Origin of the sequence: Amycolatopsis samaneae, from assembly GCF_039541975.1 — a bacterium.
Lineage (GTDB): Bacteria > Actinomycetota > Actinomycetes > Mycobacteriales > Pseudonocardiaceae > Amycolatopsis > Amycolatopsis samaneae.
The window spans coordinates 1-56611 of record NZ_BAABHG010000016.1 but is presented as its reverse complement, the minus strand read 5'-3'; the positions used below and the strand labels follow the sequence as shown (position 1 = coordinate 56611).

General features: G+C 71.4%; 54 protein-coding genes (1 of these 54 cut by a window edge). 30 read left to right on the top strand and 24 right to left on the bottom strand.

The genetic code is table 11. From position 1 onward, the window contains the following. The 3 genes from cydB to cydC form a co-directional block, all read left to right on the top strand. Positions 1-196, top strand: partial view of a cytochrome d ubiquinol oxidase subunit II gene (cydB, locus tag ABD987_RS34795; RefSeq protein ID WP_345404178.1) — the final stretch only. Its footprint begins 800 nt before the window's first position; 196 of the gene's 996 nt are visible here — the last part of the coding sequence; the start codon falls outside the window, past its left edge; its stop codon occupies positions 194-196. 8 nt (positions 197-204) lie between these two features. Beyond that, positions 205-1764: a thiol reductant ABC exporter subunit CydD gene (gene cydD / locus ABD987_RS34790; protein WP_345404175.1), complete on the top strand. Its 1560-nt coding sequence runs from the start codon at positions 205-207 to the stop codon at positions 1762-1764. A 76-nt stretch (positions 1765-1840) separates the two neighbouring features. Beyond that, entirely contained in the window at positions 1841-3535 is a 1695-nt protein-coding gene (cydC, locus tag ABD987_RS34785; RefSeq protein ID WP_345404172.1) for a thiol reductant ABC exporter subunit CydC, read from the top strand. On the opposite strand, the gene ABD987_RS34780 is transcribed toward cydC, so the two are convergent. Further along, positions 3477-4373 (bottom strand): glucosyl-3-phosphoglycerate synthase, encoded by an 897-nt coding sequence (locus ABD987_RS34780; RefSeq protein WP_345404169.1) that lies wholly within the window; start codon positions 4371-4373, stop codon positions 3477-3479. The genes cydC and ABD987_RS34780 overlap by 59 nt on opposite strands. A 52-nt stretch (positions 4374-4425) precedes the next feature. Between ABD987_RS34780 and ABD987_RS34775 the strand changes: the two genes are divergently transcribed. Beyond that, complete coding sequence (locus tag ABD987_RS34775; protein WP_345404612.1) at positions 4426-5100, top strand: lysophospholipid acyltransferase family protein; 675 nt, start codon at positions 4426-4428, stop codon at positions 5098-5100. Positions 5101-5217: 117 nt separating this feature from the next. On the opposite strand, the gene ABD987_RS34770 is transcribed toward ABD987_RS34775, so the two are convergent. Further along, entirely contained in the window at positions 5218-5787 is a 570-nt protein-coding gene (locus tag ABD987_RS34770; RefSeq protein WP_345404609.1) for an LOG family protein, read from the bottom strand. Between the two features lie 8 nt (positions 5788-5795). Beyond that, the gene (locus tag ABD987_RS34765) at positions 5796-6584 is read right to left on the bottom strand and encodes an LOG family protein (protein ID WP_345404166.1); all 789 of its coding nucleotides are present in this window, start codon (positions 6582-6584) and stop codon (positions 5796-5798) included. A gap of 516 nt (positions 6585-7100) precedes the next feature. Between ABD987_RS34765 and ABD987_RS34760 the strand changes: the two genes are divergently transcribed. Both ABD987_RS34760 and ABD987_RS34755 read left to right on the top strand, forming a co-directional pair. Continuing rightward, the gene (locus ABD987_RS34760) at positions 7101-9359 is read left to right on the top strand and encodes a M4 family metallopeptidase (RefSeq protein ID WP_345404163.1); all 2259 of its coding nucleotides are present in this window, start codon (positions 7101-7103) and stop codon (positions 9357-9359) included. Between the two features lie 90 nt (positions 9360-9449). Then, positions 9450-11048 carry a M28 family peptidase gene (locus tag ABD987_RS34755; protein WP_345404160.1) on the top strand — a complete coding sequence of 533 codons (1599 nt, stop codon included), beginning with the start codon at positions 9450-9452 and terminating at the stop codon, positions 11046-11048. Between the two features lie 21 nt (positions 11049-11069). Here ABD987_RS34755 and dapE read toward each other — a convergent pair whose 3' ends face one another. Then, the gene (dapE, locus tag ABD987_RS34750; protein ID WP_345404157.1) at positions 11070-12143 is read right to left on the bottom strand and encodes a succinyl-diaminopimelate desuccinylase; all 1074 of its coding nucleotides are present in this window, start codon (positions 12141-12143) and stop codon (positions 11070-11072) included. Between the two features lie 69 nt (positions 12144-12212). Here dapE and ABD987_RS34745 point away from each other — a divergent pair, with 69 nt between their 5' ends. From ABD987_RS34745 to ABD987_RS34735, 3 genes are all read left to right on the top strand, one after another. Next, positions 12213-12641 (top strand): hypothetical protein, encoded by a 429-nt coding sequence (locus tag ABD987_RS34745; protein ID WP_345404154.1) that lies wholly within the window; start codon positions 12213-12215, stop codon positions 12639-12641. Between the two features lie 28 nt (positions 12642-12669). Continuing rightward, complete coding sequence (gene dapD, locus ABD987_RS34740; protein ID WP_345404151.1) at positions 12670-13653, top strand: 2,3,4,5-tetrahydropyridine-2,6-dicarboxylate N-succinyltransferase; 984 nt, start codon at positions 12670-12672, stop codon at positions 13651-13653. Positions 13654-13973: 320 nt separating this feature from the next. Continuing rightward, positions 13974-14942, top strand: coding sequence for a CHAD domain-containing protein (locus ABD987_RS34735; RefSeq protein ID WP_345404148.1), 969 nt, complete (start codon positions 13974-13976; stop codon positions 14940-14942). On the opposite strand, the gene ABD987_RS34730 is transcribed toward ABD987_RS34735, so the two are convergent. Next, positions 14929-16353 (bottom strand): FAD-dependent monooxygenase, encoded by a 1425-nt coding sequence (locus ABD987_RS34730; protein ID WP_345404145.1) that lies wholly within the window; start codon positions 16351-16353, stop codon positions 14929-14931. The two genes, ABD987_RS34735 and ABD987_RS34730, sit on opposite strands and share 14 nt — an antisense overlap. A gap of 85 nt (positions 16354-16438) precedes the next feature. Here ABD987_RS34730 and ABD987_RS34725 point away from each other — a divergent pair, with 85 nt between their 5' ends. After that, positions 16439-17059 carry a TetR/AcrR family transcriptional regulator gene (locus ABD987_RS34725; protein WP_345404142.1) on the top strand — a complete coding sequence of 207 codons (621 nt, stop codon included), beginning with the start codon at positions 16439-16441 and terminating at the stop codon, positions 17057-17059. Here the strand turns inward: ABD987_RS34725 and dapC are convergent. From dapC to ABD987_RS34710, 3 genes are all read right to left on the bottom strand, one after another. After that, entirely contained in the window at positions 17053-18144 is a 1092-nt protein-coding gene (dapC, locus tag ABD987_RS34720) for a succinyldiaminopimelate transaminase (RefSeq protein WP_345404139.1), read from the bottom strand. The two genes, ABD987_RS34725 and dapC, sit on opposite strands and share 7 nt — an antisense overlap. Beyond that, entirely contained in the window at positions 18141-18461 is a 321-nt protein-coding gene (fdxA, locus tag ABD987_RS34715; RefSeq protein ID WP_345404136.1) for a ferredoxin, read from the bottom strand. Before fdxA ends, dapC begins: the two co-directional genes overlap by 4 nt. A 98-nt stretch (positions 18462-18559) precedes the next feature. Then, positions 18560-18739, bottom strand: coding sequence for a hypothetical protein (locus ABD987_RS34710; protein WP_345404133.1), 180 nt, complete (start codon positions 18737-18739; stop codon positions 18560-18562). Between the two features lie 178 nt (positions 18740-18917). On the opposite strand from ABD987_RS34710, the gene cofD reads away from it, so the two are divergent. The 6 genes from cofD to ABD987_RS34680 all read left to right on the top strand — a co-directional run bounded on the left by cofD (position 18918) and on the right by ABD987_RS34680 (position 23121). Then, positions 18918-19913 (top strand): 2-phospho-L-lactate transferase, encoded by a 996-nt coding sequence (cofD, locus tag ABD987_RS34705; protein WP_345404130.1) that lies wholly within the window; start codon positions 18918-18920, stop codon positions 19911-19913. After that, positions 19910-21259: a coenzyme F420-0:L-glutamate ligase gene (locus ABD987_RS34700; RefSeq protein ID WP_345404127.1), complete on the top strand. Its 1350-nt coding sequence runs from the start codon at positions 19910-19912 to the stop codon at positions 21257-21259. Before cofD ends, ABD987_RS34700 begins: the two co-directional genes overlap by 4 nt. After that, on the top strand, positions 21256-21831 hold the full coding sequence (locus ABD987_RS34695; RefSeq protein ID WP_345404124.1) for an NUDIX hydrolase: 576 nt from the start codon (positions 21256-21258) through the stop codon (positions 21829-21831). Before ABD987_RS34700 ends, ABD987_RS34695 begins: the two co-directional genes overlap by 4 nt. Positions 21832-21857: 26 nt before the next feature. Further along, positions 21858-22361: a hypothetical protein gene (locus tag ABD987_RS34690; RefSeq protein WP_345404121.1), complete on the top strand. Its 504-nt coding sequence runs from the start codon at positions 21858-21860 to the stop codon at positions 22359-22361. 68 nt (positions 22362-22429) lie between these two features. Beyond that, positions 22430-22822, top strand: a complete 393-nt coding sequence (locus ABD987_RS34685; protein ID WP_345404118.1) for a GntR family transcriptional regulator — start codon at positions 22430-22432, stop codon at positions 22820-22822. After that, entirely contained in the window at positions 22819-23121 is a 303-nt protein-coding gene (locus ABD987_RS34680; RefSeq protein WP_345404115.1) for a hypothetical protein, read from the top strand. Before ABD987_RS34685 ends, ABD987_RS34680 begins: the two co-directional genes overlap by 4 nt. Before the next feature lie 390 nt (positions 23122-23511). On the opposite strand, the gene ABD987_RS34675 is transcribed toward ABD987_RS34680, so the two are convergent. Continuing rightward, positions 23512-24405, bottom strand: coding sequence for a DNA-3-methyladenine glycosylase family protein (locus ABD987_RS34675; RefSeq protein WP_345404112.1), 894 nt, complete (start codon positions 24403-24405; stop codon positions 23512-23514). Positions 24406-24513: 108 nt separating this feature from the next. Here ABD987_RS34675 and ABD987_RS34670 point away from each other — a divergent pair, with 108 nt between their 5' ends. Both ABD987_RS34670 and ABD987_RS34665 read left to right on the top strand, forming a co-directional pair. Beyond that, positions 24514-24966, top strand: a complete 453-nt coding sequence (locus ABD987_RS34670) for an adenylyltransferase/cytidyltransferase family protein (protein WP_345404109.1) — start codon at positions 24514-24516, stop codon at positions 24964-24966. Between the two features lie 406 nt (positions 24967-25372). Further along, the gene (locus tag ABD987_RS34665; RefSeq protein WP_345404106.1) at positions 25373-25810 is read left to right on the top strand and encodes a hypothetical protein; all 438 of its coding nucleotides are present in this window, start codon (positions 25373-25375) and stop codon (positions 25808-25810) included. Here the strand turns inward: ABD987_RS34665 and ABD987_RS34660 are convergent. After that, positions 25807-26676: a glycosyltransferase family 2 protein gene (locus ABD987_RS34660; RefSeq protein ID WP_345404103.1), complete on the bottom strand. Its 870-nt coding sequence runs from the start codon at positions 26674-26676 to the stop codon at positions 25807-25809. The genes ABD987_RS34665 and ABD987_RS34660 overlap by 4 nt on opposite strands. A gap of 83 nt (positions 26677-26759) precedes the next feature. Between ABD987_RS34660 and ABD987_RS34655 the strand changes: the two genes are divergently transcribed. Then, positions 26760-27293 carry a hypothetical protein gene (locus tag ABD987_RS34655; RefSeq protein WP_345404100.1) on the top strand — a complete coding sequence of 178 codons (534 nt, stop codon included), beginning with the start codon at positions 26760-26762 and terminating at the stop codon, positions 27291-27293. Between the two features lie 117 nt (positions 27294-27410). Here the strand turns inward: ABD987_RS34655 and ABD987_RS34650 are convergent, their stop codons facing one another. Together ABD987_RS34650 and ABD987_RS34645 are read right to left on the bottom strand one after the other, a co-directional pair. Next, positions 27411-28541, bottom strand: coding sequence for a glycosyltransferase family 4 protein (locus ABD987_RS34650; RefSeq protein WP_345404606.1), 1131 nt, complete (start codon positions 28539-28541; stop codon positions 27411-27413). A 92-nt stretch (positions 28542-28633) separates the two neighbouring features. Beyond that, positions 28634-29710, bottom strand: coding sequence for a glycosyltransferase family 4 protein (locus ABD987_RS34645; protein WP_345404097.1), 1077 nt, complete (start codon positions 29708-29710; stop codon positions 28634-28636). 19 nt (positions 29711-29729) lie between these two features. On the opposite strand from ABD987_RS34645, the gene ABD987_RS34640 reads away from it, so the two are divergent. The 3 genes from ABD987_RS34640 to ABD987_RS34630 are packed head-to-tail and all read left to right on the top strand — an operon-like array spanning position 29730 to position 34282. Beyond that, the gene (locus tag ABD987_RS34640) at positions 29730-30656 is read left to right on the top strand and encodes a glycosyltransferase family 2 protein (protein WP_345404094.1); all 927 of its coding nucleotides are present in this window, start codon (positions 29730-29732) and stop codon (positions 30654-30656) included. A 34-nt stretch (positions 30657-30690) separates the two neighbouring features. Next, positions 30691-33204 carry a glycosyltransferase gene (locus ABD987_RS34635; RefSeq protein WP_345404091.1) on the top strand — a complete coding sequence of 838 codons (2514 nt, stop codon included), beginning with the start codon at positions 30691-30693 and terminating at the stop codon, positions 33202-33204. Next, the gene (locus ABD987_RS34630; protein WP_345404088.1) at positions 33197-34282 is read left to right on the top strand and encodes a glycosyltransferase family 4 protein; all 1086 of its coding nucleotides are present in this window, start codon (positions 33197-33199) and stop codon (positions 34280-34282) included. Before ABD987_RS34635 ends, ABD987_RS34630 begins: the two co-directional genes overlap by 8 nt. A 373-nt stretch (positions 34283-34655) precedes the next feature. On the opposite strand, the gene rfbD is transcribed toward ABD987_RS34630, so the two are convergent. Together rfbD and rfbB are read right to left on the bottom strand one after the other, a co-directional pair. Beyond that, complete coding sequence (gene rfbD / locus ABD987_RS34625) at positions 34656-35555, bottom strand: dTDP-4-dehydrorhamnose reductase (protein ID WP_345404085.1); 900 nt, start codon at positions 35553-35555, stop codon at positions 34656-34658. Between the two features lie 11 nt (positions 35556-35566). After that, positions 35567-36556 carry a dTDP-glucose 4,6-dehydratase gene (rfbB, locus tag ABD987_RS34620; protein ID WP_345404082.1) on the bottom strand — a complete coding sequence of 330 codons (990 nt, stop codon included), beginning with the start codon at positions 36554-36556 and terminating at the stop codon, positions 35567-35569. 162 nt (positions 36557-36718) lie between these two features. On the opposite strand from rfbB, the gene ABD987_RS34615 reads away from it, so the two are divergent. Further along, positions 36719-38272, top strand: a complete 1554-nt coding sequence (locus ABD987_RS34615) for an LCP family protein (RefSeq protein WP_345404079.1) — start codon at positions 36719-36721, stop codon at positions 38270-38272. A gap of 78 nt (positions 38273-38350) precedes the next feature. Then, positions 38351-39646, top strand: a complete 1296-nt coding sequence (locus tag ABD987_RS34610) for an LCP family protein (protein WP_345404076.1) — start codon at positions 38351-38353, stop codon at positions 39644-39646. Here ABD987_RS34610 and ABD987_RS34605 read toward each other — a convergent pair. Continuing rightward, the gene (locus tag ABD987_RS34605) at positions 39643-40470 is read right to left on the bottom strand and encodes an NAD(P)H-binding protein (RefSeq protein WP_345404073.1); all 828 of its coding nucleotides are present in this window, start codon (positions 40468-40470) and stop codon (positions 39643-39645) included. The genes ABD987_RS34610 and ABD987_RS34605 overlap by 4 nt on opposite strands. Positions 40471-40556: 86 nt before the next feature. Here ABD987_RS34605 and ABD987_RS34600 point away from each other — a divergent pair, with 86 nt between their 5' ends. Next, on the top strand, positions 40557-41258 hold the full coding sequence (locus ABD987_RS34600; RefSeq protein WP_345404071.1) for a TIGR03089 family protein: 702 nt from the start codon (positions 40557-40559) through the stop codon (positions 41256-41258). A gap of 83 nt (positions 41259-41341) precedes the next feature. On the opposite strand, the gene ABD987_RS34595 is transcribed toward ABD987_RS34600, so the two are convergent. After that, the gene (locus tag ABD987_RS34595; protein WP_345404069.1) at positions 41342-41785 is read right to left on the bottom strand and encodes a DoxX family protein; all 444 of its coding nucleotides are present in this window, start codon (positions 41783-41785) and stop codon (positions 41342-41344) included. Positions 41786-42068: 283 nt separating this feature from the next. On the opposite strand from ABD987_RS34595, the gene ABD987_RS34590 reads away from it, so the two are divergent. Further along, a complete protein-coding gene (locus ABD987_RS34590; RefSeq protein WP_345404066.1) occupies positions 42069-44030 on the top strand; it encodes a GTP-binding protein in 1962 nt (653 codons plus the stop codon). A 65-nt stretch (positions 44031-44095) separates the two neighbouring features. Here ABD987_RS34590 and ABD987_RS34585 read toward each other — a convergent pair whose 3' ends face one another. Beyond that, positions 44096-44317: a hypothetical protein gene (locus ABD987_RS34585; RefSeq protein ID WP_345404063.1), complete on the bottom strand. Its 222-nt coding sequence runs from the start codon at positions 44315-44317 to the stop codon at positions 44096-44098. A gap of 136 nt (positions 44318-44453) precedes the next feature. Beyond that, positions 44454-45293, bottom strand: a complete 840-nt coding sequence (locus ABD987_RS34580) for a class I SAM-dependent methyltransferase (RefSeq protein WP_345404060.1) — start codon at positions 45291-45293, stop codon at positions 44454-44456. A 105-nt stretch (positions 45294-45398) separates the two neighbouring features. Between ABD987_RS34580 and ABD987_RS34575 the strand changes: the two genes are divergently transcribed. Both ABD987_RS34575 and ABD987_RS34570 read left to right on the top strand, forming a co-directional pair. Beyond that, positions 45399-46001, top strand: a complete 603-nt coding sequence (locus tag ABD987_RS34575) for a ClpP family protease (RefSeq protein WP_345404057.1) — start codon at positions 45399-45401, stop codon at positions 45999-46001. A gap of 72 nt (positions 46002-46073) precedes the next feature. Next, positions 46074-46445: a hypothetical protein gene (locus ABD987_RS34570; protein WP_345404054.1), complete on the top strand. Its 372-nt coding sequence runs from the start codon at positions 46074-46076 to the stop codon at positions 46443-46445. A 275-nt stretch (positions 46446-46720) separates the two neighbouring features. Here the strand turns inward: ABD987_RS34570 and ABD987_RS34565 are convergent, their stop codons facing one another. Further along, positions 46721-47893 carry an acyl-CoA dehydrogenase family protein gene (locus ABD987_RS34565; RefSeq protein WP_345404051.1) on the bottom strand — a complete coding sequence of 391 codons (1173 nt, stop codon included), beginning with the start codon at positions 47891-47893 and terminating at the stop codon, positions 46721-46723. A 90-nt stretch (positions 47894-47983) separates the two neighbouring features. On the opposite strand from ABD987_RS34565, the gene ABD987_RS34560 reads away from it, so the two are divergent. Beyond that, positions 47984-49645: a class I adenylate-forming enzyme family protein gene (locus ABD987_RS34560; protein WP_345404048.1), complete on the top strand. Its 1662-nt coding sequence runs from the start codon at positions 47984-47986 to the stop codon at positions 49643-49645. Between the two features lie 102 nt (positions 49646-49747). On the opposite strand, the gene purE is transcribed toward ABD987_RS34560, so the two are convergent. The 5 genes from purE to ABD987_RS34535 all read right to left on the bottom strand — a co-directional run bounded on the left by purE (position 49748) and on the right by ABD987_RS34535 (position 55152). Beyond that, a complete protein-coding gene (gene purE, locus ABD987_RS34555; protein WP_345404045.1) occupies positions 49748-50248 on the bottom strand; it encodes a 5-(carboxyamino)imidazole ribonucleotide mutase in 501 nt (166 codons plus the stop codon). 13 nt (positions 50249-50261) lie between these two features. Then, positions 50262-51446 (bottom strand): 5-(carboxyamino)imidazole ribonucleotide synthase, encoded by a 1185-nt coding sequence (locus tag ABD987_RS34550; protein ID WP_345404039.1) that lies wholly within the window; start codon positions 51444-51446, stop codon positions 50262-50264. Positions 51447-51496: 50 nt separating this feature from the next. Beyond that, the gene (locus ABD987_RS34545) at positions 51497-52693 is read right to left on the bottom strand and encodes a glycosyltransferase 87 family protein (protein WP_345404036.1); all 1197 of its coding nucleotides are present in this window, start codon (positions 52691-52693) and stop codon (positions 51497-51499) included. Continuing rightward, positions 52671-54020: a glycosyltransferase 87 family protein gene (locus ABD987_RS34540; RefSeq protein WP_345404033.1), complete on the bottom strand. Its 1350-nt coding sequence runs from the start codon at positions 54018-54020 to the stop codon at positions 52671-52673. Before ABD987_RS34540 ends, ABD987_RS34545 begins: the two co-directional genes overlap by 23 nt. Positions 54021-54276: 256 nt before the next feature. Beyond that, positions 54277-55152, bottom strand: a complete 876-nt coding sequence (locus ABD987_RS34535; RefSeq protein WP_345404030.1) for a GGDEF domain-containing protein — start codon at positions 55150-55152, stop codon at positions 54277-54279. 266 nt (positions 55153-55418) lie between these two features. Here ABD987_RS34535 and ABD987_RS34530 point away from each other — a divergent pair. Next, the coding region (locus ABD987_RS34530; RefSeq protein WP_345404027.1) for a sigma-70 family RNA polymerase sigma factor at positions 55419-56611 on the top strand (1193 nt) is incomplete at its 3' end.

The following is a 56611-nucleotide window of genomic DNA, read 5'->3' as shown; positions in this document are numbered from 1 at the left end:
GCTCCCGGCCGTCCTGACGTCCTCCGTGGACTCCGGCTACGCGCTCACCGTCGAGGCGGCGGCCACCGCGCCGGAGACGTTCACGCTGCTCACCGCCGTCGGACCGGCCGCCGTCGTGCTGCTGCTCGTGGTGCAGTGGCTGACCTGGCGGGCCCACCGCGGCCCGGTCGACGACCGTTCGCTGCTGCACTTCTAGGAGTCGCGATGCCCCCGGTCCCCGGCCTGCGCCGGTATCTGATCGCCTTGACCTGCCTCGGTTTTCTCACCGCCGCCGTGATCCTCGTGCAGGCCGAGGGCCTGGCCGCGCTGCTCACCGGCGGCGGCGTCGGCGTCCCGCTCGTCGCCGCGTTCGCCGCGCGGGTCCTGCTCGCCGGTGGGCAGGGCGCGTTCACCGGCCGGTTCACCGCGTCGGTCAAGGCCGGGCTGCGCCGCCGCCTGCTCGGCTCGGAGACCGAGCGGGCCGGCGTGGTCGCGACCCAGGTCACCAAGGGCGTCGACGCCGTCGAGGCTTACCTGACCGGGTATCTCCCGGCGCTGGTGACCTCGGTGCTGGTGCCGGTCGCGGTGCTCGTCCGGCTGTTCACCACCGACCTGGCCTCGGCGCTCGTCGTGACCGCGACCGTGCCGCTCGTCCCGGTGTTCGCCGCGCTGATCGGCCTGCACACCAAGGCCAGCACCGCGCGGCAGTGGGGCCTGCTTTCCCGGCTGGGCGGCCATTTCCTCGACGTCGTCCGCGGTCTCGGGACGCTGAAGACGTTCGGCAGGGCGGGCGCGCAGGAACGGGCCGTCCGGGAGATGGCGGACGCGCACACCGACGCGACCCTGCGGACGCTGCGGGTGGCGTTCCTGTCCGCGCTCGTGCTCGAACTCGTCGCGACGTTGTCGGTGGCGCTGGTGGCCGTGCCGATCGGGTTCCGGCTCCTGGAGGGCGGGATGACCGCGCACACGGCCATGCTCGTGCTGATCCTCGCGCCCGAGGCCTACCTGCCGCTGCGGGCGGCCGGGGCGAAGTTCCACGCCGCCGCCGAAGGGCTCGCCGCACTCCGCGAAGCCCTCGCCGTGCCGGTTCCCGCGCCGCGGACCGGCACGCGGACCCGGCGCCGTGGCGCGCCCGAACTCGTCCTCGACCGGGTCAGTGTCCACTACGGAGACCACTGTGCACTGTCTGAAGTGGACCTCACGATCCGCCCCGGCGAACACGTCGCGGTGCTCGGGCCCAGCGGATCGGGGAAAAGCACGTTGCTGGCGGTGCTGCTCGGGTTCGTCACTCCGACGAGCGGGCGGGTCCTCGCCGACGGCGTCGACCTGCGCGAACTGGACCACGACGACTGGCTGGCCGACCTCGCCTGGGTCCCGCAGCGGCCGACGTTGTTCCGGGGCAGTGTCGAGGAGAACATCGCGCTCGGCAAATCCGCCGACATCGCCGCGGCGGCGAAGGCGGCGGCGCTGGACCGGGTCGTCGCGGACCTGCCCGAGGGATACCGGACGCGGATCGGTGAGCTGGGCGAAGGACTCTCGGCCGGGCAACGGCAACGCGTCGGGCTCGCCCGCGCGCTGGCGCGGACCGGGGCCGGTCTGCTGCTGCTCGACGAGCCCACCGCGCGGCTCGACCAGCGGACGGAGGCCGCCGTGCTGAGCGCGACCCGCCGGATGCTGCCCGGCCGGACCGCCGTGCTGGTCGCCCACCGGCCCGCCATGACGGAACTCGCCTCGCGTGTCGTCGAGGTCAGTGCGGGCCGGATACGTGAACGGGAGCTGACATGAGCGACGCTTGCGAGCGAATCATCGATATCATGCGCCAAGAGGAATCGAGCACTGTCTCGCGAAGCGAGGCGATCGCATGATCGACCTTCGTATGTCCAGAAAGGACATTTTTCGGCTCGCCCGCGCGGGTCTCGTGGCGGCGGGCGCCGAACTGGCCGGGCTCGGCCTGCTGGCGACCGCGGCGTGGCTGCTGCTGCGGGCCGCCGAACGGCCACCGCTGGAAGCGCTTACCGTCGCGATCGTCACCGTCCGCGTGCTGGCGCTGGCACGCGGCGGCCTGCGCTACGCCGAACGCCTGACCGGGCACGCGGTCGTCCTGCGCCACCTCGGCGAGATACGGGCCCGCGTGTACCGGGCGCTGGTCCCGCACCGGGACAGCCGCTACTCCGGCGGCGATCTGGTGACGCGTCTGGTGTCCGATGTGGACACCCTGCAGGACGGGCTGCTGCGGTGCGTGCTGCCCGCCGCGGTCGCGGCGCTCGTCGGCCTGACCGTGACAACGGCGGTCGCCACGGCGAGCATCGGCGCGGCATTCGCACTGGCCACCGGACTGATCGTGGCCGGGATTCTGGTGCCGTGGCTGACGATCCGGGTCACCGCCCGCGCCGCGAAGGCCGTCGCTCCGGCCCGCGCGGAACTGGCCGAACGTGCCGTCGAAGTGGTCACCGGCCGCCGGGAACTGATCGCGAGCGGCGCCTATCGATCCACAGTGGACACCGCGAACGAGGTGATCGGCGAGCTGGCCGCACGTGACCGGAGCACCTCGTCCCGGCTCGGCCTGCTGACCGCGTTCGGCGTGCTCGTCCAGCTGGTGACGACGGGGGCGGTGTTCGCGCTGAGTGACGTCTCGGCGCCGGTCACCGCGGCACTGACGCTGGGCACGCTGATGACGTTCGAGGTGGTCCTGCCGCTGATCGACGCCGCGCGGCGCTGGCCGGAGGTGCGCGCGTCCGCCGCCAGGGTCCGCGAGGTGCTCACCGCCCCGGCGCCCCGGCCCGGCACGGTCGCGCCGGGTGCCGGGCACTTCCGGCTGCGCGATGCCGGGGTCCGGCGTCCTGGCCGGGCCCCGGCGCTGGCCGGGATCGACCTCGACCTGCCGCCGGGCAGGCGGGTCGGCGTGCTCGGCCCGAGCGGTTCGGGGAAGACGACGCTGCTGCGGCTGCTGCTCGGCGCCGTCGAACCGACGTCGGGCCGGGTCACCATGGACGGGCGCGCGCTGGCCGCGTACGACCCGGTGCGGCTGCCGTCGGTGATCTCGGGCGCGCTCGCGGACGCGCACGTGTTCCACGCGACCGTGCGGGAGAACCTGCTGCTGGCCAGGCCCGGAGCCACCGACGACGAACTGCGGGCGGCGTGCGAGGTGGCCGGGTTCGACCTCGGACTGGACCGCTCTACCGGCGCGGACGGCGAAGAGCTGTCGGGCGGGCAGCGTCAGCGGCTGGTGCTGGCGCGCGCCGTGCTCGCGGCGCCGCCGGTGCTCGTGCTGGACGAGCCGGTCGAGGGCCTCGATACCGCGCACGGCGACGAAGTCCTCTCGCGGGTGCTGGCCGCCGCGCGCGGGACGGTCGTGCTGGTCACCCACCGGCCCGAGCACGTCGCGGGCTTCGACGAGGTCCTCCACCTCGACTCGGGCCACGTGGTGGGTCGTTCCGTGAATGCCACATTGACGGACTCTGAGTCCCTCAATGTGGCATTCACGGACCACCAGGACATCAGCGGCGGGCCAGGACCTCGCGCATCGGCGGGCGGTCGACGAGCGGGATCTCGGTGACGTCCGGCAGCCACTCGCCCGCGACCTGCACGAACTGGGTGAACTCGCCTTCGCCGGGCGGGACGCCGCAGCGTTCGAGGGCCGTGCCGAGGATCTGCCGCGCCATCACGCCGAGCTGCAGCAACGAGCGGTTCCGGTGCTTGCGGACACCGAGGTTGACCTGCGCGAGCCCGTCCAGCCCGTACCGCGCCTCGGCGTCGAGCAGCAGCCCGATCTCCACGCCGTACCCGGCGGCGAACGGCACCGACTCCAGGAACTCCCGCGTGCCCGCGTACTCGCCGCCGAGCGGCTGCACGAGCCCGGACAACGCCGGGCGCAGCGCCGAAAGCACCGGACGCGCCAGCAGCTCGGTCACCCGCCCGCCGCCGGTGCTCTCCAGCCGCAGCGGACGCCGGTAGAAGCCCTTGACCAGGTGAACGCCGGTTTCGGTGAGCAGCGGGCCGAGCAGCGCGGGCACGAACCCCGGGTCCGGATCGACCAGATCCGAGTCGAGGAACACGACGAGGTCCCCGCTCGTCGCGGCCAGTGAGCGCCACAGCACCTCGCCTTTGCCCGGCCGCGGTGTCAGCTCGGGCAGGACGTCCTCGCGGCGCACCACCCGCGCGCCCGCCGCGGCGGCGACGTCGGCGGTCGCGTCCGTCGAGCCCGAGTCGAGGACCACCAGCTCGTCCACGACGGTCCCGAGCAGCGGCCGGACGGACTCGACGACGGCGCCGACGGTCTCCTCCTCGTCCAGCGCCGGGAGCACGACCGAAACCGTCCGGTCACCCTTCGCGACCAGGATGTCCTCCGGGGTCCACGCCGGGTTCTGCCAGGTATGCCGCTCGAACCAACTCACGAGTAGCGATCGTGCCATGCTGGAGTCCGTCACCAGTCCTGTGGAGGGAATCTTGCTGCCGCTGCTCGTCCGTTTCGTGCTGGGCCCGCTGGTCCGCGCGATCTACCGCCCCAGGATCACCGGGGCGGGCAACATCCCGGCGACGGGGCCGGTGATCCTGGCCGCCAACCACCGCGCCGCGCTCGACACCGGCGTGATCACCTTCGCCTCACCCCGGCAGGTCAAGTTCCTCGGCAAGGCGGAGTACTTCACCGGGAAGGGGCTCAAGGGCAGGCTGATGGCCGGGTTCCTCGGCGGCCTCGGCTACGTGCCGGTGGAGCGCGGCAACGCGCAGGCCGGGCTCGCCGCGCTCGGCGCCGCCCGCACGGTGCTCGACGCCGACGGCGTGTTCGCCATCTACCCGGAGGGCACCCGCTCGCTCGACGGGAAGCTGCACCGCGGGCACACCGGTGTCGCCGCGCTGGCGCTGGCCACCGGCGCGAAGGTCGTCCCGGTGGCGCTCACCGGCACCGAGCACCTCCAGCCGGCGGGAAAGCGCATCCCCCGGCGGGCGAAGATCGGCATCACCTTCGGCGAACCGCTCGACTTCTCCCGCTACGAGGGCCAGGACTCGTCGTCGCCGATCCGGCGCTCGGTGACCGACGAGATCATGTACGCGATCCTCGAACTCTCGGGCCAGGAATACGTGGACAAATACCACAAACGCCCCGATCAGGACGCCGCCTGACCCGACGCGCCCAAACGCCCCAATGTGGCGTTCGCTGCGTCCAACGCACCCAATGTGGCGTTCGGTGCGTCCAACGCACCCAATGCCACATTGGGGCGCTCGTCCGCCGGAGAACCGCTACTGGGCCCACTTGGGTTTCGACGGGGCCTGGTAGGAGGCGAAGCGGTCCAGCAGCACGGCCGGATCGGGGTCGATGGCGAGCAGGTCCCGGAAGCCCTCCCGCAGGAAGCCCTCGGTGACCATGTGGTCGGCGAAACCGACCAGCGGCGCGTAGTAGCCCGCCACGTCGACCAGCCCGATCGGCTTCTCGTGCAGGCCCAGCTGCGCCCAGGTCCAGACCTCGAACAGCTCCTCCAGCGTGCCGGCACCGCCGGGCAGCGCGAGGAAGCCGTCCGACAGCTCCGCCATCTTCGCCTTGCGCTCGTGCATGTCCGCGACGACATGCAGCTCGGGAAGCCCTTCGTGGGTGATCTCGACCTTGCGAAGCGCCTCCGGGATGACGCCGATCACCTCGCCGCCCGCCGCCAGCGCCGCGTCCGCCACGACACCCATCGTGCCGACGCTCGCGCCGCCGTAGACCAGCCCGATGCCGCGCTGGGCGAGCAGCTTCCCCAGCGCGGCGGCGGCCTCGGCGTACACCGGGGAGCCACCCATCGCGGAACCGCAGAACACGCACACCCGACGCATCCCCGCCATCAGTGGGTGTCCTCCCATGCCTGGTACGACTCCTGCACAACCCGCACGGCGTCGTCGATGTCGTCGGTGACGTGCAGCAGGTCGAGGTCCTTCTCGCTGATCTTGCCCTCGGCGAGCAGGGTTTTGGCGATCCAGTCGTAGAGCCCGCCCCAGTAGTCGCTGCCGAAGAGCACCACCGGGAACTTCGTGACCTTCTTCGTCTGCACCAGCGTCAGCGCCTCGAACAGCTCGTCGAGCGTGCCGAACCCGCCGGGCAAGCAGATGAAGGCCTGCGAATACTTGATGAACATGGTCTTGCGGGCGAAGAAGTAGCGGAAGTTGACGCCGAGGTCGACCCACGGGTTCAGGCCCTGCTCGAACGGCAGCTCGATGCCCAGCCCCACGGAGAACCCGCCCGCCTCGGCCGCGCCCCGGTTGACCGCCTCCATCGCGCCGGGGCCGCCGCCGGTGATCACCGCGAACCCGGCGTCCGCCAGCGCCCCGCCGATCTTGCGGCCCAGCTCGTACTCGGGGTGCTCGCGCTTCGTCCGCGCCGAGCCGAACACCGTGACCGCGCGCGGGACCTCGGCCAGCGCGCCGAAGCCCTCGACGAACTCGGCCTGGATACGCAGCACGCGCCAGGGGTCGGTGTGCACCCAGTCGCTCGGCCCCCGCGCGTCGAGCAACCGCTGATCGGTGGTACCGCCGGGCTGGTCACGACGCTCGCGGCGCAGGACCACCGGGCCCTTGTGCCGCTCCGGCGGACGCTCGGGGTACTGGCCGTCCGGGAATTCAGACTGTTCACTCACCCTGTCAAGACTACGGTGTCACGTCCAGTGAGAACGCCAGCGTCACCGCGCCGGACCGGGCCGATGACCCGGGCGTTACCGGGCCGTGAACGCGATTAATCCGCGATCTTCCCCGAGTCCACAATGGATCCGCCGCGCCCGTCTCGCGGCGCCGTCTACCGTCCACCCCGGACCGCGCCACCCCGCTGGTACACCCGGCCGCTGGCCGAGACGATCGGCTCGTTTGCCGCAAAATCCTACGAAAGTCGGGTTTGCTCCCGTGGCACGCGAAAACCCTTGGCATTCAAGGGTTTGCATACGTTGATGTGTTGTCGCGCGCCGGACTGCTAGACCATCCGGCGCATTGACGGTCCAGGTGACGAATTCTTTACTCAGGGTGCCCGAAGGCACCGCATCCTTTCCCCGGTGGTGCCGGCGGGCGCGTTTCCATCCACCCCCGTGAATCCGTTGCCCGGCCGATGTTCCCGCGTTCCACGCTGCCCGGGCGAGATCTCCATGAAGGAGAAAGGGTTGTCCATGACAGTTCAGCGAGGGCTCCGAACAGGGTTGGCGGCCGCCGCCGGTCTCGCCCTGACTTTCGCGCTCCCGGTGCTCCCGGCCACCGCGGCATCCGCCGCGCAGCCGTCGAACCCCGAGGCCGCCGCGGTGAACGCGGCCGATCTCGCCGCCGCGAACGGTGTCGACCAGCTGCGCAAGGGCGCCGACGAGGCGTTCAGCCGGGTCGGGGTCACCCAGGGTGACGCCGGGCTGTTCTACAGCTCCTACGAGCGGTCCTACCGCGGCCTGCGGGTCGTCGGCGGGGACGCGGTGGTCGTCGCCGACGGGAACGGACGGGTCCGCGGCACCTCCGCCGCGGACAGCGCGCCGATCACCGTCGGCACGAAGGCGTCGCTCGACTCCGCGAAGGCCGCGTCGATCGCCCGCGCTCAACTGCCCACTGTGGACAGTGTAAGCGCTCCCAGTCTCGTGGTACTGGCCGGAAACGCGCCGAAGCTGGCGTACGAGGTCGTGGTGGCAGGCAAGAACGCGGCCACGCCGAGCAAGCTGCACGTGTTCGTGGACGCCGCCACCGGCGCCGTGCTCGACCAGCGCGACGACGTCAAGGCGGACGCGCCGCGCGCGACGGCGGAGCAGCGCGGGCAGGCGCCTTCGGCGCCGCTGGCCGCGGGGAACAGCTACTACGTCGGCAACGTCACCATCGACACCACGGGTTCCGGCGGCAGCTACTCCATGCGCGACCCCAACCGCAGCGGGATCAGCTGCGGCCGCGAAGGCGGCTCGGTGTTCACCGGCACGGACGACAACTGGGGCAACGGGTCGGGCACCGACCTGGAGACCGGCTGCGTCGACACGCTGTATTCCGTGCAGCAGGAATGGAACATGCTGCGCGACTGGCTGGGCCGCAACGGCGTCGACGGCAACGGGCGCGGCTTCCCCGCCTCGGTCGGGCTCAGTGACGTCAACGCGTACTGGGACGGCTCGTCGACCCACTTCGGGCACTCGCAGGACAACCGGCGCCAGGCCACCTCGATGGACGTCGTCGGGCACGAGTTCGGGCACGGCGTCTTCCAGTTCACCCCCGGCGGCGCCGGTTCGGGCAACGAGAACGGCGGGCTGAACGAGTCCACCGGTGACATCTTCGGCGCGCTCACCGAGCACTACGCCAACAACCCCAAGGACACCCCGGACTACGAGGTCGGCGAGGGCGTGAACCTGGTCGGCCAGGGCCCGATCCGCTACATGTACGACCCGTCGAAGGTCGGCGACCCGAAGTGCTACTCCTCGTCGATCCCGAACACCGAGGTGCACGCCGCGGCCGGGCCGCAGAACCACTGGTTCTACCTGCTCGCCGAGGGCAGCAACCCCGGTGGCGGCAAGCCGTCCAGCCCGACCTGCAACAGCAGCTCGGTCACCGGCATCGGCATCCAGAAGGCGGGCAAGATCTTCTACAACGGCCTGCTGAAGAAGACCTCGTCCTGGAACCACAAGGCCGCCCGCAAGGCGACGCTGGAGGCCGCGGTCGCGCTGTTCCCCGGCAGCTGCACCGAGTACGACACGGTCAAGGCCGCGTGGAACGCCGTCAGCGTCCCTGCCGTCTCCGGTGAGCCGACCTGCACCAGCCAGACGAACGACTACTCGCTCTCGCTGAGCCCCTCGTCCGGCACCGTCCAACCCGGACAGTCGGCGACGGTGAAGGTGAACACCGCCATCACCACGGGTTCGGCGCAGACCGTCACGCTGACCGCGTCCGGCCTGCCCGCCGGTGCCACCGCGAAGTTCGAGCCCGCTTCGCTGCAGTCGGGCGGCTCCTCGACGCTGACCATCACCACGTCGGCGAGCACCCCGAACGGCACCAGCCAGATCACCGTCACCGCGGACGGCGCGAACGCCGACCACACCGCGCAGTACACGCTGACCGTCGGCACGTCCAACGTCCGGACGTTCACCAACAACACCAGCTACCCGATCAACGACCTCGCCACCGTGTCGAGCCCGATCACCTCGACCGCCTCCGACGCGGCGGTGTCCCCGGTGAAGGTGACGGTCACCGGGACGCACACCTGTTCCGAAGACCTCCGGATCAGCCTCACCGGCCCCAGCGGGAAGAGCTACCCGCTGAAGTCCGAGAGCGCGGGCAGCTGCACCTCCTTGGGTACCAAGGACTTCTCGGTCCCGGTCACCTCGGAGAACGCCGGTGGCAAGTGGACGCTCGTGATCTACGACGCCTACTACTACGACACCGGCAAGCTCGACAGCTGGTCCATCACGGTCTAGTTCCGTAGTTGGTCCGTGGGGGCCTCCTTGAGGGACCTGAGGTCCCTCAAGGAGGCCCCCACGGACCGTCCCTCCCCGAAGGAGCAACGCATGAACTGGAAGCGGAAGGCGGGCGCGGCGTTCGCCGGGCTGGCGCTCGCGCTGGGGATCGCCGCCGTCCCGGCACAGGCGGCCACCGCCACCGGCACGGCCTTCGCCCCGCCGGACATCTCGCTCGCGAACATCAAGGCACACCTGAACCAGCTGCAGACGATCGCGCAGCAGAACGGCGGGAACCGCGCGGCGGGCGGCGGGTACAACGCCTCGGTGTCCTATGTGGAGCAGAAGCTGAAGGCCGCCGGATTCACCACGACCCGGCAGACCTGCACGAGCTGTGCCGGGCAGTCGCAGAACCTGATCGCGGAATGGCCGAAGGGCGACGCGAACCAGGTGCTCATGCTGGGCGCGCACCTCGACAGCGTGAGCGCGGGTCCCGGCATCAACGACAACGGCTCCGGCAGCGCGTCGATCCTGGAGACCGCGCTGACCCTGGCCAAGACGAACCCGGAGATGACCAAGCGCGTCCGCTTCGCCTGGTGGGCCGACGAGGAGTCCGGGCTGCGCGGCTCGCGGTTCTACGTCAACAACCTCCCCTCGGCGGAACGGTCGAAGATCAAGACCTATCTGAACTTCGACATGATCGGGTCGAAGAACTGGGGTTACTTCGTCTATGACGATGTCGCCTCGATCAAGGCGGTCTTCGACGAGTACTTCGCCTCGATCGGCATCCAGACCGAGGGTGACACCGAGGGCGACGGGCGGTCCGACCACGCGTCGTTCAAGAGCGCGGGCATCCCGGTCGGCGGGCTCGCCACCGGCGCCGGCGACATCAAGAGTTCCGCGCAGGCGCAGAAGTGGGGAGGCTCCGCCGGGCAGCCGTTCGACAACTGCTACCACCGCGCGTGCGACACGACCTCGAACATCCCGGACACGCCGCTGGAGAAGAACAGCGACGCCATCGGGTACGCGGTCTGGAAGCTCGCCGTGTCCGCCACGCAGAAGAACGACTACTCGCTCAGCCTGAGCTCCGCTTCCGGGACCGTCCAACCCGGACAGTCCACTCAGGTCACGGTGAACACGGCGATCACGTCCGGCTCGGCACAGCAGGTCCAGCTGAGCGCGTCCGGCCTGCCCACCGGTGCCACCGCGACGTTCAGCCCGGCGACCATCTCCTCGGGCGGGACCTCGACGCTGACCATCGCCGCCGGGGCGAACACGCCGACCGGCACCTACCCGCTCACGGTGAGCGGGCACGGGCCCGACGCGGACCGCACGGCGCAGTACTCGCTGACCGTCGGCACGTCGAGCGCGCGGACGTTCACCAACGGAACCGAGTACCCGATCAACGACCTCGCCACCGTGTCGAGCCCGATCACCTCGACCGCGACCGACGCGGCGGTCTCCCCGGTGAAGGTCTCCGTCACCGGGACGCACACCTGTTCCGAAGACCTCCGGATCAGCCTCACCGGCCCCAGCGGCAAGTCCTACCCGCTCAAGACCGAGAGCGCCGGTAGCTGCTCTCCCCTCGGTACCAGGGACTTCTCCGTCCCGGTCACCTCGGAGAACGCCAGCGGCACCTGGACCCTCGTGGTCTACGACGCCTACTACTACGACACCGGCAAGCTGAGCAGTTGGTCGATCACCGTCTGAGGCACCGGCTCGGACACGGGCTCAGGCGAGGAAGTCCCGGAGTACCTCGGCGACCCGGCGGATCTCGGCGGTGCGCACCTGCTCCTGGCGGGTGTGCGCCAGCGTCGGGTCGCCGGGGCCGAAGTTGACCGCGGGCATCCCGAGCGCGGCGAAGCGGGCGACGTCGGTCCAGCCCAGCTTCGCCGAGGCCCGGCCACCGGCGGCGGCGACCAGTTCGGCCGCCGCCGGTGCGCCCAGCCCGGGCAGCGCGCCGGGCGAAAGGTCCACAACGGACAGTTCGTAGCCGTCGAACACCTCGCGCAGATGCTGCTCGGCCTGTACGGGCGTGCGGTCGGGGGCGAAGCGGTGGTTGACCGTGAGCACGGCCTCGTCGGGGACGACGTTGCCCGCCACCCCGCCGGTGATCTTCGTCGCCTGCAGGCCCTCGCGGTAGGTCAGGCCGTCGATGTCGACGATCCTCGGCTCGTACGCGGTGAGCCTGCGCAGCGGCTCGCCGAGCTTGTGGATCGCGTTCTCCCCCATCCACGCCCGCGCGGTGTGCGCGCGGGCGCCCGCGCAGCGCAGCTCGACCCGCATGGTGCCCTGGCAGCCCGCCTCGATGACGGCGTTCGACGGCTCGCCGACGATCGCGAGGTCCCCGGCGAGCCAGTCCGGCAGCTCCCGCTCGATGCGGCCGAGCCCGTTGCGGGTGGCCTCGACCTCTTCGTTGTCGTAGAAGACGAAGGTGATGTCGTGCTTCGGCTCCGGCAGCGTCGCGGCGAGGTGCAGGAAGACGGCGTCGCCGCCCTTCATGTCGACCGTGCCCAGCCCGTGCAGGATCTCGGCGTCGCCTTCGCCCTCACGGCGCGAAGGCAGGTTGTCGTTGACCGGCACCGTGTCCAGGTGCCCGGCGAGCACGACCCGCGAGGCGCGGCCGAGGTTCGTCCTGGCCAGCACGGCGTCGCCGTTGCGGACCACCTCCAGGTGCGGCGCCTGCTTCTCCAGCGCCGCCCGCACCGCGTCGGCGATGACGGCCTCCTCGCCGGAGACGCTGAAGATGTCGACCAGTGCCGCGGTGAGGTCGACCGGGTCCTGCTGCAGGTCAAGCGACGTCATGCGTCGCACGCTACCGGGCTCGCGCGCGGTGCCGGTCGGCGCCGCGCGGCCGGGGGCTACCGTGGGTGCGTGCGCAAGCGAACGATCCCGGTCCTGGCGGCCGCCGCGCTGCTGCTCGTGCTCGGCGGATGTTCCCGCGAGGCGGGCCCGACGCCCAAGGCCGGCGGGCAGGCGGGCCCGGACTCACTGCCGATCAAGCTCGACGCGCTCACCACCGACCAGTGCTTCCTGTCCCCCGCCGCGCAGGTGCCGAGCGGATGTGAGAAGTACGTCACCCAGCTCGACGGCACCGGCCGGGTCATCCAGCAACAGGCGGGCACCGACCGGCCGCTGGCCGACCAGGCGACCGCGCTGAGCCGCGGGATCACCGCGTTCCGGTCGGCGGGCTGCACGACCGTGGCCACGCCGGGCGGGCCGTGCACCACGGCGCTCACCGACATCGCCGCGGCGGTGACGAAGATCAAGGATCTGGTGGCGCAGCGGCCCACGACTGGCTGACCGGCGTCTTTCGGCTACCGTTCTGGGCGTGAGTGAGCAGAGCACGAACCCCGAAACGACCGGCGCCGTCGGCGTCGGGCTGGCCACCGTCACCGCCGAGGGGACGGTGCTGGACACCTGGTACCCGCATCCCAAGCTGACCGAGGCCGGTACGCCGGGCACCGAACGGCTCTCCGGCGACGAGGCGGCCGAGTTGCTCGGCGAGGACGCGACCGCGCTGCTCGGGCCGGACACCGCCCGCGGCGTCGAGGTGGTCGCGGTGCGCGTCACGATCGGCAGGCTGGCCGACGCGCCGTCCGACACCCATGACCTGTACCTGCGGCTGCACCTGCTCTCGCACCGGCTGGTCCGGCCGCACGGGCAGAACCTCGACGGCATGTTCGGCCTGCTCGCGAACGTGGTCTGGACCAACCATGGTCCGTGCCCGGTGGAGAACTTCGAGGCGACCCGGCTGCGGCTGCGCTCGCGCGGCCCGGTCACCGTGTACGGGGTCGACAAGTTCCCGCGCATGGTCGACTACGTGCTGCCCACCGGTGTCCGCATCGCCGACGCCGACCGCGCGCGGCTCGGCGCGCACCTGGCGAGTGGTACCACGGTCATGCACGAGGGGTTCGTCAACTTCAACGCCGGGACGCTCGGCGCGTCCATGGTCGAGGGCCGGATCTCGGCCGGGGTAGTGGTCGGCGACGGCAGCGACGTCGGCGGCGGCGCGTCGATCATGGGCACGCTTTCCGGTGGTGGCAAGGAAGTCATCTCGATCGGCGAGCGCTGCCTGATCGGCGCGAACGGCGGTGTCGGCATCTCGCTGGGCGACGACTCGGTGGTCGAGGCCGGCCTGTACGTCACCGCGGGCACGAAGGTCGTCTTCGAGGGCAAGACGGTCAAGGCACGGGAGCTGTCCGGCATCTCCGGCGCGGTCTTCCGCCGCAACTCCGCGACCGGCGCCGTCGAGGTCGTCGCCCGCACCGGCGCCGGCATCGAACTGAACGCCGCCCTGCACGCCAACGACTGACCCCGGCGTCCTCCCCCTACCTAAGGGCAGCCCCCCGCCCTCCCAAGGGGGGCGACCCCAGTAACAACGCTACCGCCGGGGTACGACGGAAACGCGGCCCCGAGGGCGCGGCGGGCGGTAGTTGTCCACATGCGAGCCCGGGTGTGGACAACCCCGGCGAGGAATCGGCGCAGGTCCGTGCGGCTCCGTGAATGCCACATTGAGGGACTCTGAGTCCCTCAATGTGGCATTCACGGACCACCCCGCGCAGCCTGGCCAAGATCCGGATCTCCCCTGGTCAGCGGGTGGCACGGCCGGATCGTTCACCTACCATTCACAGTGTGACCACCGAATCGTTGTCTCGCGCCGCCCGGACCCGACGCCCGACGATCACGCCCGCCGAGCTCGGCCTCGGCGAAAAACCGGCGAAGGCCGGCCCCGGCGACCCGGCGGCCACCCATGTCCGCGCCAAGCTCGACCGCGAAATCCGGGCACTGCTCGCCCGTGAGGCGGGCACCCGCTCCGGCACCGATCCCGAGGATCTGCACCAGATGCGTGTCGCGCTGCGTCGGATGCGCAGCGTGCTGAAGCTGTCCGGCGCGCTCGTCGGGCCCGGCGCCGAGCCGGTCCGGGCGGAGCTGGGCTGGCTCGGGCAGTCGCTGGGCGAGGTCCGCGACTACGACGTCCTCATCGAGCACCTCCGCGAGGTCGTCGCCGGCTTCGAGGTCCGCGACCAGGCCGCGGGCCGCAGGCTCGTCTCGAAGTTCGTCACCGAGCGTGGAGTCGCGCGCCGCCGCCTCAACCGCGCGCTCGCCAGCGAGCGCTACACCACGATGCTCGAACACCTCAGCGCGCTCACCCACACCGAGCCAGGCGAAGTGTCCACAGTGGAGCAAAAGCACGACCTCGTCGCCGGGCTGCGCAAGCCACACCGCAAGCTCGCCAGGGCCGTCGGGGCACTGCCCGCCGACCCGCCCGACGACGACCTGCACGCGCTCCGCATCCACGGCAAGAAGCTGCGCTACGCCGCCGAGCTGGCCCAGACCTCCGCGAAGAAGAAGCAGGCCGCACGACTCAAGGAACTCATCACGACGACCAAGAAGTTCCAGACCGTGCTCGGCGATCACCAGGACGCGGTCGTCGCGGCGGAGCGAATGCGCTCGATACTGGCGTCGGTGGACGGGCACGTCGGGTTCGTCGCGGGCCGCATCGCCGAGCGGGAACTGTGGCGCAAGGCCGAAGCGCGGGCGGAATGGCGGGGCCGCTGGGCCGACGTCGACGCCGCCGCCCGCGCGGTCATCCCGCGGTGATCGTCCGGACGTAGCCGTCCGGGCGCACCAGCACCCGGGACGCCGAGTACGCGGCGAAAGCGTGCCCGCCGACGTCGACCAGCTCGTCCCCCGACGCCGTCCCGCCCGCGGGCAGCACGCGGTACGCGACCGCGCCCGCCGGCGCGTCCAGCGGCCCGTCGCCGAAGACGAGCAGCGTCGCGTGCGGCCCGGCGAACAGCTCGAACAGCCGGACACGTTTGCCGTTGGCGTCCGCCAGCGGCGCGTCCGGCGCGCGGTCGCCCGGCCGCAACGCACCCGCCCCGGCCCCCGACGCGAGCGGCCCGCCCCGGTAGGTGATGTCCAGCTGCCGCGCCTCCTCGCCGCGCCGGTGCGCGTCCTCCTCGCCCTCGGTGTACTTCCGCAGCAGTTCCGAGCTGAAGCCCAGCACCCCGGCCGCGACCGCGCGCCGTTCCGCTTCGTAGCTGTCCAGCAGCTCGGGCGCGCCGTCGGCGAGTTTCCAGCCCAGGTTGTACGCGTCCTGCACGCCGGTGTTGAGTCCCTGCCCGCCCGTCGGCGGATGCACGTGCGCCGCGTCGCCCGCCAGGAACACGCGGCCCGCGCGGAACCGCGCGGCGAGCCGCACGTTCGGCCGCCACACCGTCGACCAGATCAGGTCGTGCAGCCGGACGCCACCACCCGAGAACTCGTCGACCCGCGCCTGCAACGCGGGCAGCGCCGTCTCGGCGTCCAGTTCGCCCTCGCCGAGCGGCGCGCCGAACTGGAAGTGCGGGGTCCCCGGCAACGGCGTGAACATCACGCCGTGCATCGGGTTCTCCGCCGCCCCGAACCAGTGCCCGTACGTGTGGTCCAGCCCCTCGGCCTGGACGTCACCGAGCAGCATCCGGATCGACTCGTCGGTGGTGCCCTCGAACGGGATACCGAGCGACTTCCGCACGAAGCTCTTCCCGCCGTCCGCGCCGACGAGGTACTCCGCGCGGATCACCTCACCGGTGGCGAGCGTCGCCGTCACACCCTCGTCGTCCTGCTCGAAGCCGGTCAGCTCCGCCCCCAGCTCGACCCGGACGCCGAACTCGGCGAGCCGGTCGCGCAGGATGCCCTCGGTCCGTGACTGACCGAGGAACACGGCGGTCGGGTACGGCACCGACGGCGTCGGCTCGGCGGGTTCGGCGAACACCCGCTCCCCGGCCGGCTCGCCGCCGACGTAGACCTTCATCGCGAACGGCGGTGCCCCGGCCGCGAGCACCGCGTCGAGCACGCCTAGGTCCTCGAAAACCTCCAGCGTGCGGGGCTGAAGACCGTCACCGCGCGAACCGACGAAGAAACTCTCCGCCTTCTCGACGATGCGGACGCCGACGTCACGGCGCGCCAGCTCGATGGCCAGCGTCAGCCCGGTCGGTCCCGCCCCCGCGATCAGCACCTTGGTGTCCATGAACTCTCCCCTGAGTGAATTAGGATTCAGTGAATCTAAATTCAGAATGACCGCTGCTAGCGTTCGTGTCAAGGGAGGTGCCGGGATGACCGCGACGAGCCGCAAGGAGAAGGCGGCGGAGACGGAAGCCGCGCTCAAGGCGGCTGCCAAACGGGTGTTCGCCAGGAAGGGCTACCTGAACACCAAGATCACCGACATCACCGCCGAGGCCGGCCGCGCCGCGGGATCGTTCTACAACCACTTCGCGGGCAAGGAAGAACTCCTCGAAGCGCTACTCGCCGACCTCGCCGCGTACGGCGACGAATCGGCGGACACCGAAGGGCACAGCGACGACTTCACCGACCCGGCCGCGGTGCGCTGGCACGTCGCGGTGTACTGGCGCTTCTACCGGGAGAACGCGGCGACCATGCAGGCGCTACGCCAGGCCGCGCTGGTCAGCGACGGTTTCGCGCGCACGCTGGCCCGCTTCGGGGCGAGCCAGCAGGAGGATCTCGGCGATCACCTCGCGCACATCACCGGCGCGGGCTGGCGCCTGCCCAGCCGATCCGACCTGAGCACCCTGATGCTCTACCAGCTGGTGGACACCTTCGCGCAGATGTGGCTGCTCGGACCGGCGCCGGAAAACTGGCGGCCGCCGACGGACGAAGAGGCGATCGAAGCACTCACCCGGTTCGTCTACCGGGGTCTCACCGGCCGGGACTACTGAGCCAGGCGCTGCGCGGCGGCCTCGACCCGCTCGTCGGTCGCGGTCAGCCCGATCCGGACGTGGTTCTTCCCCGCCGGGCCGTAGAAGGTGCCCGGCGCGACCAGGATGCCGCGCTCGGCCAGCCAGGTCACGGTGTCCATGGCGGCCTCGCCCCTGGTCACCCACAGGTAGAGGCCCGCCTCGGAGTGTTCGATCTCGAAACCGTTGTCCTGCAACGCTTTCCGCAGCACGAGACGGCGGCGCGCGTACCGGTCGCGCTGCACGGCGAGCGCCTCGTCGTCGGCCAACGCGACGGTCATCGCCTCCTGGACCGGACGCGGCACGATCATGCCCGCGTGCTTGCGGACCTCCAGCAGTCCGGCGACCAGCTTCGGGTCACCGGTGACGAAACCCGCCCGGTAGCTGGCGAGGTTCGCCGACTTCGACAGCGAGTGCAGCGCGAGCAGCCCGTCGAGCCGTCCATCGTGGACGGACGGGTGCAGGATGGACACCGGCTCGGACTCCCAGCCCAGCGCCAGGTAGCACTCGTCGGACACCACGACGACGTCGCGTTCGCGGGCCCACTCGACCACCTTGCGCAGGTGGTCGACGCCGAGCACGCGGCCGGTCGGGTTGGACGGCGAGTTCAGCCAGAGCATCGCCGGGCGCTGCGGGCCGAGCTGGGTCAGCCCGTCCGCGCGCACCAGCGAAGCGCCCGCGAGCAGGACGCCGACCTCGTAGGTCGGATACGCCAGTTCGGGGATGACGACGAGGTCGCCGGGACCGAAGCCGAGCAGCCGGGGCAGCCAGGCGACGGCCTCCTTCGAACCGATCGTCGGCAGGATGGCGCCGGGCTCGACGCCCTCGACGCCGTGGCGCCGGACGAGCGCGGCGACCGCCGCCTCACGCAGCGCCGGGGTGCCGTGGGTGGTCGGGTACCCGGGGATCTCCGACACCGACGCGAGCGCGGCGCGGACCCCCTCGGGCACCGGGTCCACCGGGGTGCCGACCGACAGGTCGACGATCCCTCCCGGGTGTGCGCCGGCCAGCGCCTTCGCGCCGGCCAGCGAGTCCCACGGGAAGTCGGGCAGCGAGATCCGGCTCATTCGCCCTGCGGGGGCAGCGCCTTGATGAAGGCGGGATCGTGGCTGGTCTTGCCGACCTTGGAGGCACCGCCCGGCGAGCCCAGCTCGTCGAAGAAGTCGACGTTCGCCTTGGTGTAGTCGGACCAGTTGTCCGGCACGTCGTCCTCGTAGTAGATCGCCTCGACCGGGCAGACCGGTTCGCAGGCGCCGCAGTCGACACACTCGTCCGGGTGGATGTACAGCATCCGGTCACCCTCGTAGATGCAGTCCACGGGGCACTCGTCGATACACGCCTTGTCGAGCACGTCGACGCAGGGCTCGGCGATCACGTAGGTCACTGCGCACTCCTGCTTTTCTCTCACTTACCCAATCGGTGCGGACATTACGCGCGTCCCGCACCCTGTCCGTTGGTGAGGCAACCCTTAGGATCGGCGCCTCAGCGCTCCCGCCTGCGCGGGGGCGGCGTGGCGCGGCTGTCCCCGGTGATGACGAACCTCGGCTTCGCCTCGGCGTTCTCCTCACCGGTCTTCTTCTCGCCGATCTCCCGGTTGAAGCTGTCGGCGATCTCGCTGACCAGGTCCTCGTTGTGCCGGTCGTCCTTGCGCGCGATGCTCATCGGTGCTCCTGGAATTCCGCCCGCCGCTTTCCTCTCCAATCTAGCCGTGTTCCGTCGTGGAAAGCTCAAGTCCGAGCCCATTCGGCGCCGAGTACCGCAGTTCGCGTACCGCGGATGTGACCTCGCCCACGGCCGGGCGGTGGGAGCCGCCGACGCGTCCGTGAAAGGATTCGAAGTCGTGAGGATCGTCGTAATGGTCGGCGGAGTGGGCGGGGCCCGCTTCCTGCTGGGTGTCAAGCAAGCGCTGGGGCTGCCGGCGACCGGAGTGGCCGAACCGGGCTCGCCGCACGAGGTCACCGCGCTGGTGAACACCGGGGACGACGTGTGGATGCACGGCCTGCGCATCTGCCCCGACCTGGACACCTGCATGTACACCCTCGGCGGCGGGATCGACACCGAACGCGGCTGGGGACACGCGGGCGAGACCTGGACGGTCAAGGAGGAGCTCGCCGCCTACGGCGCCGAACCGACCTGGTTCGGGCTGGGCGACAAGGACATCGCGACCCACCTGATCCGCAGTCGCATGCTGCGCGCCGGATACCCGCTGTCGCAGGTCACCGAGGCCCTGTGCGATCGGTGGAAGCCGGGCGTGCGGCTGCTGCCGATGTCGGACGACCGCGTCGAAACGCACGTCGTGATCGACGATCCGGAGGATCCCGGCCAGCGCAGGGCCATCCACTTCCAGGAATGGTGGGTCCGCTACCGGGCGGAGCCGCCCGCGCATTCGATCACCGCCATCGGCGCCGACGAGGCGAAGCCCGCGCCCGGCGTGCTCGACGCGATCGCCGGGGCCGACGCGGTGCTCTTCGCGCCGTCCAACCCGGTGGTGTCGGTCGGGACGGTGCTGGGCGTGCCCGGTGTCCGCGAGGCGCTGCGCAAGACGTCCGCCGGGGTCGTCGGGGTCTCCCCGATCATCGGCGGCAAGGCACTGCGCGGGATGGCCGACGCGTGCCTGACCGCGATCGGCGTCGAGACCTCGGCCGAGGCCGTCGGGCGGCACTACGGCTCGCGCAAGGAGGGGGACGGCGTGCTCGACGGCTGGCTCGTCGCCGAAGGCGAGCAGGTGGACGTGCCCGGTGTCGCGGTACGGGACGTCCCGCTGCTGATGTCCGATGTGGACGCGACCGCGGCGATGGCGCGCGCGGCGCTCGACCTGGCCGGGGTGACCCTGTGACCGACCTGTCCGCCGACCACGCCTCGGCCAAGCTGGAGATCCTGCCGGTCACCGGGCTGCCGGAGTTCCGCCCCGGCGACGACCTGACCGGCGCCATCGCCGACGCCGCGCGCTGGCTGCGGTCCGGCGACGTCGTGGTGGTGACCAGCAAGGTCGTCTCGAAGATCGAGGGGCGGCTGGTGCGCGTGCCCGCCGATCCCGAGGAGCGGGACGCCGCACGCCGCGAAATGGTCAAGCAGGAGGCCGTGCGGGTCGTCGCGCGGATCGCCCGCACGCTGATCACCGAGAACCGGCTGGGCATCGTGCAGGCCGCCTCCGGCATCGACGCCTCGAACGTCGCGGGCGACGAGATCGCGCTGCTGCCCGCCGACCCCGACGCGTCCGCGCTCGCGCTGCGCAACGGCCTGCGGGACCGGCTCGGCGTCGAGGTCGCGGTGGTCGTCACCGACACCATGGGCCGGGCGTGGCGGGTCGGCCAGACCGACGCCGCGATCGGCGCGTCCGGGCTGCGGGTGCTGCACGCCTACGCCGGGCAGGTCGACGCGCAGGGCAACGAGCTCGCGGTCACCGAAGTCGCGGTCGCCGACGAGCTGGCCGCGGCCGCGGACCTGGTCAAGGGCAAGCTCGGCGGGACGCCGGTCGCGGTCGTCCGCGGCCTCACCCTGACCGACGACGGCTCCACCGCGCGGAACCTCGTCCGCCCGGTCGACATCGACCTGTTCCGGCTGGGCACCAACGAGTCCATCGCGCAGGGCCGCCGCGAGGCGGTGCCCGCGCGCCGCTCGATCAGGACGTTCTCGGACGAGCCGGTCGACCCCGAGGCGCTGCGCCGTGCGGTCGCCGCCGGGCTGACCGCGCCCGCCCCGCACCACACCCACCCGGTGCGGTTCGTGTGGCTGCGCGACGCCGGTCTCCGCAAGAAACTCCTCGACGCGATGCGGGAATCGTGGCGCGCGGACCTGGAGGGTGACGAGTTCACCGCCGAGCAGATCGCGAAACGGCTCAGCCGCGGCGACATCCTGTACCGGGCACCCGAGGTCGTCATCCCGTTCCTGGTCCCCGACGGCGCGCACACCTACCGCGACGCGCGGCGCAACGCCTGCGAGCACACGATGTTCACCGTCGCCGCCGGCGCGGCGGTGCAGGGCCTGCTGGTCGCGCTCGCCGCGGAGGATCTCGGCTCGTGCTGGATCGGCTCGACGATCTTCGCCGCCGACCTCGTCCGCGAGACGCTCGGCCTCGACGCGCGTTGGGAGCCGCTGGGCGCGGTCGCGATCGGGCATCCGGACAGCGAGCCGGGCCCGCGTGGGCCGCTGGAGCCGGGCGAGGGGCTGGTCGAGCTGTGACTTCCCAGGCGGGGGCTTCCCCAGCGGGGACGCTGCACGCGGACGCCGTCGCGACGCTGGAGTCGTGGAAACCCGCCGACCCCGGGCAGGAGTCGCTGCGGCACGCGTTCCTCGGATTCCTCGCGTCGCGTGAGGACACCTGTTTCCGCGAGTGCGCCGCGGGGCACGTCACGGCGTCGGCGGTCGTGCTGGACGACACGGGTTCGCGGGTCCTGCTGACGCTGCATCCGCGTGTCGGGCGCTGGCTCCAGCTGGGCGGGCACTGCGAACCGGAGGACACCACCCTCGCCGGGGCCGCGCTGCGCGAGGCACGGGAGGAGTCCGGGATCGAGGATCTCGAACTCGTCCCGGCACCGGTACACCTCGACGTCCACCCGATCACCTGTTCGCTCGGCGTGCCGACCCGGCACTTCGACGTCCGGTTCACCGTGCGGGCGCCGCGCGGGGCCGAGCCGGTGCGCAGCGCCGAGTCGGACGACCTGCGCTGGTGGCCGGTCGACGCGCTGCCCCCGGGGTCGGAAGATCTCACCGGCCTGGTGAAAGCGGCCATCTCGGACGGTCCGGAGCATTAGGCTGCTCCTGACGAAAGGGGGCGACCATGCCTACGCAGTTCCTGGACCGGGTCCACGTCCACCACAGCGGCGGCGGTGGTGACGGCATCACCGGCTGGATCGTGCTGGGGCTGCTCGCCCTCGCGATCATCGTGTTCGTGATCGTGGTCGCGGTACGGGTCAGCAAGATGCGGCGCGAGCAGAACCTGAAGCAGGGCCAGCAGGGGAACTTCCCGCCGCCCCCGCCGATGGGCCCGGCGCAGGGTTTCGACCAGCAGCCGCCGGCCGGATTCGGCCAGCCCGGTGCCGCCCAGCAGCCCGCGTTCGGCCAGCAGCCCGGGTTCGGGCAGCAGCCTCCCCCGCCGCCGGGGTTCGGCCAGGCCGGGCCGCCGTCGCCGCAGGGCGGTTTCGCCCAGCCCGGGATGCCACCGCAGGCGATGCAGCCGCAGGGCGCCCCGTACGGCGCGCCGTCGCCTTACCCCGCCACCGGCGGCCAGCCCGTTCCGCCCGGCTACCCGCCGCAGGGCCAGCAGCCGCCGCGCGGCTGGTGACCCGCTTGACTTTGTACTGACTCTTGGGTCACCTCGGCGGCGCAAGTGCTGCCGCACAGGGAGTTCGCATGCTCGTCAGCGTGGACAACACGTCGCCGGTGCCGCCGTACGAGCAGGTCCGCTCGGCACTGGCGGCACGGATCAACGACCGGACACTGCCCGTCGGCACGAAACTCCCCACCGTCCGTGGCCTCGCCGCCGACCTCGGGATCGCGCCCAACACCATCGCGCGGGCCTACCGCGAACTGGAGGAGGCCGGGCTGATCGAGACGCGCGGCCGGGCGGGCAGCTTCGTCGGCGCCTCCGGTGACCAGACCCGGCACCGCGCCCAGCAGGCCGCCGCCCGCTACGCGGCGACCGTGCACGAACTGGGCCTCGACCGGGAAGAGGCGATCGCCATCGTGTCCGCGGCACTGGCCGAGCACACCGCCACCGTCGTACCGGACGGTTCGACTCCGTGACCTGGACACAGGCCGCGGCGGCCGAAGCGTCGCTCACGCCGTTGCACCTGCTGCTGATCCTGCTGGGCGGCGGGGTGGTGGTCGCCGCCGTCGTGGTGGTGATCGTCCTGGCGGTCAGGAAATCCCGGCCCGGCCCACCGCCCGGCTACCCACCGCCCGGGTATACGCAACCCGGGTATACGCAGCCCGGCTACCCGCCCGCCGGTCTCCCGCAGCAGCCCGGCTACCCAGCGTCGGGGTACGCGCAACCCGGCCACGCACCGCCCGGATATGCGCCACCTGGGCAGCCGTCGTCCTGAGCAACGGTGGTCCGTGAATGCCACATTGAGGGACTCTGAGTCCCTCAATGTGGCATTCACGGACCGCTGAAGGAATGAACGGAAGATTCAGGACACCCCCAGGCCCCCTTGCCGAACAGCCTAGGGCGCGGCACCGACAAACTCGGTCGAAAGCAGCACAGGGTCGAGAAACCCGGCGGACGTGCCGACAAGGCCACCTTACGGGTGTCAGACGCCGTGAAGGCCTCCTTCACAGCGCTCAGCGCCGGTAAGGGGTCCTTCACAGCACGTCCCCAGGCGAAGGCACGTATCTCCGCAGGTCTCTGAAGGCCACCTTGAGGGACTTGAACGCCCTCAAGGTGGCCTTCAGAGACTTCCAGAGCAGAGCAGCGAAGCGCAGCGGATCGGGGGTCACATCGCGCGGTAGTCGCGCAGCGCGATACGCGGGCCGAAGCGGGGACGCGAGATCCCGGCCGCTTCGAGATACCGGATCGCGCGCTGCCGCTGCGGCGCGTAAGGAGCGAGGATCTCCGCCAATCCCGCGTCGTCGAGTTTCGTGCCGAGCAGGGCGTGCCCGACCATCGACGGGATGTTGTAGTCGCCGAAACTCACCGCGTCCGGGTCGCCCCAGGCCCGCTGCGCGATCTCGGCCGCGGTCCACACCCCGATGCCCGGCACGAGCCGCAGCAGCGCCCTGCCCTCGGCCCCGCCCAGCTCCACCGCCCGCTCCAGCCGGTGCGCGACACGGGCGGCGTTCAGCAACGTGGTCCGCCGCTTCAGGTCCACCCCGGCCCGATGCCACTTCCAGTCCACCAGCGACCGCAGCGCGACCGGCGTCGGCGGCACCCGCAGCCGGTCCGGCCCCGGCCCCGGCGCCCGCTCCCCGAACCACCGGCACAGCTCCGCCCAGGACCGGATCGCCTCCTTGCCCGCGACCTTCTGCTCCAGCACCGCGAGCACCAGCCAGTCCCACACGACGCCCGTCGCCCCGAGCCGCAACCCCGGCGACCGCAACCGCGCCCGCGCGATGACCTCGTGGTGCGCGACGAACCCGGTCGCGTCGTCGTTCGCGCCCAGCAACGCCGGAACGCCGTCGAGCAGCCGGCCCGCCCCCGGTCCCCACGCCTCGGCCTCGACGTCCCCGCCGGACCGGCGCAGCGCCAGCGTGCCGGGCCCGTCCGCGGTGTTCGCGGCGTACCAGACGACGCCCCGCTCGTCGGTCAGGATGTTCAGCGAGCCCCGGCCCCGCCGCAGCGGGGAGAGCACCCTGGCCAGGTCGACCTCGAACGCGGGACGATAGAGCACCCCGTGAACCTACCCGGCAATCGGATAGGGTTGCGCGCGCCGCCCGGACCGACCGGGCCGGCGCGCGCCCGCCCGGCGATGCCCCTCGACCGACGGAGGACAAGGACGATGACCTCGCGCCCTGCCAAGGCATCGATCGTCAGCGGGTACTTCAACCCGCTGCACCAGGGGCATCTCGACCTGTTCGAGGCCGCACAGGCACGGTCCGGCTACCTGATCGTCATCGTCAACAACGATCACCAGCAGGTCCTCAAGAAGGGTCGCGTGATCCAGACCGCGGAGGTCCGAGCGCGGATCGTCCGGGCGTTGCGCATCGTCGACGCGGCGTACATAGCCGTCGAGCAGGGACCCGGTATCGACGAGTCGTTCGACCTGATCCGGGCGGACTACCCGGACACCGAACTCGAGTTCTGCAACGGCGGCGACCGGCGCAGCGTCGACGAGCTCCCCGCGGACGAGATCGCGGCGGGAGCGCGGAACAACATCAGCATGGTGTATGGCATCGGGGGCACCGACAAGGCCGACTCCAGCACCCGGATCCTGTCGGACATGGAGGCCTGAAACCGGGCTCGGCCGGTCAACCGGTTCGGAGCCGGGTCACGCCCGCCGCGTGCGGCACAGCCGGTAGTACCGAAAACCCCGCCTTCGCGACGGCGGCGACGAACCCCGCCCGCCCGGGTGGCTCGACCAGAGCCGTCCAGACGGCACCCGGACCACCGGTTTGGCGGCCATCGCCCACAGGCTTTTAGCGAGGTGTGGACGGCATAGCCAACGGTATCACCTGGCAGGGTGACGAAGCAGCGCTCGCGCAGCGCTGGACCGTCCTCTACGCCCGTCCTCTACGCCATGGATTTGTCGACCGACGTTAGCGGGTCTGCTGACGGCGGACGCCCCGAGGGCCTACCCTAGACACGAAACAGGTGGGCCTTTCCCCAGAGGGCCCCGGGTGAGTCGGGAGGCCGAGGGGATGGACCCCCGGGAACGGGCGGACGCGTTGCTCGCACGGGCACGCGCGCGTGGCGCCTTCGTCGTGACGCCGGACAAGGCGACCTCGCCCATGGACTCGGCCAACACCCAGCAGATTCCGCGTTCGCTGGTGGCCGAAATCGATCGTGGCCAAGATCCGGACACCACGACCCAGCTGCCCGCCTCGCTGATCGAGGAGAACGACCACCCGCTCGCGGCGTCCGCGCCGACGACACGGCTGGACGTGCCCGGCAGCCCGCACCAGGCGACCACGCCGCTGACCCCGCGCCCCCAGGCGCAGCCGATCGCGAGCCCGCTCAAGGAACAACCGGTCCCCGAGCAGCAGCCCGCCGCGGGCGAGGAGGTCGGCGGGCTGGTCCCCACGGTCAAGCAGACCAGCGGCCGCTCCAACCTCTCGCGCCGCCTCGACGGTATCTAGGGAGTCGCGCCCCGCCGGATCTCCAGCTTCAGCCGGAGCGCCAGGCCCAGCTTGATCACGGCCAGCACCGGCTTCCAGCGCAGCCCGCGGTGCCGGTCGGCGAGGTAGCGGTAAGCACTTTCATGGTGCGCGCGCAGCATCTTGGCCGAAGCCTGCGACGTCGAGTGCCCGCCGATGTGCATGACACTGGCCGAAGGCGCATACACGTTGAGCCAGCCCGATTTGGCGAGCCGGTCACCGAGATCGGTGTCCTCGAAGTACATGAAGTACCGGGTGTCGAATCCGCCGACCGAATCGAACGCCTCCCGGCGGAACAGCTGGCACGAACCGGAAAGCCAGCCCGCGACCCGCTCGACCGGCGTACGCTCCTGGCGGTACGCGCGCGTCCACGGGTTGCCCGGCCAGACCTTGCCGAACACCGCGTGCCCGATCCCGCGCCCGAACGAGGGCAACAGCCGCGCCGAGGGATAGACCGTGCCGTCCAGATCGTGGATGAGCGGCCCGAACGCGCCGCCCCTCGGCCAGCGCTTCGCGACCTCCAGCAGCGCGTCGAGCGAGCCGGGCTCCCATTCGAGGTCCGGGTTGACCACGACGACCCAGCCGAAACTGTCGTCCAGTTCGGCGATACCGCGGTTGGCGGCCGTGCCGTACCCGACGTTCTCGCCGATGCTCAGCAGCCGCACGTTCTCCCGTTCGGCCGCCCGCTCCGGGGCACCGTCCGTGGAAGCGTTGTCGGCAACGACGACCTGGACCTCGCGGTCGGTGGCCTTCTCAAGCGTGTCGAGAAACCGCTCAAGCGTCTCGCCGGGGAAGTAGGTCACGGTCACGACGGCGAGCCCGTCGCCGTAGCTGGGGTGCTCAGTCACCCGGCCATTGTCCACGCGTCACCGAACGCGATACCGCTGCCCTACCGAGCGTGATTGTCGTACCCCCAGAGGATCATGCCGGGATGGCCGTACACGCCTTCGTCGACGAATCCGCCAGGTGCGGGCAGTTCCTGCTCTGCGCCACTTTCGTCGAACCCGCGCAGCTCTCGCCGACACGGCGTGCGCTGAAAACCCTGCTGCTTCCCGGCGCCCGCGAACTCCACTTCAAGAAGGAGAAGACACCGCGCCGACGGATCCTGATCGATCAGATGGCAAGAATGGCGGTCTCATCGCGGCTGTACGTCGGAAGCTGTGGCCGGAAGAGCGAAGAGGAGACACGACAACGCTGCCTGGCGCAGGCTGTGCAGGATCTCCTGACGGTGCAAGCACATCGGCTCGTGCTGGACACCAGGGGACACCGTGATGTCCTTGACCGCCGGACCCTGCAGCGGGCGTTGGGCCTGCGTCCGTCGAAGACCGAGCTGACCTACGAGCACCTCGACTCGACCGCCGAACCATTGCTGTGGATTTCCGACGCCGTGGCGTGGTGCTTCGGCGCCGGTGGCGACTGGCGCCGGCGCGCGGTGCCACTGATCGCCGAATGCACCGAGGTGTGAGCAGCGAAAAGCCCGCGAGACGACCGTCCGGACGCGTCGCGGGCTCCCATACTCGGCCCCACCGGGACCTCGCATCTCGACCATAGCATGTTCCCGCATGTTCCCGCAGATCCGCTCTCAGGCCGTACGGCGGTGGCGCAGCCAGGCCTTGGCGTAGGCCTCGCGATGCCGCTCCGCGGTCGTCGCCCACGAGAACTCCTTCGCCCGCTTCTGCGCCGCGTCCGCCAGTTCCGACCGGCGCGACGGATCCGCCAGCAGATCCGTGAGCGCCGCCGCGACGTCCCCCGCGCCGACCCCGCAGTACGCCACCGCGTCACCTCCGACCTCGGGCAGCGACAACCGCCGGGTGGTCAGGACGCACGCGCCGCACGCCATCGCCTCCAGCACCGGCAGCCCGAACCCCTCGCCGAGGCTCGGGTACGCCACCAGGTCCGCGCCGCCGAGGAACCCGGCCAGCGTGCCGAACGGCAGGTACCCCGCACGGATGACCCGCAGCCGGTGCGGGACGGCGTCGAGCGCGCGCTCCACCTGCGTGTCCCAGCCCGGCTGACCGGCCAGCACCAGGGCGGGCGCGTCCCGCCGCTCCGCGACCGCGCGGGCGAAGCCGCGGATCAGCGCGGGCACGTTCTTCCTCGGCTCCAGCGCGCCCAGGAACGCCACGTACGGCGTCCGCCCGATCCCGACCGCCGCGCGCGCCGCCCGGACCTCCTCGGGCGAGGGCGGGTGGAACCGGTCCGCGTCGACCCCGTGGTGGATGATCTCCAGTTCCGCCCGCCGCACCGGGCTGACCCGCGCCAGCTCAGTCGCGGTGGCCACGCTCGGCACCACGCACACCGTCGCCCGGCGCAGCGCGGTCGTCGTCCACGCGCGGAAGAACCGCGCCTTCACCGACGAGTGCAGCACCGCGTCGGTGAAGAACGTCGCGTCGTGCAGGGTCACCACCGACGCGGCCGTGCCCGCCAGCGGCATCGTGTAGTGCGGCGAGTGGACGACGTCGACGGCGAGGCGGCGCGTCAGGCGCGGCAGCGTCGCCTGCTCCCAGGTCAGCCGCGCGGTCCGCGTCGCCGTGGACGTGGACGCGGGCACGATGCGGGCGCCCGGCGCGAGACGGTCGTAGAGCGCGAGGTCCCGTGGCTGACACACCACGGTCACCCTCGCGCCGTCCTGGTCCAGCGCCTGCACCAGGGAGTCCACGTAACGCCCGACACCGCCCCGGTCCGCCGGGACCGCGGTCGCGTCGATCAGCACACGGGGATCACCGGTCACCAGAGCAGGGTAAAGCCGCAGTCCATCCCGCCGGACAGGAACCGGGAAATGCGGGACATCGACCCCCCGATGTGTCAATCGCGGTTGCGGCGGTGCATCGCCCACACCGCCTCGGCGGCGGCCCGCCAGGTGAACGCCCGCGCCCGCTCCTTGCCGCGTGTGCTCAGCTCCGCCGCCCGCCGCGCCGAGCCCAGCACCTCGCGCAGCCCCAGCGTGAGCGCGTCGACGTCGCCCCTCGGCACCATCAGCCCGGCCCCGCCCGCCACCTCGGCCAGCGCCGGGACGTCGGTGTGCACCACCGGCACCCCGGCCGCCATCGCCTCCAGCAGCGGCAGCCCGAACCCCTCGGTGAGACTCGGCACCGCCAGTGCCTCCGCCCCGCGCAGCACCGTCGCCAGCTCGGCGTCGCTCACCCGGCCGAGCAGCCGGAACCGGTCCTCCGGCAGGCCGTGGTCCTTCGCCAGCCGCACCGGGTCGACGCCGCCCCAGCCCTGCTGCCCGGCGACCACGAGCGAGACGCCCTCGATACCGGCGACGGCCTCGATCAGCACGTCGATCCCCTTGCGCGGCTCGATGGTCCCGACCGCCAGCACGTACCGCTCGGGCAGCTCGACCTCGGCCTCCCCTGCCGGGATCCGCACCCCGTGCGGGATGACCTTCACCGGCACGGCGACATCGATCAGCACCGCCAGTTCGTCGGCGACCGCCCTGGTCGGCACCACCAGCCCGGTCGCGCGCCGCGCCGCGCGGGAGATCATCGACCGGTGCCAGCTGACCCCTCGGCTGGTGAGCGTCTCCGGATGCGTCCACGGGACGGTGTCGTGCACGGTCACCGTCAGCGTCTTCCCCGCGGGCACGCGCGGCGGCGCGAGCGGCGTCGGCGCGTGCACGGCGTCGCCACCCGGCCACCAGGTGAGGCCGAGCTGCCACGCCGCGACGAGGACCCGAGGGGGAACGCGCAGCACCCGGGGACCTTCGACACCCTCGACGACCGCGGCCTCGACGTCATGGTGACGCGCGACCACGCTGGACACCGTCCAGCCAGGCGGCGCCGTGCGGGCCAGCGCGAGCATCAGCTCGGCGGTGTACCGGCCGGTACCACCCGGCACCGGGGCGAGCAGCTGCTCGGCGAGGACAACCAGTCGGGGCACGAGGCCTATTCTCTCCCGGGTGACCCCCGAGCCCGCTACCACCGTGGTGGTAGTGACCTGGCGGGGCGCCGGGCACCTCACCGCGTGCCTCGACGCGCTCGCCGCACAGAACCGTCCACATCGGACGCTGGTGGTGGACAACGCGTCCGACGACGGCACCGCCGCCCTGCTCGCGGCCCATCCGTCCGCGCCGTCGGTGCTGCGGCTGCCGCGCAACCTCGGCTACGCGGGCGCGATGGCCGCGGCGCTGCGCCGGGTCGAGACACCGTTCATGGCCTGGCTGAACGACGACGCCGAACCGGCGCCGGACTGGCTGGCCACCCTGGAGGACGCCCTCGACGCCGCCCCGCTCGCCGCCGCGGCGACCTCCCGCCTCCGGCTCGCCGACGGTTCGACGCAGTCGGCCGGCGTCCGGCTCACCGCCGACGGGCACGGCGCCGACCTGGCCGAACCCGCCAGCGAGGTGTTCGGCTTCTGCGGCGGCGCGGCCCTGCTGCGGACCGGTCCACTGCATACTGTCGGCGGTATACCGTCTTCTTTCTTCTGTTACTACGAGGACACCGACACCGCGTGGCGGCTGCGCCTGGCGGGCTGGGACGTCGTCCCGGTACCGACGGCCACCGTGCGTCACCGGCACGGCGCGAGCACCCGGCCGGGCAGCCCGCTGTTCCACCGGTGGAACGAGCGCAACCGCCTGTTCACCCTGCTGCGTTGCGCGCCCGGCGATGTCGCGCTGCGGCAGCTCGCCCGGTTCGCGCTGCTCACCGCGATACTGCCGCTGCGACCGGGCAAACCGGACGCGCCGAACTTCCGGTTCGGACTGCGCGTCCGGGTGCTCGCCGAGGTCGTCGCCGGGCTACCGGCCACGTTGTTCGCACGCCGAAAGATCACCCGGCGTAGCGCCCTCGGCCGAGGCGCGGTCTGGGAGGCGTGGGCGGGCCACTAATATCTGCGACATTCCTTCAGGACGGGAGCAGGCTTTGGCGCAGGGGGACCCGCAACCACTCGTGTCGGTGATCGTGGTGAACTACCGCGGCGCGGACGACACCATCACCTGCCTGCGGGCCCTCGCCACCGACCTGGACTACGCCGAGATCGAGCTGATCTGCGTCGACAACGCCTCCGGCGGGGACGACGTGGCCCGCATCAGGGCGGCTGTCCCCGGCGTGCGGCTGGTCGAGTCGCCGGTCAACAGCGGGTTCGCCGGCGGCTGCAACCTCGGCGCGCGGCACGCGGCCGGGACCGTCCTCGGCTTCCTCAACAACGACGCCCGGCCCGCGCCCGGCTGGGTCTCGGCCGCGGTCGCCGAACTACGCGCCCAGCCGAGGGTCGCCGCGGTGGCCAGCAAGGTCCTGGACTGGGACGGCACCGGCACCGACTTCGTCGACGCCGGGCTCACCTGGTTCGGCATGGGCTACAAGCGCCACGCGGGCAGCCCGCTCGCCGACGTCCCGTCGGCCGAACACGACGTCGCGAAGGACGTGCTGTTCGGCACCGGTTCGGCGATGTTCGTCCGCGCCTCGGTGTTCGCCGAGCTCGGCGGGTTCGACGAGCGGTTCTTCATGTTCTACGAGGACGTCGACCTCGGCTGGCGGCTGAACCTGCGCGGCTGGCGCGTCCGCTACGTCCCGGAGTCGCTGACCTACCACCGGCACCACGCGACGATGGCCGCGGTGGACGCCCCGGACACCGGCCGCGAGACCTTCCTGCTGGAGCGCAACGCGCTCGCCGCGCTGTACAAGAACCTCTCCGACGAGTCGCTGGCGAAGGCGCTGCCCGCGGCGCTCGCGCTGGCCGTGCGCCGGGCGACCGCGCGCGGCGATCTCGACGCGACGCAGCTCGACCTCGAACGCGGGGTCGGGCCGGTGGAGACCGGGGACGTCGCGATCCCGCGCACGACGCTCGCCGGAGTGCTGGCGATCGACCAGTTCGTCGAGCTGCTGCCGTCGCTGGCGGAGTCGCGCGCGGCCGAGCAGGCCGCGCGCGTGCGCACCGATGCCGATCTACTTCCCTTGCTGCGTAAGGCTTTGGAGCCCGCGTACCCGCTGCCGCGCTACCTCGCCGCGCACGACATCCTGGTCGAGGCGTTCGGCATCGAGGCCGCGTTCGGGCAGCGCCGCAGGGTCCTGGTGATCACCGGCGACGCGCTCGGCGAGCGGATGGCCGGGCCGGCGATCCGGGCCTGGAACATCGCGGCGACGCTGTCCGCCGAGCACGACGTCCACCTGGTCACGACGAACCCGCACGTTTCGCCGCCGCCCGCGCCGTTCCGCGTCAGCGCGGGCAAGCGGCACGAGCTGGACGCGCCGATCGCGGAAGCCGACGTCGTGATCCTGCAGGGGCACGTGCTCGAACTCGCGCCGTCGCTGAAGAAGCGGTACGCGAACAAGATCGTCGTCGCCGACCTGTACGACCCGATGCACCTGGAGCTGCTGGAGCAGGGCAAGGGCGTCGCGGACGACAAGCGCGCGGCGGATCTCGCCGGGGTGACCAGGGTGCTCGACGCGCAGCTGGAACGCGGTGACTTCTTCCTGTGTGCCTCGGAACGGCAGCGCCATTTCTGGCTGGGTCACCTCGCCGCGCTCGGCAGGCTTTCGCCCCGGCTCTACGACGCCGACCCGACGACGCAGTCACTGCTCGCGGTCGTCCCCTTCGGACTGTCCCCGCAGGCGCCGGTACGCACCGGGCCGGGGCTGCGTTCCGCGCTCGGCATCGGCGCGACCGACCACGTCGTGCTCTGGGCCGGTGGTGTCTACAGCTGGTTCGACCCGCTGACCCTGGTACGCGCGATCGAGAAACTACGGCGGCGGCGCCCCGACGTCCGGCTGGTCTTCCTCGGGATGAAGCACCCGAACCCCGAGGTCGCCGAGATGGACATCGGCGCGCGGACGGTCCGGCTGGCGGATTCGCTGGGACTGACCGGAAAACACGTCTACTTCAACGAGCAGTGGGTGCCGTATGACGAGCGGCAGAACTGGCTGCTCGACGCGAACTGCGGTGTCACCACGCACTTCGAACACGTCGAGACGACCTTCGCCTTCCGCACCCGGGTGCTGGACTACCTGTGGGCCGGGCTGCCGATCGTCACGACCGACGGCGACGCGTTCGCCGACCTGATCCGTGCCGAACGACTCGGCGTGGTGGTCCCCGCCGAGGACGCCGACGCGCTGGCCGACGCGATGGAAAAGTCCCTGTACGACGCGGAGTTCGCCGCCGGGTGCGTGGAGCGGATCGCCGCGGTCGCCGAGCGGTTCGCCTGGCCGGAGGCGTTGAAACCGCTCGTCGAGTTCTGCCGGAACCCGCGGCCCGCCGCCGACCGGCTGGCAGGCTCGGCGGACCTGGTGACCGCGAAACCGGTGCGGGGCACGGAAATGGTGCGCCGCGACGTCGCGCTCGTCCGGGAGTACCTCAACGACGGCGGAGTGGGCGAGCTCGCGCGGCGGGCGGGCGGCCGGGTGCTCAAGATCGCCAGGCAGCGGTTGCGCCGTGGTTGACCGGCCCCTGCGCGTGCTGCTCGACGGCACCCCCCTGCTCGGCACCAGGACCGGTATCGGCCGGTACACCGCGGCGCTGAGCGAGGAACTGGCGTCGATGTCCGAAGTGGACACACGCGCGGTGGCCTTCACACTGCGGGGCTGGCGGCGGCTGCGGCACGTCCTGCCGCACGGCGCGCGGGCGCGGGGTATGCCGGTGGCCGCGCGGCTGCTGCGCAAGGCCTGGCTGCGCAGCGAGTTCCCGCCGGTGGAACTGTTCGCGGGCTTCGCCGACGTCGTGCACGGGACGAACTTCGTGCTGCCGGGCCGGGTGCGGGCCGCCGGGGTGCTGACCATCCACGATCTGGCCTTTTTGGACAATCCGGCGGAGCTGGCGCCCAGCGACCGCGAACTTCCCCTGCTGGTGCGGCGCGGGGCGCGGGGCGCGGACGTCGTCTGCACGCCCACCGCGGCCGTCGCCGACGCGGTGGCCGAACGGCTCGACGTCGACCGGGACAGGATCGTGGTGACCCCGCTGGGCGTGAACCCCGCCTGGTTCACCGCCCGGCCGCCGACCGACGACCAGCGCGCGGAGCTGGGGCTGCCGGAGGAGTACCTGCTGTTCGCCGGTGCCGCCGGGCCGCGCAAGGGGCTGGACTGGCTGGTGCGCGCGCACGCCACCACCCCGGACCTGCCCCCGCTGGTGTTCGCGGGCCCCGGCCCGTTCCCGCGCGCGGAGCGGGCGCAGCACCTGGGCTATCTGTCCGATGTGGACCTGCGGCGCGTCGTGGCCGGTGCCTCGGCGCTCGTGCTTCCCTCGCGCGACGAAGGTTTCGGCCTGCCGGTGCTGGAGGCCATGGCCTCGGACGTCCCCGTCGTGTGCACCGACATCCCCGCCCTGCGCGAGGTCGCCGGGGACTGCGCCAGCCTGGTGCCCTACGACGACGTCGACGGCCTGGCCGCCGCCCTGCGCACCGCCGTCATCGACCCGCACGCCGTCGCCACCTCCGCCGCCCGCCGCACCCACGCCGCGGGCTTCACCTGGCGCACCTGCGCCGAACGCACCGTCGAGGCCTACCGGCAAGCGGTTTCCCGCTGAGGTCACGTATCTCCGGGGTATCCCCCACCCTCTCCGGGGGACGGCCCTGGGCCAGTCTATCGCCTGGGTCCGACAAGAACGGGGCATCGGCGGCGTGGGGCGCGCAGTTGTCCACATTCGCACCGCGCTGTGGACAAGCCCAGCAGGTCCGTGAATGCCCCCTTGAGAGACTCTGAGTCCGTGAAGGGGGCATTCACGGACCCACCCCGAGGTCGTGAATGGCGTAAAGGGCGCCGGTCGGCTTGTTCGGAGTCAGTGGCGGCCACCGAGGGACGCCCTGGGTGCATTGGATGCGACGAGGGCGTCCCTCGGCACGCCCAACGCACCGAAGGCGTCCCTCGGCACGGCCCCGGGCCACACAAGAGCAGCGAACTCAGGCAGCCGCGAAGTACGCCTTCAAGGCCTCTTGCCACGAGCGCAGCGGCGTGAGCCCGGCCTCCCGCCAGGAAGCGTTGGACAGCACCGAATACGCCGGACGCTGCGCGGGCCGCGGAAACTCCTCGGTCGTGCAGGGCCGCACCCGCTCCGGATCCGCGCCCAGCTCCGCGAAGATCGCCCGCGCGAAGCCGCACCAGGTCGTCGTGCCGCCGCCCGTGCAGTGCAGGACCCGCCCGGTGGGGCCCTGGCCCGCCACGATCCGCCCGGCCAGCTCCAGCAGGCCCGCCGCGAGATCCGCCGACCACGTCGGCGAACCGGTCTGATCGTCCACAACGGACAGCGTGTCGCGCTCCTTTTCCAGGCGCGCCATGGTTTCCACGAAGTTCTTGCCGGTCTTTCCGTACACCCACGCCGTCCGGACGACCCACGAGGAAGCCCCGGAGCCGAGCACCGCGTCCTCGCCCGCGGCTTTCGTGCGGCCGTAGGCGCTGCGCGGGCCGAGCGTGTCGTCCACTTCGTACGGTGCGGAAGCGTCCCCGGGGAAGACGTAGTCGGTCGACAGATGGACCAGCGGGACCCGTCGCGAGGTGCACGCCGCGGCGAGCACCCTCGGACCGTCCACATTGACCGCGAACGCCCGGCCCTCGTCGGTCTCCGCGGCGTCGACGGCGGTGTACGCCGCGGCGTTGACGACCACCGGCGCCGCCCCCGCGGCCGAGGCCCGTTCCGCCAGCGCACCGACGGCGGAGACGACGTCCCCGGTTCTGGTCAGGTCCAGTTCGGCCGACGAGGGCGCGATCACCTCGACCCCGGACAGGGACGGCGCGAGCGCCGCCAGGTCACGTCCGAGCTGCCCGGATCCCCCGGGCACCAGTACGAGCAGCCGTCCAGTCACGCACCGTCCCCTTAGTTCGCCAGCGCGGCGCGGCTCTTCAACGGCTCCCACCACGCCCTGTTGTCCGCGTACCAGCGCACCGTATCAGCGAGACCGTCCTCGAAGGACATTCGCGGCGCGTAGCCCAGCTCGGTGGCGATCTTGGTGATGTCGACGGAGTACCGGCGGTCGTGCCCCTTGCGGTCCTCGACCGGCTCGACGCTGTCCCAGTCCGCGCCCAGCGCGGTCAGCAGCCGCCCGGTCAGTTCGCGGTTGGTCAGCTCCGTGCCGCCGCCGATGTTGTAGATCTCCCCCGCGCGCCCGCCGTCGGCGACCAGCTGGATCCCGTGACAGTGATCGTCCACGTGCAGCCAGTCACGCACGTTCAGCCCGTCGCCGTAGAGCGGCACCTTCCGCCCGTCGAGCAGGTTCGTGACGAACAGCGGGATGACCTTCTCCGGGAACTGGTACGGACCGTAGTTGTTGGAACACCGGGTGACGCACACCGGAAGCCCGTGCGTGCGGGAGAACGCGCGCGCCATCAGATCCGACGACGCCTTGGACGCCGAATACGGCGAATTCGGCTCCAGCACGTGCTCTTCCGACCACGATCCCTCGGCGATCGAGCCGTACACCTCGTCGGTCGACACGTGCACGAACTTCCCGGCGCCCGCCTCGGAAGCCGCCTGCAGCAAGGTCTGCGTGCCGAGCACGTTGGTCAGCACGAAGTCCGCGGCGCCGAGGATCGAACGGTCCACATGGGACTCGGCGGCGAAGTGCACCACCAGGTCGACCCCGCGCATCAGCCTCGACACCAGTGCCGCGTCGCAGATGTCGCCGGTCACGAACCGCAGCCGGGGATCACCCGCGACCGGCGCCAGGTTCGCCTTGTTTCCCGCGTAGGTGAGCTTGTCCAGCACGACGACCTCGGCGTCGGCCAGGCTGGGGTAGGCGCCGCCGAGCACCTGACGCACGTAGTGCGAACCGATGAAACCCGCTCCACCGGTCACGAGAACCCGCATCTTTTCTCCGCCCTTCGCCATACCCAGCCGCACGATCGGGAATCAGTGTGTCACGACTAGGGCAACCTTCACCCAGCCTACGGACGTCTAACACCAGGATCAGTAGAGTCGCGGTAGTGGCACCGGGTGTGCCCTGGGGGAATGAATCGGGGAGGAAAGCGCGTGACGGACTGGCCTGCGCCGCCCGTGCCGGTGCGTCGCGGACACGGCGTCCTGGTGTTCGCCCGCCGTGGCGGCAAGGTTCTCCTCAGCCTGCTTTCCGTCGTGGTACTGGGGCTGACCTGGTACGGCTGGCAGTACATCGGCGACCCGAACGAAGGGCTGTCCACCAGCGCGGTGTTCGAGGACCAGTCGGCGCACGCGAAGCCGCTGGACGGCGCCATCGACATCCTCCTGGTCGGCATGGACAGCCGCACCGACAACCACGGCGACCCGCTGCCCCGTGAGGTGCTCGACATGCTGCACGCCGGGAACTCCGACGGCGAGCGCCAGACCGACACGATGATCCTCGTGCATATCCCGCAGGACGGGAGGCGCGCGGTGGCGATCTCCTTCCCTCGTGACTCGCTCGTGGAGATCACCGGCGGTTACGGGAAGCACAAGCTCAACAGCGCGTATGTGTACGCCTACAACGACACTTCGCAGACCCTGCAGCAGCAGGGCAACGGCGACCTCAAGGACGTCGACGAGAAGTCCAAGGTCGCCGGGCGCAAGAACCTGATCGCCACGATCGAAAAGCTCATCGGCAAACCCGGCATGATCGACCGCTACGCCGAGGTGAACCTGGCCAGCTTCTTCGAGGTCACCAAGGCCATCGGCGGCATCGACGTCTGCCTCAACAACGCGGTCAAGGAAGTCAAGTCCGGGATCGACCTGCCCGCCGGGCGCCAGACGATCGAGGGCGTGCAGGCGCTGGCCTTCGTCCGGCAGCGGTACGACCTGCCGAACTACGACCTCGACCGCATCGCACGGCAGCAGGCGTTCCTGTCCGGGCTGGCGAACAAGGTGCTCTCGGGCAAGACGCTGATGAACCCCGCGAAGCTCGGCGACCTCGTCGAGGCGATCAAGAAGTCGGTCGTGCTCTCCTCGGGCTGGAACCTGATGGAGTTCGCCGAGCAGATGCGCGGGCTCACCGGCGGCAAGATCGAGTTCCACACCATCCCGACCCAGGGCAACGCGGTGATCGGCGGCGCCGACGTGCTGCGTACCGACCCGGAGCAGGTGCAGGCCGAGGTGTCGCGCCTGACCTCCGACGGCGGCGCCGACGCCAAGCCCACCCCGTCGCCGGGTCCGACGGTGCCCGGCGCGAACGCGGTGACCGTCGAGCTGTTCGACGGTTCCGGCTCGGCCGGTGCCGGCCCCCAGACGCACACCCTGTTGCAGAACAAGGGTTTCCAGCTCGCGAACGACACCAAGCTGAGCGCGCGGGCCAGCACCGTGATCCGCTACAACCCCGCCGACGACACCGGGCTCGCCCTGGTACGCCAGGCACTGGGCACCGCCGTCCAGGCCGAGCCCGACGCCGACGTCAAAACCGGGCACGTCCGCGTCCTGCTCGGCCGCGACTTCACCGGCGCCGCCGCGCCGGGCGGGGCGAGCGCCACCACGTCGCCGGCCAAGCCGCCGAGCAGCAAGCCGTCGCCGCCCCCGTCCGCCTCCCCGCCGCCCAGCTCCCAGGCCCCGATCACCGCGGGCGGGGTGCCCTGCATCAACTAATCCCCGATACTCAGCGTGGCCGCGGCCGGGACGCCTTAGGCTGGACGGCACAGCGAACAGCGCGGGGAGGTGGCACGGGTGGACGACGGTGACGACAAGGCGGACGAGCAACCACGTCCGGAGGACAAAAAGGACACCGAGGCCGCCGAGGAGACCTCACCGGACACGGACAGTGACTGGAAGCCGACGCCCTTCCCCCGCGCCGAGCCGGTCCCCGAATCCTCGATCGAGCCGGTCGTCGCCCCGGCCCGGCGGGGCCGGGCGGCCAGGCTGACCCGGCGGATCGCGCTCGGCCTGGTGTCCCTGCTCGCGCTCGGCGCCACCGCCTACGGCTACGCCACGATGGGCCGCCTGCAGCGGAACGTCCCCACGACCGACGCGCTGAGCAAGGCCGAGGACCCCGCGGCACCACCCGCGGACGACGGCGCGACGGACATCCTGCTCGTCGGCAGCGACGCGCGGACCGACGCGCAGGGCAACCCGCTCCCGTTGCGCGTGCTCCAGGAACTACGCACCGAGGCGGCGTCCGGCAGCGTCAACACCGACACGATCATGATCGTGCGTATCCCGAAGAACGGCGGGAAGGCGACCGGGATCTCCATCCCGCGCGACACCTGGGTCGACATTCCGGGACGGGGCAAGGGAAAAATCAACTCCGCGTACGGCGTCGCGAAGACCCGCTTCGCGGCGGACGAGCGGGCACGGGGCGAGCGCGACCAGGCCAAGATCGAGCGCGACTCCGACACCGAGGGCCGCCGCGTACTGGTCCAGACCGTCCAGGACCTGACCCAGCTGCGCGTCGATCACTACGCCGAGGTCAACCTCCTCGGCTTCTATCTGCTGACCGAGGCGCTCGGCGGGGTCAAGGTGTGCCTCAACCACGCGACCGAGGACAAGGACTCCGGCGCGAACTTCCGGCGCGGCGTGCAGACGGTTTCCGGCGGGGAAGCGCTGTCGTTCGTGCGCCAGCGGAAGAACCTGCCCCGCGGCGACCTCGACCGGATCGTGCGGCAGCAGGCGTTCCTGAGCTCGGCGCTGCACCAGGTGCTCTCCGCCGGCACGCTGGCCAACCCGGCCACCATGAGCGGGCTGGTCGACGCGGCGCACCGGGCGATCGTCCTGGACAACGGCCTCGACCTGCTGGAATTCGTCCAGCAGGTCAAGGGAATCGCCTCCGGCGACCTGAACTTCACCACGATCCCGGTGATCACCTCGAACGGGCGGAGCGAGGACGGCCAGAGCATCGTCGCGATCGACGTGGCGGCCGTGCGGAAGTTCGTCGTCGACCTGGTGGGCCACGGCGCCGCGCCGCCCGCCGGTGGTGGCGGCGCGGCGGGCGCGGCCGCCGGTGATGACGTGCGCTGCGTGGATTAGCTGAACCGGGCCCGGTTGTCCCACGCCCAGGTCGCGAAGGTGCGGGGCGCGGTGCCGGTGACCTCCTCGACCGTGTTCGTGACCGGCGACGGCTCGTCGAGCGCGTTCGCCCACGACCGGAGGATCGCGTCCACCGCCCCGTCGGGCAGGCCCTGGTGGGCCATCCGCTCGCGCGCCTCGTCCGCGGACAGCTCGACGAGCTTAACCGCCCGGTCGAGGACGTCGGCGATAATCGTTGCCTGCTCACGGAAACTGAGCGGCTCCGGCCCGGTGAGCGCCAGCGAGGCGCCCCGGTACCCGCCGGTGGTCAGCGCCCGCACCGCGACGGCGGCGATGTCGGCCTCGTGGATGGCGCCGACCCGCGCGTCCGGGTAGGGCGTGCGGACCACGCCGTCGGCGATCTCGGCCGCCCAGCCGAGCGTGTTGCTCGCGAAGTGGCCGGGATGCAGCACGGTGTGCGCGAGCCCGGACGCGGCCAGCACCTGTTCGACCGCGCGGTGCAGGACCGCGATCCGGTTCTCCGAGTTCGGCTCCAGCGTCGCAGAGGAGGACAGCTGGACGACGTGCTCCACGCCGGCGCGCCGCGCGGCGTCGACGAACTTCTCGATGCCCTGCGGGCGCGTGTAGAGGAAGACGGCACGGACGCCGTCGAGCGCGCGCACGTCCGGGTTTTCGAGGTCGAAGCTCACGGTCTCGACGCCGCCGGGCACGTCGAGCGTGCTCGCGTCGCGGCTCGCGGCACGTACCTTCTCGCCCGCGTCCAGCAGCTGGGCCAGCACCTGCCCGCCGACGTGACCGCGTGCTCCGGTGACAAGGATGGTCATCTCAACCCCCGTAGTTTTGATTTGCAAGCAAAACTACTTTGGGGTGTGCACACTGTCAACCAAGCGCGTGGCCATAGCCTGTGCTCATGAGTCTCACCGAACAGCTGCTGCGCCCGCTGCTGGCGTCCCCGGCGAAACCGCTGATCACGCACTACGACGACACGCTGGGCAGCCGGGTCGAACTGTCCGTCGCGACCACCGTGAACTGGGCGGCCAAGACGGCGAACTGGCTGGTCGAGGAGTTCGACGTGGAGCCGGGCGACGCCGTCGCGGTGCGGCTGCCCGCGCACTGGCAGACCGTGGGCGTACTGCTCGGGGCCTGGTGGTGCGGGGCACGCGTGGTCACCGGGACCGAGGGGGCGCGCGTGGCGTTCGTGACGCCCGACGGGACTTCCGGCGCGGAGGACACCGCGGTCGTGTCGCTGGACCCGATGGGTCGCGGGCTGACCGAGCCGCCATCGGACGGGGCGTTCGACTACCTCGGCGAGGCCCGGATGGCAGGCGACCAGTTCAGCCCGCTGTTCCCCGTTCCCGGCGAAACGGCGGCACTCGAAGAGTCCACAGTGGATTCTGTGCTGGCCGAATCCCGTTCGCGGGCCGCGAAGATCGGCCTGTCCGCGAACGACCGCGTGCTGTCCACTGTGGAGTGGACGGGTCCGGACGGGATCCTCGGCGGCCTCCTGGTCCCGCTCGCCGCCGGCGCCCACCTGGTCCAGGTGAGCAACGCCGACCCGGCCAAGCTCGCCGACCGCCGCGCCGCCGAGCGCACCACCGCCGACCTGGGCTGAAACGCCGAAGGTCCGTGGGGGCCTCCCCGAGGGACTCCAGCTCCCTCAAGGAGGCCCCCACGGACCTCGCGACCCGCGCCGGGTCAGGCGGTCAGGAGTGCGTCGCCCGAGGCGGCCTGCCGGTTCTCCCGCTTGCGCCAGAAGAGCGCGTGATCCAGCGAGATCCGGCCGGGGTTGAAGCCGAGCGCGAGCCCGGCGACGGCGAGGACGAGCACGAGTTCGTAGCCGCCCTGCCCGGTGAGGCCGTTGTCGATGTGCACCGAGAGCAGCGCGCCGATCGACACGACGACGTAGCCGAGTCCGACGAGCGGTGTCAGGAAGCCGACGATGAAGGCGATCGAGCCGAGGATCTCGACGGCGATGGCGAAGATCGCCGCCACGGTCGGCATCGGCATGCCGACCTTCTCCATGAAGCCCGCCGTCCCGGCGATCCCGTTGTCCCACTTCTGCAGGCCATGGGCGAGGAAGACCACCGCGATCCCGATCCTGCCCAGCAGCAGGGTGACGTCCTTGACGCGTGCGAACATGCGGTTCTCCAGCTCCACGATTAGGTGAAAGTTCAACTGACCCGACCCACGGTAGGGCAGCGAACGCCCCGAACGGGACTCCGGCGAGTCATCGACAGGAAACCGACAGGAACCAGACAGTAACTCGCTGTCGGCCGCGATCGCTTGCCGATACCGTGGTACGCACACAGTCCCGACCCCGATGCGAGGAGAACCCCGATGCGCCGACAGACCGTCGTTCACCCCGGACCCGGCCTGTTCACCGCATGGCTGTTCACCACCTCACCGAGGACCTCGCACCGTCATGAAAACCCTGAACATCGGAATTCTCGCGCATGTCGACGCCGGTAAGACCAGCCTGACCGAGCGCCTGCTCTTCGAAGCGGGCGCCATCGGTCACCTCGGCAGCGTCGACGGCGGTGACACCCAGACCGACTCGCTCGACCTCGAACGCCGTCGCGGGATCACCATCAAGTCCGCGGTGGTCGCGTTCACCGCGGGCGATCGGCGGATCACGATCGTCGACACCCCCGGGCACGCGGACTTCATCGCCGAGGTCGAGCGCGCCCTGCGCGTGCTCGACGGCGCCGTCCTGGTCGTCTCGGCCGTCGAGGGCGTCCAAGCCCAGACCCGGGTACTGATGCGCACCCTCGTCCGCCTCGGCATCCCGGTGCTGATCTTCGCGAACAAGATCGACCGGATGGGCGCGGACGACGCCGGTCTGCTGCGAGCCATCCGGGAAAAGCTCTCGCCGCGGGTCATCGCGCTGAGTTCGGTCACCGGACTCGGCTCGCCCGCCGCCGCGAGCACACCCCGCACGCTCGACGACCCGGCGTTCGCCGAAGAACTCGGCGAGTTGCTCGCCGACGGCGACGACGCGTTTCTTGAGTCCTTTGTGGATGACGGAATTCGGCTCGGTGAAGCGGATTTTCGCGCCGAACTCGTCCGGCAGACCCAGCGCGGCCAGGTCCACCCCGTCCTCTTCGGCTCGGCGATCACCGGCGACGGCGTCGCCGAGCTGGTCACCGGCATCCGCGACCTGTTCCCCGCCACCGAGGGCACCGGCGAGGGGCCGTTGCGGGCGACGGTGTTCAAGATCGAGCGAGGACGCGCCGGGGAGAAGATCGCCTACGCGAGGCTCCGCTCCGGCTCACTCGCCCCGCGACAGAATATTTCCTTATACCGCAGGGAAAGCAGCGGGAACGTCGTCGAGCTGAGCGGCCGGGTTGCGGCCGTCCAGGTGATCGGCGAGGACGCCCCGGCCGCGGTTTCCGGGGACATCGCCCGGATCCGCGGGCTGCGGGAGGTCCGCATCGGCGACCAGCTCGGCACCGCCGAGGCGTTGCCGGAGCGCGGGTTCTTCGCCCCGCCGAGCCTGGAAACGGTCGTGATCCCGGAGCGCCCCGAACAGGCCTCGGCGCTCTACACGGCGCTGGAACGGCTCGCCGAGGCGGACCCGTTCATCGGCACCCGGCGGCATCCCGACACCGGCGAGATCTCGGTGCGGCTCTACGGCGAGGTACAGAAGGAGATCGTCAAGTCGACACTGGCCGAGGAGTTCGACATCGCCGTGTCGTTCGCCGAAACCCGCACCCTCTTCGTCGAACGGCTCGTAGGCCACGGCGACGCCGTGCAGGAGATGGATCCCGGCGAACGGGTGTACTTCTGGGCCACGGTCGGGATCCACGTCGAACCCGCCCCGCCAGGGACCGGGACCACGTTCGGCCTTTCGGTCGAACTCGGTTCGCTGCCGCTGGCGTTTCACAAGGCGATCGAGGAAACGGTCGTACAGACCCTCCAGCAGGGCCTGCACGGGTGGGAGGTGATCGACTGCGCCGTCACGCTGACGCGGACGGCGTACTTCAGCCCGGTCAGCGCCGCGGGCGACTTCCGCAAGATGACGCCGCTGGTACTGATGGAGGCGGTGAAACAGGCGGGCACCCGGGTGTTCGAGCCGGTCAACCGGTTCGAGCTGGAGATCCCGGCGCACTGCCTCAGCGCCGTTCTGCTGAAACTAGCTGAACTGCGCGCGATCCCCGGCGAACCGGACGCCGGACCGGCCTCGTGCACCGTGCGCGGCAGCATCCCGGCGAGCGCTGTGGCCGAGTTCGAACGCGCGCTTCCCGGTCTCGCGCAGGGGGAAGGCGTGTTCCTCAGCGAGTTCGAGGCGTACCGCCCCTACCCCGGCTCCCCGCCGTCACGCCGCCGGATCGGCGCGAATCCCTTGAACCGCAAGGAATATCTCCTGCGCACGCTGCGCAGGTAGCGAGCGCGGGCTGGTCACCGCCCGAGCGGTGACCAGCCTGTGCGTTCGCGCCCTGCGGAACCGCCTCAGCCCATGCCGGGGCTGCCCTTGCCGCCCTCACCCATACCGGGGTCACCCTTACCGCCCTCGCCCATGCCCGGGTCACCCGCGCCCGCGAGGTGCACCGCACCGGACGGGCTGTCCACCTGGTGCGCCGACACGGCCGAAGCGACCGAGGAAGCGGCGACGAGTCCAAGCGCGGCCAGGCCGGCCACCGCGAACGACCGGACCACTCGGGTCTTCTTCATTTCTCCTCCATCACGTGCTGGATGCCGAGAACGTTTCTCCCACACCACAACGGACGGACGACCCTCCGCGGCGGAAAAGGCTTCCCAACCTGACCCGAAAGTACCTTCCTGGCGGTCGATCGGAACTTTCCCGCGGCTACCCCTTGACCGCCTTCAGGGCGTAGAGCAGGGGAACGCGCGGTTCGGAGTCCGGCAGCCGCCACCAGCCGTCTTCGGCAGGGACCATGCGTTCCCACCGGGGCCACGGCAACAATTCGGTCTCCCGCAGCGAGGTGACCGAGAGCCCGGCCCCGCTGAGCGCGGTGACCAGCTCGCCCAGACCGTGGACCCACTCGTACGCCGTCGTCGCTTCCCGGAGTTCGGGCCCGTCGGTGTACGTACGTGTCGCGTCGCGCTCGATGGCGCCCCGTCCTTCCAGGTAATCGTGCCGCAGCAACAGATCCTGTGCGTTCTCCGGGCCGGGCGTCGGCCCGAGCGCGGTGAACAGGGGGTGGAACTCGACGAGGTACAGGAATCCGCCGGGGCGCAGGAGATCGGCCACCACGGAGGCCCAGCGCGGCAGATCGGGCAGGTAGCACACCGCGCCCTTCCCGGTGTAGACCACGTCGAAACGGTTCGCGCCCAGCGCGGCGACCGCGTCGTACACATTGGACCGCACGTACCCGACGTCGAGCCCCGCCGCGTCCGCGATCCCCTTGGCCGCGTCGACCGCCTCGGCCGAGAAGTCGAGCCCGGTGGTCCGGGCGCCCTTGCGGGCGAAGGCGAGTGTTTCGGTGCCGAGGTGACACTGCAGGTGGACGAGATCGCGGCCGCCGAGCTCGCCGAGGTCGGCCCATTCGAACGGGGCGAACCAGAACTCGGGAGCCCGGCCCTCGGCCAAGCCGTAGAACCGGCTCGCCAGGTGGATCGGCGTGCGCTCGTTCCAGTTCGCTTCGTTCGCCGCCATCTTCTCGTTGGTCGCGCTGTCGAAGTCCATCAGGCTTCTTACCACGTAACGCCCTCAGCGAACGAGGTCGTCACCGGCCACCGCGTCCGCTTATCGTCGGAAGCGGAAGATCACCGACCGAGAGCAGGCTGGAAGATGACGTCGACCCTGGCACCCGAGATGTCCACCCCGACCGCGGGCCTGACGCTGGACGACTCGGTCTACGAGCAACTGCTGCGCGACCGCGTCGTCTTCCTCGGCTCGGAGGTCACCGACGAGGTGGCCAACCGGATCGTCGCGCAGCTCCTGCTGCTCGCCGCCGACGCTCCGGGGAAGGACATCCGGTTCTACATCAACTCGCCGGGCGGTTCGGTGTCCGCGGGCATGGCCATCTACGACACGATGCGGCTGATCCAGCCCGACGTGTCGACCTGGGGGCTCGGCTTCGTCGCCTCCATGGGCCAGTTCCTGCTGTCCTCGGGCACGCCGGGCAAGCGGTACCTGTTGCCCAACACCAGGATCGTGATGCACCAGCCGTCCGCGGGCATCGGCGGGGCGGCCACCGACATCGCGATCCAGGCCGAGGTGTTCGGCAAGATGAAGCACCGCATCGCGGAGATCACCGCGCGGCAGACCGGGCAGACGGTGGAGCGCATCACTGCGGACGCCGACCGCGACCGGTGGTTCGACGCCGAGGAGGCGCTGGCGTACGGCTTCGTGGACCACATCGTCACGACCGAACGGTCCAGCGCGGCCTGATCCCGGCTTCCGTTGCGGCACAAAGGATTCGAACACCGTAACGGCGGGAAGATCGTTTTCGACCGCTGGGGCATGAACCTGTTCCACGCCGCACTCATGGTCCTGCCGCTGGCGGCACTGTCCGCGACCGTCGTGTCCGCCCCGGCGCGGGTCCCGGCGCCGCCGGCACCGATGGTGACGGTGACCGTCCGCGCGCGCGGGGCGCGCCGGGTCACCTTCACCGACCCGGCCGCGCCCGGCGGTGTGCGGCACGAAGAACTGCCCGGCCACGGCCCGAAGTCGTTCCAGGTCAAGGTTCCGCTCGGCACGAACGTCACCGTGGCCCTCGCGGACATCGACGGCGAGTCGGTCACCGAGTGCAGCATCGGCGACGAAACCACGGGCCTGGTGTACGTGCGGGGGACGGATTCCTGTGCCTGGGTGACGGGTCAGCTCGTGCGGTGATTCACCCGGTCACCCACCCACCTAGCGGTTATGCGCATCGGCCGATGTCACTTAGCGTCGAACGCGCGGGGTGCTCACGGAAGGAGCGAACATGCACGGGTGCTGCTCGAAGTGCACGGGCCAGGGCTGCGGCTGCTGCGGCAACTGCAACTAGGCCACGTCCTCGGCGAACGTAACGGACCCACACACGCCAACCGGCTGTTCCCTCCGCGCCGTTTTCGACGGGGCGGACAGAACAGCCGGTTGCGATCTTCCGGAGCGGAAACGCCCGGTTTTCAGCCCCGGAGCAGGGCGCGGGCTATGACGACCTGCTGGATCTGGTTGGTGCCTTCGTAGATCTGGGTGATCTTCGCGTCGCGCATCATGCGCTCGACCGGGAAGTCCCGCGTGTAGCCCGCGCCGCCGAACAGCTGCACGGCGTCGGTGGTGACCTCCATGGCGACGTCCGAGGCGTACTTCTTGGCCGCGGAGGCGGTGAAGCCCGCGCGCTTGTCGCCGCGCTCCGAGGCGGCGGCCGAGGCGTAGACCAGGTTCCGGGCGGCTTCGATCTTCATGCCCATGTCGGCCAGCATGAACTGGACGCCCTGGAACTCCGCGATCGTCCTGCCGAACTGCTTGCGGTCCTTGACGTAGGCGACCGCGGCGTCCAGCGCGCCCTGGGCGATGCCGAGCGCCTGCGCGCCGATGGTGGGACGCGTGTGGTCGAGGGTGCGCAGCGCGGTCTTCAGGCCGGTGCCGGGCTCGCCGATGATCCGGTTCTCCGGGATCGTGCAGTTCTCGAAGTAGATCTCGCGGGTCGGCGAACCCTTGATGCCGAGCTTCTTCTCCTTCGGGCCCACCGAGAAGCCCGGGTCGTCCTTGTGGACCACGAAAGCCGAGATGCCGTTGGCCTTCTTCTCGGCCTCCGGGTCGGTCACCGCCATCACGGTGTACCAGGAGGATTCACCCGCATTGGTGATCCAGCACTTCGTGCCGTTGAGCACCCAGTGGTCGCCGTCGAGCCGGGCACGCGTCCGCATGGACGCGGTGTCCGAGCCCGCCTCGCGCTCCGACAGCGCGTAGGAGGCCGACGCCTCGCCGGACGCGATCGAGGGCAGGACGAGCTGCTTCAGCTCCTCCGACGCGGACAGGATGATCGGCTGCGTGCCCAGCTTGTTCACCGCCGGGATCAGCGACGCCGAGGCGTCGACGCGCGCGACCTCCTCGATGACGATGCAGGCGCCGATGGCGTCCGCGCCCTGGCCGTCGTAGGCCTCGCCGATGTGCACGGCGTTGAAACCCGACTTGACCAGCGCGTTGTGCGCCTCGATCGGGTAACGCTCCTGCTCGTCGACCTCGGCCGCGTACGGCGCGATCTCCTTCTCCGCGAGCGCGCGGACGGCGTCCCGCAGCTCCTCGTGTTCTTCGGCGAGCTGGTAGAGCCCGGGGCCGTCAGACACCGTCGTCACCTCTTCCGCAGGTAGGGATTCACCGATGTTAGCGCTCGTTCACATGATGCGTCCTTGTGGGCTTGGCCGCATCCTTCCTATGGTCGGGTGATGCCGATCACCGCTCCGCCGCCCGGCCTCCCCCGTTCGCTCGACTATCCCGACGTCCCGGTCGGGTCGATCCTCGCCGCGGCCTCTCGCCGCTACGGGGCCCGCACCGCGTTCGCGCACGGCGAGCACGCGCTGAGCTTCACCGAGGTCTACCAGGCCGCGTGCCGGTTCGCGAACGCGCTGACCGACCACGGGATCGGCCGGGGCGACACGGTCGCGCTGCATCTGCCGAACTGCCCGGCCTACCCCGTCGCGTACTACGGGACGCTGCTCTCGGGCGCCACGTTCAGTCCGGCGAACCCGCTGCTCCCGCCGGACGACCTGGCCTTCCAGCTCACCGACTGCGGGGCCGCCGTGGTCGTGACCTACGGCCCGCTCTCGGGCGGCCTCGCCACGGTCGCCGACCGGATCCCGGCCCGGCTCACCGTCGTCGTCTCCCCCGAGGGCGAGATCCAGGCAGGCCAGGCGGAGTTCGCGGCCTTCCACGCCGACCGCCCGGACACCCGCCCGCACGTGGCCATCGACGTCCGGGCCGACCTCGCGCACCTGTCCTACACCGGCGGCACCACCGGGCGCTCCAAGGGCGTCCAGCTGCCGCATCGCAACGTGGTGACGAACACGCTGCAGTACGTCTGCTGGCAGAGCGGGGCACGGCCCCGCCTCGACGAGCACGGCGACGTCACCGTGGAGCAGATCGGCGGCGCCGACGAATGGCCGACCCGGCACGGCGAGGGCGTCGTCGTCAACGTGACCCCGTGGTTCCACGCGATGGGCACGATCAGCGCGCTCAACGCGACCGTGCTCACCGGGACGACGGTCGTGCTGCACGACCGTTTCGACCCCGTCCGGTATCTCGCCGACGCCGAGCGCCTGCGGGTCACCTCGATCGGCGGCGCGCCCGCGTTGTTCGCCGCGCTGATGGCCTGCCCGGAGTTCGCGACCGCGGACCTGTCCTCGGTCCGCGGCCTCGGTTCCGGCGCCGCGCCGATGAGCCACGAGATGATCAACGCGTTGCGGGCCCGCTTCCCCGACGCCGTCATCGCCGAGGGCTACGGGATGACCGAGGTGACGATGGCGGCGACGACCGCCCCGACCTACCGCTCGGGCACCCGCAAGGTCGGCTCGGTGGGCCTGCCCATCCCCGACACCGAGATCAAGATCGTCGCCACCGAGGGCGGCGAGGAACCGCTCCCCACGGGCGAACAGGGCGAGATCTGTGTCCGGGGGCCGCAGGTGATGACCGGCTACCGCAACCGTCCGGAGGAGACCGCGGCCGCGCTCGTCGACGGCTGGCTGCACACCGGCGACGTCGGCGTGCTCGACGAGGACGGCTACCTGTCCATTGTGGACCGCAAGAAGGACATGCTGCTGTACAAGGGCTACAACGTCTTCCCCCGCGAACTCGAGGAGCTGCTGGCCGCGCATCCCGGGGTGGTCGCGGCCGCGGTGGTCGGCCGTCCGCGCGACGACGTCGGCGAGCTACCGGTGGCCTTCGTGGTGAAGGCGCCCGGCGACGACCTCGAAGCCGGGGCGCTGCTCGACGCGGTGAACGCGCGGGTGCTGCCCTACAAGCGGCTGCGCGAGCTGTACTTCGTGGACGAGATCCCGGTGTCGGCGGCGGGCAAGGTACTCAAACGCAAGCTGCGCGAGCAGCTGCCTTGAGGCCCCTGGTCGCGTTCGGCGTCGCGAACGCTCCGTCGGGGACGTTGAACGTCCCGTACGCGTCGTTCGGGGCACGCCGGCACCCATGTCGCGACCGCAGGTTCAGGAACGACCGGCCTTGGCGCGCAGGGCGGCGTCCTTGTCCAGCACCAGCTTTTCGAGGTCGGCCTGGAACGCCGCCATCTTCGCCCGCAGCGTCTCGTCCGAGGCGGCGAGGATCCGCACCGCGAGCAGCCCGGCGTTGCGCGCGCCGCCCACCGACACCGTCGCGACCGGGACACCGGCGGGCATCTGCACGATCGACAGCAGCGAGTCCATGCCGTCCAGGTACTTCAGCGGCACCGGGACGCCGATCACCGGCAGCACGGTGGCCGAGGCGACCATGCCCGGCAGGTGCGCCGCGCCACCGGCGCCGGCGATGATCACCCGCAGCCCCCGCGACGCCGCCGACGTCGCGTAGTCCAGCATGCGCTGCGGCGTGCGGTGTGCCGAGTAGACACCGACCTCGTACTCGACGCCGAACTCGTCGAGCGCGGCCCCGGCGGCCTCCAGCACCGGCCAGTCCGAGTCGCTGCCCATGATCACGCCCACCTGCGGCGCCATAATCCCTACCCTCTCAGTGGATCTCGTGGCCGTCGAGCCAGACGGCGTGGGACAGCCAGTGCGCGGCGAGCAGCGCCTGATCGCGCAGCGCCTCCATGTCCTCGCCCAGCATGTTGACGTGCCCGAGCTTGCGCCCCGGCCGCTCTTCCTTGCCGTAGAGGTGCACCTTGACGTCGGGGAATCGCGCGAACAGGTGATGCAGCCGCTCGTCCGGGCTCATCTCGGGGGCGACCTCGGCGCCGAGCACGTTGGCCATCACGCACGCGGGCGCGAGCAGGTCGGTACGGCCGAGCGGGTAGTCGAGCACGGCCCGCAGGTGCTGCTCGAACTGCGAGGTCCGCGCGCCGTCCATGGTCCAGTGCCCGGAGTTGTGCGGGCGCATCGCCAGCTCGTTGACCAGCAGCCCGTCCTCGGTCTCGAACAGCTCGACCGCGAGCAGCCCGGTGACCTTCAGCGTCGCGGCGATGCGCAGCGCGAGATCCTGCGCCTCCTGCGTCCGCGCGGCGCTGAGCCCCGGCGCCGGGGCCAGCACCTCGGTGTTGATCCCGGCCGACTGCACGGTCTCCACCACCGGATAGGCCGCGCCCTGACCGAACGGCGAACGCGCGACCAGCGCGGACAGCTCGCGCCGCATGGCCACCTTCTCCTCGACCAGCAGCGGTGTCCCGGCCGCGAGCAGCTCGGGGACGAGCTCGCGGGCCTGCTGCGCGGTGTCGAGCATCCAGACACCCTTGCCGTCGTACCCGCCGCGCGCGGCCTTGAGCACGACCGGCCACGCGTGCGCCGCGCCGAACGCCACCACGTCGTCCACAGTGGACACTTCGGCGAAGGCGGGGCCGGGGACGTCGAGCCCGGCCATCAGCTCCCGCATCACCAGCTTGTTCTGCGCGACGCCGAGCGCGTCCGGCGCCGGGCGCAGGACGAATCCCTCCATCGCCAGCGTCAGCAGGTGCTCGCCGGGCACGTGCTCGTGGTCGAACGTCAGCACGTCGACGTCCTTCGCGAACGCGCGCAGCGCGTCGAGGTCGGTGTGATGCCCCTGCACGACCTCGCCCGCGACGAGCCCGGCGGACTCGTTCTCGCCCGCGGCGAGCACGCGAAGGGACTGGCCGAGGGAGATCGCCGCCTGGTGGGTCATCCGGGCGAGCTGCCCGCCGCCCACCATGCCGACAACGGGAAGACCGGTGCGTTTGTCCATAGCGCGACCAGCCTAACCGGACTGTGTTCCCGCGCCCTCGGCGGTCGAAACTAGGCCCGCGCGACCCGCGCCGGCCCGCGACGCGTGAGCCGCAGCTCACGGACCGCGAGGCCGAGGATCCCGGCGGCGGCCGCCAGCACGTAGATGTTGCCCAGCACGGCCGTGCCCAGCCCCCAGCGGAACTCGATGTCGCCGCCGTTGGGCACCACCATCACGATCTGGGCGGCGAACAGCGCGAACACCGCGCCCGCGGCGATCCGCCTGCCCTTCACCAGCAGCAGCACGATCAGCGGGACCGCCCACACCCAGTGGTGCGACCAGGAAACCGGCGAGAACAGCAGCCCGTAGAACGCCGTGACCAGCAGCGCCGCCACGCTCTCGCCGCGCCGGTGGAGCCGCACCACGAGCCAGACCGCGGGCACGGCGAGCACGGCCGCGATCGCGACGGCCACGGCCAGCGACCACGGCGCCAGCTGCGAGGCCCGGTTGACCATGCCGTTGAGCGACTGGTTGAAGATCCAGTGCACCGAGCCGACCCGGCTCGGATCGGTGGCCGAATCCCGCCAGAAGCGCGCGGCGTCGACCGGGATGACAGCGAACATCACCGCCTCCAGTGCCACGAACGTGCCCAGCGCGCGCAGCCCGTCCTTCCACCGGCCGGTGAAGAACAGGTGCGGGACGAAGATCAGCGGGGTGAGCTTGACCGCCGCCGCCACACCCACCAGCACTCCCGCCCAGCGTGACCCGCGTGCCGAAAGGACCAGCACGTCGAGCACCACGAGCGCCATCAGTATGAGGTTGATCTGGCCGAGGAACAGCGTCTTCCACACCGGTTCCAGCACCAGAGCGGAGGCGGTTCCCACCGGCAGCGCCCACGCCAGCCGTGACCGCTCCGATGGCGACAGCACCACCGCGATCACCACGGTAAGGCCGGCCACCGACAAAAACCCGATCACGCCCCACAGCAGCCCGGTCGGCACGAGCGCCAGCGGCAGGAACAGCAGCGCCGCCGCCGGGGTGTAGGTGAAGGGCAGCCGCACCCAGTCCGGCAGCGCGGTCAGGACGTCACGCGTGTAGATCGGCTCGCCCTTGAGCAGGGCCACCGCGCCCGCCCGGTAGACCGCGCTGTCCGCGCCGAGGTGCCAGTGCGCGAGCCAGGCGACGACGCCGAGGGCGAGCATCGCGACCGCGATCGCACCGGCGAGGACCCAGCCGGTGCGCGCGTCAGCCGGACGTGGCTTCGGCATGGGCGTCCGCGGCGGCCTTCGTGCGGGCCCGGCGTTGCAGCCACCAGCGCAGCGCGAGCGCGGCGGCCAGCGCCAGCGGCATCAGGATGTACGCGCTGCCGAGGATGTTCTGCCACACCGTCCAGTGCAGCTCGACGTTGCGGCCGTTGGGCAGGATCAGCAGCACGCAGCTGACGAACACGAACCCCGCCAGGAACGTCCCGAGCCAGCGCTTCCACGCCGTGGCCGGGGTGGTCTTCGGCAGGCGCGAGACCAGCAGGACGATCAGCGGCGCGACCCAGACCCAGTGGTGGGTCCAGGAGACCGGCGAGATCAGCAGGATCCAGAACGCGGTGACCAGCAGCGAGGCGAGCGTCTGGCCCTTGCGATGGAAGCGCACGACCAGCCACAGCGCCGGGATCAGGAGCACGAACCCGATCCCCAGCGCGACGTTCGACGCCCACGGGGCGAGGTCGGAGATCCGGTTCATCACCGCGCTGAGCGACTGGTTGCCCGCCCAGTGCACCGGGCCGATGCGCCCGGTGTCGGGCAGCGTCTGCGTCCAGTACTTGGCCGCGTCGTGCGGGTTGACGAGGAACATCAGGCCCTGCAGGAGCACGAACGTCAGACCGCCACGCACCGCGTCCTTGCGGCGGCCGGTGATGAACAGGTAGCCGAGGAACACGATCGGCGTCAGCTTGATCGCGGACGCGACGCCGACCAGCACCCCGCCCCACCGGCTGCCGCGCGCGCCGATGACCAGCACGTCCAGCATGACCATCGCCATCAGGACGATGTTGATCTGGCCGAGGAAGATCGTCCGCCACACCGGTTCGAGGCCGAGGAAGACCAGGGTGAACACGATCGTCGAGCGGGCGGGCGAGGCCCACCAGCGCGGGCCGTCCTCGGCCGGGCGGGGCAGCGCGCCGATCGCGATCCGCACGCACAGCGCCAGGCACAGGATCGAGACGACGGTCAGCAGGCCCCACGCGATCTGGGTGGAGAACATCGCGAGCGGGACGAACAGCAACGCCCCCGTCGGCGGGTAGGTGAACGGCAGCAGCGCCCACGCGGGCTCGGTGGGGAGCGTGTTGGCGTCGTAGAGCGAATCCCCGTGCAGCAGCTGAAGCGCCCCGGCCCGGTAGACGGCACTGTCCACGCCGAGGTGCCAGTCGTGCGTCGACCCCCAGATGGCGTACGCCATCGCCGCCAGCGGGACCACCGCGAGGAGCAGGATCGACCGCGGGCGCACGGACAGGCGCGCGAGTGAGCGCCGCAGGGCCAGCCGGGGCTGAGGAGCCTTCGCCGGAACTTCGCCGTCAGCGGCGGAGGATACGGTGCTGGTCACCTCACCAGGAAATCATGAGTGCGATTTCCCGGGGCGGGAAGGGTACCGCCGGGAGCGGGTTTCCGCATCGCCGCTCGTTAGTTCCGCTAAACAACGTTAGCAACGGTCCCTCGCTCCCCCACGCGCGAATCTCCCGAATGCGACGTACCCGGCGCGAACGGCGGAAACGGCCCGCAGGGGCCGCCCCGAGGAACCCTCTGCTTCCCTCGGGGCAGGCCCCTGCGGACTCCTTTCGTCCATCCCGGGCCGGGCCAAGTCAGGCCCGGGACAGACCGGCCAGTACGTCACAGGCGAGTTCGTGGGTCGCGGGCAGCCGGACCACGCTGATCCGCGGCTGACCGCTTTCGGCGAGCTGCGCGTCCACCGAGAGCCGTTCGTGCACGGCCCGCCGCAGCGCGACCGCGCGCGAGGCGAGCCCGTCGTCACGCGGCACCAGCGCCGCCACGACCGACGGCCCCAGTGACGCGACGCTCTCGCCGCCGTCGAACACGGTCCGCAGCGCGTCGGCGGCGAGGATCATGCCGGTCAGCCGCGGCCAGCCGTCCACCACGCTGAAGTCCAGTCCGACCACGAGCAGCACGTGCTCGTCGGACACCGAACGCCGTTCGCGGTCCGCGCTGCGGTACACCTCGGCGAGCCGCGTCCGCAGGTAGGCGGCGGTCGGCAGGCCGGTCAGCGGATCGGTGACCTCGGTGTGCACGAGCTGGTCGGTGGCGACGTCCGCCCAGGCCAGCGCGGTCAGGCGGAGCAGACGCGCGGGTGTGGCGTCCACGTCCGGTGCGACGAAACCGTCCACCGCGTCGGGGTCGGTGAGCACGGCGTGCAACGCGGCGAGGTCGGTCAGCGTCTCGGCCAGCCCGGCACCGGCGGCCGCGCGGGCCCGGCCGAGCCCGGCCAGCGCGCGTTCCGCCGTTTCGCTGCTCACCGTGGGCGTCCCCGGTTTCACCACCGCCGCACACACCGCGTCGACCTCGGGCAGGCCCCAGTCGCTGGGGAACCGCCAGCCCGAAGCCAGGCTCGCGGTCCGCCACCGCGCACGCAACGCGCGCAGGGTCCGATCCCGGTCGAACCGGTTCCGCGCCTCCCGCGAGTCCGTCACTCCGGACAGCGCCCCGGTCACCGGCAGATCCACGGGCCACCGCTCCTCTCGTCCGGTTCGGCGCGATCTTGTCGCGCTCCGGGGAGGGGACGCACGAGCCGGGCGCTCGTGACGGCGTTCTGCCGGGTTTTGTTGACCATCGTTCACCAGGACCCGGGTAATCAGATTGCGCTCTCCGGGTCAACACACCGACCGCGAGGTGACGCGTGTCGCAGCTTCCGTCACACTTATGCCGCGCACGAGTCAAGGTAGATACGGGCTGCCCGCAGGCGGCCACCGCTACCCGGAGAAGGAGTCCCGTGGCCATCGTTCCCGCCGAGCTCAGCGGTAAGAGTGACGCCGAGCTGATCGCCGAGGTGCGCGCCGGCCAGATCGCTTCCTACGGGGCACTGTACGAGCGGCACACCGCCGCGGCGCACAACCTCGCCCGCCAGCTCGCCCGGTCCAGCTCCGAGGCCGACGACCTCGTCTCCGAGGCGTTCGCCAAGGTGCTCGACACGCTGCGCGCGGGCAAGGGACCCGACACCGCGTTCCGTGCCTACCTGCTGACCGCGCTGCGGCACACCGCCTACGACAAGACCCGCAAGGACAAGCGCGTCGACCTCAACGAGGACATGAGCGACGTCGGCGGCGCGGCCCGCGAAGCGCTCACGGTGCCGTTCTCCGACACCGCCGTCGCCGGGCTCGAACGCACCATGGCCGCCAAGGCGTTCGCGCGGCTGCCCGAACGCTGGCAGGCCGTGCTCTGGCACACCGAGATCGAGCAGCAGAGCCCCGCCGAGGTCGCCCCGCTGCTGGGCCTGACCGCGAACGGTGTCTCCGCGCTCGCCTACCGCGCCCGTGAGGGCCTCCGCCAGGCCTACCTCCAGGTCCACCTGCAGGAGAACGCCGCCGAGCGCTGCCGCGCCACCGCCGACCGGCTCGGCGCGTGGACCCGCGACGGGCTGTCCAAACGCGAACGCAACCAGGTCGAAAATCACCTGGACGAGTGTGAGGAGTGCCGCGCGCTCGCCGCCGAGCTCGCCGACATCAACGGCGGTCTGCGCGCGATCATCGCCCCGATCGTGCTCGGCGGTGCCGCGCTCGGCTACCTGGCCACCATCGGCGCGGCCAAGGCGAGCGCGGACACCGCCGCGGCGGCCGGAGCCGCTGCCGCCGGTGCGGCCGCGGGCGGTGCCAAGGCCGGTGGCGCGGCGGGTGCCGCCGCGGGCGGGCCCCGTCAGTTCGCCGGGGTCGCCGCGTCCGGGACGGCCATCGCCGCGGCCGTCGTGCTCGCGCTCGTCGCGGGCGGCGGTACCCAGGAAATCCCGGCGGCCGCCCAGGTCCCGGCGCCGGTGGCGCCCCAGCCCGCGCAGCCGAACCAGCCGCCCGCGCCACCGCAGCCCCCCGCGCCCCAGCAATCTCCGCCGCAGCAGCAGCCGCCCCCACCGCCCCCGCCGCCGCAGGCGCCCCCCCCGGCGGCCGCCGCGCCGCCCGCGGTGCCGCCGCAGGC

Bases quoted from the DNA above. Each gene is read 5' to 3' on its own strand.
- cydD (WP_345404175.1), top strand. From the start codon at position 205: ATGCCCCCGGTCCCCGGCCTGCGCCGGTATCTGATCGCCTTGACCTGC.
- cydC (WP_345404172.1), top strand. From the start codon at position 1,841: ATGATCGACCTTCGTATGTCCAGAAAGGACATTTTTCGGCTCGCCCGC.
- ABD987_RS34770 (WP_345404609.1), bottom strand. From the start codon at position 5,787: ATGCGTCGGGTGTGCGTGTTCTGCGGTTCCGCGATGGGTGGCTCCCCG.
- ABD987_RS34760 (WP_345404163.1), top strand. From the start codon at position 7,101: ATGACAGTTCAGCGAGGGCTCCGAACAGGGTTGGCGGCCGCCGCCGGT.
- ABD987_RS34755 (WP_345404160.1), top strand. From the start codon at position 9,450: ATGAACTGGAAGCGGAAGGCGGGCGCGGCGTTCGCCGGGCTGGCGCTC.
- dapE (WP_345404157.1), bottom strand. From the start codon at position 12,143: ATGACGTCGCTTGACCTGCAGCAGGACCCGGTCGACCTCACCGCGGCA.
- ABD987_RS34730 (WP_345404145.1), bottom strand. From the start codon at position 16,353: ATGGACACCAAGGTGCTGATCGCGGGGGCGGGACCGACCGGGCTGACG.
- ABD987_RS34725 (WP_345404142.1), top strand. From the start codon at position 16,439: ATGACCGCGACGAGCCGCAAGGAGAAGGCGGCGGAGACGGAAGCCGCG.
- dapC (WP_345404139.1), bottom strand. From the start codon at position 18,144: ATGAGCCGGATCTCGCTGCCCGACTTCCCGTGGGACTCGCTGGCCGGC.
- ABD987_RS34710 (WP_345404133.1), bottom strand. From the start codon at position 18,739: ATGAGCATCGCGCGCAAGGACGACCGGCACAACGAGGACCTGGTCAGC.
- ABD987_RS34690 (WP_345404121.1), top strand. From the start codon at position 21,858: ATGCCTACGCAGTTCCTGGACCGGGTCCACGTCCACCACAGCGGCGGC.
- ABD987_RS34685 (WP_345404118.1), top strand. From the start codon at position 22,430: ATGCTCGTCAGCGTGGACAACACGTCGCCGGTGCCGCCGTACGAGCAG.
- ABD987_RS34670 (WP_345404109.1), top strand. From the start codon at position 24,514: ATGACCTCGCGCCCTGCCAAGGCATCGATCGTCAGCGGGTACTTCAAC.
- ABD987_RS34665 (WP_345404106.1), top strand. From the start codon at position 25,373: ATGGACCCCCGGGAACGGGCGGACGCGTTGCTCGCACGGGCACGCGCG.
- ABD987_RS34655 (WP_345404100.1), top strand. From the start codon at position 26,760: ATGGCCGTACACGCCTTCGTCGACGAATCCGCCAGGTGCGGGCAGTTC.
- rfbB (WP_345404082.1), bottom strand. From the start codon at position 36,556: ATGCGGGTTCTCGTGACCGGTGGAGCGGGTTTCATCGGTTCGCACTAC.
- ABD987_RS34605 (WP_345404073.1), bottom strand. From the start codon at position 40,470: ATGACCATCCTTGTCACCGGAGCACGCGGTCACGTCGGCGGGCAGGTG.
- ABD987_RS34600 (WP_345404071.1), top strand. From the start codon at position 40,557: ATGAGTCTCACCGAACAGCTGCTGCGCCCGCTGCTGGCGTCCCCGGCG.
- ABD987_RS34595 (WP_345404069.1), bottom strand. From the start codon at position 41,785: ATGTTCGCACGCGTCAAGGACGTCACCCTGCTGCTGGGCAGGATCGGG.
- ABD987_RS34590 (WP_345404066.1), top strand. From the start codon at position 42,069: ATGAAAACCCTGAACATCGGAATTCTCGCGCATGTCGACGCCGGTAAG.
- ABD987_RS34585 (WP_345404063.1), bottom strand. From the start codon at position 44,317: ATGAAGAAGACCCGAGTGGTCCGGTCGTTCGCGGTGGCCGGCCTGGCC.
- ABD987_RS34580 (WP_345404060.1), bottom strand. From the start codon at position 45,293: ATGGACTTCGACAGCGCGACCAACGAGAAGATGGCGGCGAACGAAGCG.
- ABD987_RS34575 (WP_345404057.1), top strand. From the start codon at position 45,399: ATGACGTCGACCCTGGCACCCGAGATGTCCACCCCGACCGCGGGCCTG.
- ABD987_RS34570 (WP_345404054.1), top strand. From the start codon at position 46,074: ATGAACCTGTTCCACGCCGCACTCATGGTCCTGCCGCTGGCGGCACTG.
- ABD987_RS34560 (WP_345404048.1), top strand. From the start codon at position 47,984: ATGCCGATCACCGCTCCGCCGCCCGGCCTCCCCCGTTCGCTCGACTAT.
- purE (WP_345404045.1), bottom strand. From the start codon at position 50,248: ATGGCGCCGCAGGTGGGCGTGATCATGGGCAGCGACTCGGACTGGCCG.
- ABD987_RS34550 (WP_345404039.1), bottom strand. From the start codon at position 51,446: ATGGACAAACGCACCGGTCTTCCCGTTGTCGGCATGGTGGGCGGCGGG.
- ABD987_RS34545 (WP_345404036.1), bottom strand. From the start codon at position 52,693: ATGCCGAAGCCACGTCCGGCTGACGCGCGCACCGGCTGGGTCCTCGCC.